At 33.5% G+C, this 57671-nt stretch carries 45 protein-coding genes (1 of these 45 running past the window's edge); 22 read left to right on the top strand and 23 right to left on the bottom strand.

Annotated elements, in window-relative coordinates; all coding sequences use genetic code 11:
* The 3 genes from LBP67_09615 to LBP67_09605 all read left to right on the top strand — a co-directional run.
* Positions 1–57, top strand: the end of a protein-coding gene (locus tag LBP67_09615; GenBank protein ID MDR2085237.1) for a hypothetical protein. 1368 nt of this gene lie to the left of the window's left edge; only the last 57 of its 1425 coding nucleotides appear in the window; its start codon lies beyond the left edge, outside the window; it ends in the stop codon at positions 55–57.
* 74 nt (positions 58–131) lie between these two features.
* The gene (locus LBP67_09610; GenBank protein ID MDR2085236.1) at positions 132–1616 is read left to right on the top strand and encodes a hypothetical protein; all 1485 of its coding nucleotides are present in this window, start codon (positions 132–134) and stop codon (positions 1614–1616) included.
* Positions 1617–1625: 9 nt separating this feature from the next.
* Positions 1626–2072: a DUF2147 domain-containing protein gene (locus LBP67_09605; protein ID MDR2085235.1), complete on the top strand. Its 447-nt coding sequence runs from the start codon at positions 1626–1628 to the stop codon at positions 2070–2072.
* 41 nt (positions 2073–2113) lie between these two features.
* On the opposite strand, the gene LBP67_09600 is transcribed toward LBP67_09605, so the two are convergent.
* The 9 genes from LBP67_09600 to LBP67_09560 all read right to left on the bottom strand — a co-directional run bounded on the left by LBP67_09600 (position 2114) and on the right by LBP67_09560 (position 10584).
* The gene (locus tag LBP67_09600) at positions 2114–3142 is read right to left on the bottom strand and encodes an asparaginase (protein MDR2085234.1); all 1029 of its coding nucleotides are present in this window, start codon (positions 3140–3142) and stop codon (positions 2114–2116) included.
* 57 nt (positions 3143–3199) lie between these two features.
* Positions 3200–5161, bottom strand: coding sequence for a hypothetical protein (locus tag LBP67_09595; GenBank protein ID MDR2085233.1), 1962 nt, complete (start codon positions 5159–5161; stop codon positions 3200–3202).
* 61 nt (positions 5162–5222) lie between these two features.
* Positions 5223–6215, bottom strand: coding sequence for a class II fructose-1,6-bisphosphate aldolase (locus LBP67_09590; GenBank protein MDR2085232.1), 993 nt, complete (start codon positions 6213–6215; stop codon positions 5223–5225).
* A gap of 2 nt (positions 6216–6217) precedes the next feature.
* Positions 6218–7468, bottom strand: a complete 1251-nt coding sequence (locus tag LBP67_09585; GenBank protein ID MDR2085231.1) for a DUF1015 family protein — start codon at positions 7466–7468, stop codon at positions 6218–6220.
* Positions 7469–7484: 16 nt separating this feature from the next.
* On the bottom strand, positions 7485–8408 hold the full coding sequence (locus tag LBP67_09580) for a 3-phosphoglycerate dehydrogenase (protein MDR2085230.1): 924 nt from the start codon (positions 8406–8408) through the stop codon (positions 7485–7487).
* A 179-nt stretch (positions 8409–8587) separates the two neighbouring features.
* A complete protein-coding gene (serC, locus tag LBP67_09575; protein ID MDR2085229.1) occupies positions 8588–9667 on the bottom strand; it encodes a 3-phosphoserine/phosphohydroxythreonine transaminase in 1080 nt (359 codons plus the stop codon).
* 12 nt (positions 9668–9679) lie between these two features.
* Positions 9680–9967 (bottom strand): hypothetical protein, encoded by a 288-nt coding sequence (locus LBP67_09570; GenBank protein MDR2085228.1) that lies wholly within the window; start codon positions 9965–9967, stop codon positions 9680–9682.
* Positions 9968–9979: 12 nt separating this feature from the next.
* Positions 9980–10327 (bottom strand): phage holin family protein, encoded by a 348-nt coding sequence (locus LBP67_09565; protein MDR2085227.1) that lies wholly within the window; start codon positions 10325–10327, stop codon positions 9980–9982.
* Between the two features lie 17 nt (positions 10328–10344).
* Positions 10345–10584 carry a hypothetical protein gene (locus tag LBP67_09560; GenBank protein ID MDR2085226.1) on the bottom strand — a complete coding sequence of 80 codons (240 nt, stop codon included), beginning with the start codon at positions 10582–10584 and terminating at the stop codon, positions 10345–10347.
* Positions 10585–10764: 180 nt separating this feature from the next.
* Here LBP67_09560 and LBP67_09555 point away from each other — a divergent pair, with 180 nt between their 5' ends.
* The 8 genes from LBP67_09555 to deoC all read left to right on the top strand — a co-directional run bounded on the left by LBP67_09555 (position 10765) and on the right by deoC (position 20422).
* Entirely contained in the window at positions 10765–11799 is a 1035-nt protein-coding gene (locus LBP67_09555) for an L-erythro-3,5-diaminohexanoate dehydrogenase (GenBank protein ID MDR2085225.1), read from the top strand.
* 173 nt (positions 11800–11972) lie between these two features.
* Positions 11973–12242 carry a type B 50S ribosomal protein L31 gene (locus tag LBP67_09550; GenBank protein MDR2085224.1) on the top strand — a complete coding sequence of 90 codons (270 nt, stop codon included), beginning with the start codon at positions 11973–11975 and terminating at the stop codon, positions 12240–12242.
* A gap of 394 nt (positions 12243–12636) precedes the next feature.
* Positions 12637–13107 carry a ribosome assembly cofactor RimP gene (rimP, locus tag LBP67_09545; GenBank protein MDR2085223.1) on the top strand — a complete coding sequence of 157 codons (471 nt, stop codon included), beginning with the start codon at positions 12637–12639 and terminating at the stop codon, positions 13105–13107.
* 12 nt (positions 13108–13119) lie between these two features.
* On the top strand, positions 13120–14352 hold the full coding sequence (nusA, locus tag LBP67_09540) for a transcription termination factor NusA (GenBank protein ID MDR2085222.1): 1233 nt from the start codon (positions 13120–13122) through the stop codon (positions 14350–14352).
* 12 nt (positions 14353–14364) lie between these two features.
* Complete coding sequence (infB, locus tag LBP67_09535; protein MDR2085221.1) at positions 14365–17505, top strand: translation initiation factor IF-2; 3141 nt, start codon at positions 14365–14367, stop codon at positions 17503–17505.
* Between the two features lie 20 nt (positions 17506–17525).
* Positions 17526–18719, top strand: coding sequence for a class I SAM-dependent rRNA methyltransferase (locus LBP67_09530; protein MDR2085220.1), 1194 nt, complete (start codon positions 17526–17528; stop codon positions 18717–18719).
* A gap of 21 nt (positions 18720–18740) precedes the next feature.
* The gene (locus LBP67_09525) at positions 18741–19709 is read left to right on the top strand and encodes a KpsF/GutQ family sugar-phosphate isomerase (GenBank protein ID MDR2085219.1); all 969 of its coding nucleotides are present in this window, start codon (positions 18741–18743) and stop codon (positions 19707–19709) included.
* 5 nt (positions 19710–19714) lie between these two features.
* On the top strand, positions 19715–20422 hold the full coding sequence (gene deoC, locus LBP67_09520) for a deoxyribose-phosphate aldolase (GenBank protein MDR2085218.1): 708 nt from the start codon (positions 19715–19717) through the stop codon (positions 20420–20422).
* A 60-nt stretch (positions 20423–20482) separates the two neighbouring features.
* On the opposite strand, the gene LBP67_09515 is transcribed toward deoC, so the two are convergent.
* The 4 genes from LBP67_09515 to LBP67_09500 all read right to left on the bottom strand — a co-directional run bounded on the left by LBP67_09515 (position 20483) and on the right by LBP67_09500 (position 25162).
* Positions 20483–20875, bottom strand: a complete 393-nt coding sequence (locus LBP67_09515; GenBank protein ID MDR2085217.1) for a DUF4296 domain-containing protein — start codon at positions 20873–20875, stop codon at positions 20483–20485.
* An 8-nt stretch (positions 20876–20883) separates the two neighbouring features.
* The gene (recQ, locus tag LBP67_09510) at positions 20884–23079 is read right to left on the bottom strand and encodes a DNA helicase RecQ (GenBank protein MDR2085216.1); all 2196 of its coding nucleotides are present in this window, start codon (positions 23077–23079) and stop codon (positions 20884–20886) included.
* A gap of 165 nt (positions 23080–23244) precedes the next feature.
* A complete protein-coding gene (locus LBP67_09505) occupies positions 23245–24201 on the bottom strand; it encodes a phosphoribosylaminoimidazolesuccinocarboxamide synthase (protein ID MDR2085215.1) in 957 nt (318 codons plus the stop codon).
* A 16-nt stretch (positions 24202–24217) separates the two neighbouring features.
* Positions 24218–25162 carry a PhoH family protein gene (locus LBP67_09500; protein ID MDR2085214.1) on the bottom strand — a complete coding sequence of 315 codons (945 nt, stop codon included), beginning with the start codon at positions 25160–25162 and terminating at the stop codon, positions 24218–24220.
* 81 nt (positions 25163–25243) lie between these two features.
* Between LBP67_09500 and LBP67_09495 the strand changes: the two genes are divergently transcribed.
* On the top strand, positions 25244–26026 hold the full coding sequence (locus LBP67_09495) for an SAM-dependent chlorinase/fluorinase (protein ID MDR2085213.1): 783 nt from the start codon (positions 25244–25246) through the stop codon (positions 26024–26026).
* On the opposite strand, the gene metG is transcribed toward LBP67_09495, so the two are convergent.
* Positions 26027–28066: a methionine--tRNA ligase gene (gene metG, locus LBP67_09490; protein MDR2085212.1), complete on the bottom strand. Its 2040-nt coding sequence runs from the start codon at positions 28064–28066 to the stop codon at positions 26027–26029.
* Between the two features lie 489 nt (positions 28067–28555).
* Here metG and LBP67_09485 point away from each other — a divergent pair, with 489 nt between their 5' ends.
* From LBP67_09485 to LBP67_09470, 4 genes are read left to right on the top strand one after another with little or no spacing between them, the layout of a single operon-like run.
* Positions 28556–39319: a T9SS type A sorting domain-containing protein gene (locus tag LBP67_09485; GenBank protein MDR2085211.1), complete on the top strand. Its 10764-nt coding sequence runs from the start codon at positions 28556–28558 to the stop codon at positions 39317–39319.
* A 32-nt stretch (positions 39320–39351) separates the two neighbouring features.
* Entirely contained in the window at positions 39352–39960 is a 609-nt protein-coding gene (locus tag LBP67_09480) for a hypothetical protein (GenBank protein MDR2085210.1), read from the top strand.
* Between the two features lie 10 nt (positions 39961–39970).
* Positions 39971–40753 (top strand): PorT family protein, encoded by a 783-nt coding sequence (locus LBP67_09475; protein ID MDR2085209.1) that lies wholly within the window; start codon positions 39971–39973, stop codon positions 40751–40753.
* Positions 40754–40811: 58 nt separating this feature from the next.
* Positions 40812–41267 carry a methylglyoxal synthase gene (locus tag LBP67_09470; protein ID MDR2085208.1) on the top strand — a complete coding sequence of 152 codons (456 nt, stop codon included), beginning with the start codon at positions 40812–40814 and terminating at the stop codon, positions 41265–41267.
* Positions 41268–41303: 36 nt separating this feature from the next.
* Here the strand turns inward: LBP67_09470 and LBP67_09465 are convergent, their stop codons facing one another.
* From LBP67_09465 to LBP67_09445, 5 genes are all read right to left on the bottom strand, one after another.
* The gene (locus LBP67_09465; GenBank protein MDR2085207.1) at positions 41304–42578 is read right to left on the bottom strand and encodes an IgA Peptidase M64; all 1275 of its coding nucleotides are present in this window, start codon (positions 42576–42578) and stop codon (positions 41304–41306) included.
* Positions 42579–42785: 207 nt separating this feature from the next.
* Positions 42786–44291, bottom strand: coding sequence for a glutamine synthetase family protein (locus LBP67_09460; protein MDR2085206.1), 1506 nt, complete (start codon positions 44289–44291; stop codon positions 42786–42788).
* A 275-nt stretch (positions 44292–44566) separates the two neighbouring features.
* On the bottom strand, positions 44567–45622 hold the full coding sequence (gene meaB / locus LBP67_09455) for a methylmalonyl Co-A mutase-associated GTPase MeaB (protein ID MDR2085205.1): 1056 nt from the start codon (positions 45620–45622) through the stop codon (positions 44567–44569).
* Positions 45623–45757: 135 nt separating this feature from the next.
* Positions 45758–46648 (bottom strand): aminoacyltransferase, encoded by an 891-nt coding sequence (locus tag LBP67_09450; GenBank protein MDR2085204.1) that lies wholly within the window; start codon positions 46646–46648, stop codon positions 45758–45760.
* A gap of 3 nt (positions 46649–46651) precedes the next feature.
* Positions 46652–47974 (bottom strand): polysaccharide deacetylase family protein, encoded by a 1323-nt coding sequence (locus LBP67_09445; protein MDR2085203.1) that lies wholly within the window; start codon positions 47972–47974, stop codon positions 46652–46654.
* A gap of 80 nt (positions 47975–48054) precedes the next feature.
* Here LBP67_09445 and LBP67_09440 point away from each other — a divergent pair, with 80 nt between their 5' ends.
* The gene (locus tag LBP67_09440; GenBank protein MDR2085202.1) at positions 48055–49812 is read left to right on the top strand and encodes a DNA polymerase III subunit gamma/tau; all 1758 of its coding nucleotides are present in this window, start codon (positions 48055–48057) and stop codon (positions 49810–49812) included.
* 12 nt (positions 49813–49824) lie between these two features.
* Here the strand turns inward: LBP67_09440 and LBP67_09435 are convergent, their stop codons facing one another.
* Positions 49825–50742 (bottom strand): tRNA-dihydrouridine synthase family protein, encoded by a 918-nt coding sequence (locus LBP67_09435; GenBank protein ID MDR2085201.1) that lies wholly within the window; start codon positions 50740–50742, stop codon positions 49825–49827.
* A gap of 10 nt (positions 50743–50752) precedes the next feature.
* Entirely contained in the window at positions 50753–51322 is a 570-nt protein-coding gene (locus tag LBP67_09430) for a hypothetical protein (GenBank protein MDR2085200.1), read from the bottom strand.
* Between the two features lie 368 nt (positions 51323–51690).
* Here LBP67_09430 and recR point away from each other — a divergent pair, with 368 nt between their 5' ends.
* On the top strand, positions 51691–52326 hold the full coding sequence (gene recR, locus LBP67_09425; protein MDR2085199.1) for a recombination mediator RecR: 636 nt from the start codon (positions 51691–51693) through the stop codon (positions 52324–52326).
* Here the strand turns inward: recR and LBP67_09420 are convergent.
* Positions 52299–52523, bottom strand: coding sequence for a hypothetical protein (locus tag LBP67_09420; GenBank protein MDR2085198.1), 225 nt, complete (start codon positions 52521–52523; stop codon positions 52299–52301). The genes recR and LBP67_09420 overlap by 28 nt on opposite strands.
* Before the next feature lie 129 nt (positions 52524–52652).
* On the opposite strand from LBP67_09420, the gene LBP67_09415 reads away from it, so the two are divergent.
* The 4 genes from LBP67_09415 to LBP67_09400 all read left to right on the top strand — a co-directional run bounded on the left by LBP67_09415 (position 52653) and on the right by LBP67_09400 (position 57186).
* A complete protein-coding gene (locus tag LBP67_09415; GenBank protein MDR2085197.1) occupies positions 52653–54485 on the top strand; it encodes a U32 family peptidase in 1833 nt (610 codons plus the stop codon).
* Positions 54486–54989: 504 nt separating this feature from the next.
* On the top strand, positions 54990–55469 hold the full coding sequence (locus tag LBP67_09410) for a hypothetical protein (GenBank protein MDR2085196.1): 480 nt from the start codon (positions 54990–54992) through the stop codon (positions 55467–55469).
* A 132-nt stretch (positions 55470–55601) separates the two neighbouring features.
* Entirely contained in the window at positions 55602–56261 is a 660-nt protein-coding gene (locus LBP67_09405) for a hypothetical protein (GenBank protein ID MDR2085195.1), read from the top strand.
* A 190-nt stretch (positions 56262–56451) separates the two neighbouring features.
* Positions 56452–57186, top strand: a complete 735-nt coding sequence (locus LBP67_09400; GenBank protein MDR2085194.1) for a class I SAM-dependent methyltransferase — start codon at positions 56452–56454, stop codon at positions 57184–57186.
* 160 nt (positions 57187–57346) lie between these two features.
* Here the strand turns inward: LBP67_09400 and LBP67_09395 are convergent.
* The coding region (locus LBP67_09395) for a transposase (GenBank protein ID MDR2085193.1) at positions 57347–57671 on the bottom strand (325 nt) is incomplete at its 5' end.

The following is a 57671-nucleotide window of genomic DNA, read 5'->3' as shown; positions in this document are numbered from 1 at the left end:
TGTGTGGCAAGTTTAAATGCAACCGGATTTAGTCCGTTTATATATTTTAGATTTTAAAAGATAATTTAATGAAGAAATTAAATTCAATACTGTATACACTGATGTTCACATTAACCATGTGTTTTTTGTTTATGTCATCATTACAACGTGAATTTAAAATTTTCAATGTAAGACCATTAAGCGGTGTTATCAATATACCCAAAATCGAAAAATTTAATTTTAAAAACTATTACGATTTTAGTTTCCAAGAAAGTGTAGAAAAAACACTTGAAACTAGTTTTGGTTTTAGAGAATCATTAATTAGATTGTATAATCAATACACATGGGATTTTTATAAAAAAACACCTTCAACCAAAGTCTTAGTCGGTAAAGATAATTGGCTTTTTCCAAACTGGCATCTTCACGCAACACCCTATTCAAAAGAACTTACAGCGAATTTCGACAGACAAGCTCATTATTTATATCAACTCAGTAATATTTTAAAAGAGTACAATACACATTTACTTGTTTGCTTTATACCTAGTAAAACAGAAATTTACAAAGAATACATTAACAAAAATATAAACATTGATTCTGATTTTAATCCTATAGATTATTACTGCAACAAATTTGACGAAAATGGTGTAAATTACATCAATCTAACAAAAATGTTTTATGATGTGAAAGATACTGCTATCTTTAATTCATTCCCTCAAACAGGAACTCATTGGAGTAATATTATGTCTGTTTATGCCGCTGATTCTATATTTAATATTTTCAGGTCTTTATCAGGTATTAATATGCCGAAATTAAAAATAGAAAAACCCTATACAGCAAATGTAAGAAATCCGGATAATGATCTGGAATTAATATTAAATCTTTACAGGCCAATAAAACAAAAAGATAATTATTATGTTGATGTTGAGATTATAGAAGACTCTGCAAGCATACACCCAAAAATGATTACTATGGGTGATTCGCACTTTTGGAATTTATCCTATAGTTTACCTTTAGATAAGATTTTTTCGGAATATCCTTATTGGTATTATGCAAACACAATATATTATGATGATCAATACAGCAACATCAACCAAGTTAATATGGTTGATGAACTTATAAATTCTGATTTTATCCTGATAATGTATTCAGCATATCAAACATATTTTCTAAGTTCATACTTTTCAGAATGGTCGTTAATTTCCCTTTGTATTGACAGTATAGAAATAGAGAAAACAATCAATAACATTATTAATAACATTAAATCAAATCCTCAATGGTTTGAAGGTATTCAAATCAAGGCGGTAAAAGACAACAAGACACTTGAAAAAACATTATATACGGACGCTCTTTATATGGTAAAACAAAATCCTTACAAATATTTTCCTCAATTAGATATTCCTGATATTCCTGATTACAGAAGCAAAGAAATAGAAAAAGTTTTAAACTCACCGAAAAGCGTTAAAGTAATAAAAGAAAAAAATCAGGAAGACAGAATAAACGAAATTATGAATAATATGTTTATGTCTAATGATTGGATAAAAAGTTTGAAGAAAAAGGCAAAATCAGCTAATAAATCTTTAGAGGAAGTAATGAGGGAAGACGCTATATGGATGATTGAACACGAGAATAACAAATAATTTTATTATATGAAATTTAGAATTAATTTATTAATAATTGTATTTTTTTCAATTATTAGTATGTCACATGCTCAAGATGTTGTTGGATATTGGGAAACCTATGACGGAAAAGGGAAAAAAACAGGAGAGATTGAATTATCTCTACGGAATGATTCGCTTTACGGAGTGATTACAAGAGCTTTTTTGCCTGATGGCACTGAAGTACCGGATATTACATGTGACGGATGTTTAGGAGAACGAAACGGAAAAAAGGTTGTAGGAATGACTGTTTTAAACGGGTTAAAATATAATCCTAAGAAAAATGAATACTACGGAGATAAAGCATGTTTTGCTCCACAAAAAAATATTTTAGCAAATGGAAAGGTATGGCTTGACAAAAACAATAAAGATATTTTATATCTTAGAGGGTATTTAGGACCTTTCTATGAAACACAAGCTTGGAAAAGAATAAAATAAATTGCTAAACTTATAAAAAGTATAAAATGGATAAGATAGTATTATCCAATTTCACCTTGTAAAGGTTTTGCAAGCAATGTTTTTATCTCTGTTAAATTTGTTTCTTTTCCGAAGAGATACATCATTTTTGTAATAGCAGATTCAGTAGTAATATCATAACCGCTAATTACTCCAATCTGGTCTAATTGTAATCCTGCCTTATATTTAGCTAAATCAACACTTCCGGCTTTGCATTGAGATACATTATAAATAATTACTCCTCTATCAATTGCCGCCTTCAACTCACTAATAAACCAAGATACCGAAGGTGCATTTCCAGAACCGAAAGTTTCAAGAACAACACCTTTCAATCCTTCAATATTAAGAATACTATGAACGGCTTGCCTTGAAATACCAGGAAAAAGTTTTAATAAAGCTATATTATTATCCAAATTATAAGAAACTTTTAATTTCTTAAAATTAGGTTTTCTGATGTAATTAAAATTATATTTAACATCAATTCCTACTTCTGCTAATTTAGGATAATTGCCGGAAAAGAAAGCATTAAAATTTTCCGAACTGAACTTCGTTGTTCTATTTCCTCTGAAAAGTTTATTTTCAAAATAAATACATACCTCCGGAACAATCGGAGTATTATCATTTTGAGCAGCGGCAATTTCTATCGCAGTAATAAAATTTTCTCTTCCGTCGGTTCTCAACATACCTAAAGGTAATTGCGAACCCGTAAGTATAACCGGTTTATTTAAATTATCCAACATAAAACTTAATACAGAAGCCGTATAAGACATTGTATCCGTTCCATGCAACACAACAAACCCGTCATATAATTCATATTTTTCTTCAATAATTGCAGCAAGTTCTTTCCAGAAATCCGGATTCATGTCTGAGCTATCAATCAGAGGATCAAAAGAATGAAAATCTATATTAAACGGATATCGTTCCAAAACCGGAATATGTTTATATAAATGTTCGAAATTAAACGGCTCCAAAGCCCCTGTTTGCTCGTTCTTCATCATACCGATTGTACCGCCGGTATAAATTACAAATACTGAAATATCTGTTTTAATCATTTATCTTTAAATAAAAAATTTTACTTACTATTTTTGCAAATCAAATTTATCAATACCTTACTCTATTACTATTTCATAAACTTTACCTTCAATATCAGTTTTATGATAAGGAATTAAACCTTGTTCAAAAACTACAGGAGGCCACCATTCAGAATAGTGATATTCTTGCGTAATAATTGCCAGCATTTGATTATTTGGTATTGAAGTGTATCTATCATTCATGTATCCGACAACTTGCATGTTATCCGGAGATGGGCCTAAGCGCCAAATTATTTCCGTAGGTTTCCATTCAATTTCATAATAATAGTAATCTTCCTTAAAAATATTGTTTGATATAGGATTTCTTATAGTCAGCGCTTTATATGTATCATACCATCTTAAAGCATCAAAAGAACTTGATTTATAAGGAATTGATGTTATTCCTGATGAAAACTTTTTCGGCTGTGGACAAGCTAAATCCCAATTTGTACAACAAAAAGCAACTTCATTAGTTAGTGTTGCATCTTCAACATAATTATCTTTATTTTTATAATACCCTTTAGGCCAATATTTTGATGCTTTAACAATTTCGATATCTATTTCAGAATAATTATTATAAAGACTTCTTTCGGGATTATTAGTTTCATCACCTTTATCTACATATCCCATATTATAACACCCTCTTCTTTGATTCCAAGAATGATTATCTTGGTAAATAAGCCAAAAAGCATATGTTAAACCGTTCCATACATTATCATAATTAAGCATTTCGGGAAATTTTATTTTCCCTCTATATTTCCCATATGTAAATCCTACTCGGGTTTTAATTCCGGTAGATTCCTTACGCAAATTATCTAAATCGTCATTTCCAGGATTAATTATTGAAACATAATCACCTTCTTCGCCTAATTTTACAGTAGCACAAGGATTATCACTTGTAACAGGATAATTGTACAGCAATTTAGTAGAATCAATATTTTGTTTCTGAATTAAATAATCTTCCTTAGTATATAAATTTTCTTCACCTATTACATCTTGAATTAAAGGAATATTTCTTAATGAGTATTGTTTACTGACAGCACTAAAGAATTGCTGAAATAGAGCTTTGTTATACAAGTCATCACTATCACCGCAACGACAATCACTTGTATCGACTTTATAATCTAAACTTGCTACATTGACCTTATCAATAAATACACCTTGTTTAGGTGTAATAACAGCTCTTGTTTTCAACACCTTTTGACTACTTATTATATTAATATTCGAATTATTACTATTCTTTTGAAACCAATATATAGGATTTTCAAAATATCCTGCATTATTTTGCAAGTCAATATTTTTTATATGATCAGGTATTTTATTTAAATTTTCTTCATCGCAAATAACAAGATAAAAAGAATAAACTCCTGTTCTTGGATTTCTCTTCCATCTATTATTAAAATCTCCCCTACTACGTGCGTCATTAATTAACCATTGAGCATCATTATAAAGTTGTACTTCAATTGTTTTATTGTTTTTCTTTGCCTTTTCAACAATTGAGTTATACCAGTCTTTATTATTTTTCATAGCATTAATATAGCCGTTTAAACTTTCTTCGGAAAAATTATTCACTGAAATATCGGCACCATAATACTTTTTTTCATTACGAGGATTACCGATTATTCTTATTTTTCCGTCAACAACATCATCATCTATCGGTAAAAAACCAACGGAAGTATCTTCCCAACTACCATAAAAATTTTCGTAATTTAACGAATCATCCGCACCGAATTTATAGCTTTCGTTTTGATAATAAATTTTATAAAAATAGTTTTTGTTCTTATTGTGCGGAAATTTGAAATGATATTCAAAAAATCCCGACTCAGCTTGATTAATTGACGGAATAACTATCCCGTTAATAACTGCGTCAGACAAATCCATATCAAGTACAACAGTATCATAATTAGGAAAATTTGTCATCGGATCAAAGTCATAATCATTTTTTTGATCACAACTTACAAATATAAATGCTAATAAAAAAAGATAAAAATAGTTTCTCATGTTAATTAAATATTAAAAAAATAAGGCTGTTTCTTAAAAACAAACAGCCTTATAAAATAATTTATACTTTGTTATTACTACCAAGTACATTTGTAACTTTATGTTTATAAAGTTCTTTTAACGCATCTCTTGCGGGGCCTAGATATTTTCTGGGATCAAATTCCGCAGGTTTTAGCGCAAAAACTTCGCGCACAGCAGCAGTCATAGCCAATCTACCGTCGGAATCAATATTTACTTTACAAACCGCAGATTTTGCAGCCTTACGCAATTGATCTTCAGGAATACCGATTGCATCTTTAAGATTACCTCCGTATTTGTTGATTAAAGCAACTTTTTCTTGCGGCACTGATGAAGCGCCATGTAAAACTATCGGGAAGCCAGGGATACGTCTTTCTATTTCCTCCAAAATATCAAATCTCAAAGGTGGCGGAACTAAAATACCTTCAGCATTACGAGTACATTGCTCAGGTCTGAATTTGTTGGCACCGTGAGAAGTACCAATACTTATCGCCAAAGAATCCACACCGGTTTTTCCGACAAAATCCTCAACATCATTAGGATCTGTATATGCACTATGTTCTGCAACAACATCATCCTCAATTCCGGCTAAAACTCCGAGTTCACCTTCAACAGTAACATCATACTTATGAGCATATTCTACAACACGCTTAGTAAGTTCAACATTTTCATCATAAGGCAAATGCGAGCCATCTATCATCACGGAAGAAAATCCGTAATCAATACAAGATTTGCAAAGTTCAAAAGTATCTCCATGATCAAGATGAAGAACAATAGGAATTTCACAACCAAGTTCCTTGGCATATTCTACGGCGCCCTGAGCCATGTAACGCAAAATCGTTTGATTTGCGTACTTACGTGCACCGCTGGAAACCTGCAATATAACCGGCGACTTGGTTTCAACACAGGCAGAAATAATTGCCTGCATTTGTTCCATATTATTAAAATTAAAAGCCGGTACAGCATATTTACCTGTCATTGCTTTTTTAAAAATTTCACGGGAATTTACTAATCCCAAATCTCGATAATTTATCATAATTAAGAAAGTTTATGGATGACCAAACCACTACGCAATTTCGGTTCGAACCATGTTGTTTTCGGAGGCATGATATTTCCCGTATCGGCAATATCAAACAATTGCTTCATTGATACCGGATATAATGCGAAAGCAGCGGCCATTTCACCACTGTCAACGCGTTTTTTCAACTCTCCTAATCCTCTGATTCCGCCTACAAAGTCGATACGTTTACTTGTACGTAAATCTTTAATATCCAATATTTCATCAAGAACAAGATTAGATAAAATAGTTACATCCAACACGCCTATAGGATCATTATCATCAAAAGTACCTGGTTTTGCTATCAATGCATACCAGTGACCAGCCAAATACATACTGAATTCATGTAATTTAGCAGGTTTATAAATTTCGGTTCCTTTATCTTCTACAACAAAATTCTTTTGCAGTTTTTCAATAAACTTTTCCTTAGTATTTCCGTTTAAGTCGGTAACAACTCTGTTGTAATCAATAATTTTAAGTTGATTATCAGGAAAATGAACTGCTAGGAAATAATTATATTCTTCATTTCCGGTATGATTCGGATTTTGTTTTTCTTTTTCTCTCCCGACACGTGCAGCGGCAGCCGTTCTATGATGGCCATCCGCAACATAGGTATAAGGAATTTCTTTGGAAAATATTTCCGTAATTGCTTCAATATCTTTTGGATTATCTACAATCCAAAAATGATGTCCGAAACCGTCATCGGCAACAAAATCATATACGGGATCAGTAGATTTTACAACTCTTGCAACAATTGCATCAATATTATCATTAGCCGGATAAGTAAAGAAAACAGGTTCAATATTAGCGTCATTACGAAGCACATTTATCATTCTATCATCTTCTTTTTCCTTACGTGTAAGTTCATGTTTTTTGATAATATCATTCCAATAATCTCCCGTATAAGCTGCAGCAACTAAACCGTATTGAGTTCTACCGTCCATAGTCTGAGCATATATATAATACTTTTCGGTATCATCCTGAACTAACCAGCCTTTATCTTGGAACATTTTAAAATTATCGACCGATTTTTGGTAAACCGGTTCAGAATGTTCGTCAATACTCGGGTCCAAATCAATCTCAGCTTTTGTAATTCTGAGTAGTGAATACGGATTATCGGCGGCTTCCAAGCGAGCTTCTTCGGAATTAAGAACATCATAAGGTTTGGCTGCCAACTTCGCAGCAATATTTTTAGGTGGACGCAATCCACGGAAAGGTTTGATCTTTGCCATACTTTATTTCGAATTTTTATTTATTAACTTGAAACTTTTTATTTCCGGTTTTAAAGAAATCAACTATCTGATGTGCTGCTGCTAAACCTGCATTAATATTAGCTTCTTTAGTTTGTGCACCCATTTTTTTCGGAGTAAAGAAATATCTACCATCGTATTTAGCCGCAATTTCCTCTTTGCATGCCGGTTCAATATCCGAAACATATTTAAAATCAGGTCTATTTGCATAAACTTCCAAAAGTTCATCTTCATTAATAACTTCTTTACGAGCTGTGTTTACTAATGTTGCATTAGCAGGCATAGACATTAACAACTCTTTACCTATAGATTTTTTTGTTTGATCGTTAGCGGGAATATGTAATGAAACGTAGTTGCATTCCGAATATAATTCTTTTACCGTTTTAACCGGAATAACGCCGTCATTAACCATATCGGCATCATTTACATAAGGGTCGAAAGCAAAAACTTCCATTCCAAAACCCTTGGCAATACGTGCAACATTTTTTCCAACGTTACCATAAGCATGTATTCCAAGTTTTTTACCTAATAACTCAGAGCCTGTTTTTCCATCGAAGCATCCGCGAGCCATATAAACCATCATACCGAGAACCAATTCCGCAACTGCGTTTGAATTTTGTCCCGGAGTATTCATAGCAACAACATTATGCTCGGTTGCAGCTGCAAGATCAATATTATCATAACCAGCACCGGCTCTGACAACTATTTCAAGATTTTTAGCAGCCTCAATTACTTCACGATCAATAATATCGGATCTGATAATTATTGCATTAGCATCTTTTACTGCATCTAACAATTGAGCTTTTTCAGTATATTTTTCTAAAAGCGCAAATTTATAACCTGCTGATTCGGTAATTGATTTAATCTCTTCAACAGCCTTTTTATCAAAAGGTTTATCTGTTGCAACCAAAATTTTTTTCATTGTTATTTTTATTTAATTAATATTATAAAAAGATGGATTAAAATTCAAATAAAAAAATATAAATCGACATAAATTTTATATCGATTAACTTCATTTAAAAAAATTTATTAGTAAAAGAAAAAGTCTCACTATTGGTTTTATACGAATAAAATAACGTGAGACTTTTATAAAAACAAAAACTATTTATTCTTTACTTCAAATTCTTTCATTAAATTAACTAAGAATTGAACACTTTCGATGTCAAGAGCATTATAGCAAGAAGCGCGGAATCCGCCAACAGATCTGTGGCCTTTTAGTCCGCAGATATTATTAGCAGAAGCAACTTTTAAGAATTCCGGTTCAAGTTCTTTATATTTATCTTGCATAACAAAACAAATATTCATTAAACTTCTATCTTCTTTAGCAACAGTTCCGACAAACATTTCACTATTATCAATATAATTATAAATCAAGTCGGCTTTTTCTATAGCTCTTTTTTCCATAACCTTAACACCACCTAGTTCTTTAACCCATTTAAGAGTTTCACCTACAACAAAAATAGGAAGAACCGGAGGAGTATTATACATTGTACCTTCATCAATGTGGGTTTGATATTTAAGCATAGTCGGAATCGGACGGTCAGCCACTTTCTCAAGTAGGGCATTTTTAATTATAACAAAAGTAACGCCTGCAGGACCGAGGTTTTTCTGCGCTCCGCCGTAAATCATGTGATATTTTGAAACATCAACAGGACGGCTTAAAATATCTGAAGACATGTCGGCAATCAAAGGAACCGGAGAGTCATAATCTTCTCTAATTTCAGTACCTTTAATAGTGTTATTAGTAGTAATATGGAAATAATCGGCGTCTTTGGGAATAACATATCCTTTAGGAATATAAGAGAAGTTTTTGTCTTTAGAAGAACCTACTACATCAACTTTATCTTCGCCCCATAATTGAGCTTCTTTTACCGCTCTAGTAGCCCAAGTACCTGTATTAAGGTAAGCAGCTTTATTAATCAAGAAGTTGTAAGGAATCATACAAAATTGTAAACTTGCACCTCCACCTAAAAAAAGTATTGAATAATCATCTGGAATGCTTAATACTTCTTTGAAATTAGCAATAGTTTCTTCCAAAATCGGTTCAAAATCTTTCGAACGGTGTGAAACCTCCATAATAGACTGTCCGGTATTACCTAATTCTAAAACTGCTTTAGCAGTGTTTTCTCTTGCAGATTCCGAAAGAATGCAGGGACCCGCATTAAAAATATGTTTTCTCATTTCTTAAAAAAATTATTTATGATTAAATAGATTATAAATTTTCTTGCCTTCATGAATAATATCTATAACTTTAGATACTACTATAGCACCTGTAGAGATGAAACCTGCCGCCTTGTTTATGCCGTTAACGACTTTATCATTAACTTCTCTGTGGCCGAAGATTTCCCATCTAACTTTAATTTCGTCAATATCATCAGACAAACCCTTTTCTTGCAATAAAATTTCTTGCTTCAGAGTTTGTTTATATTCTTTGATATCTTTAATATTTTTTATTTCAAAAAGCTCTTTTCTACCTTCCATAATAGCTGTGTTTTAGTCGTTACCAAATAAAATTTTACTTAACTGTTTAATTAAAGGATTAAGAAAAATTTGTTTTCTAAAAACTACAAAAATAACAGTAGTTAAAACAAAAACACCGCCGACAATTAAAAAGGCGGGTACAGGAGAGTTAAACAATGGCGTCAGTGCAGATACCAAAGCAAACGAAAAGTACACAAAGGCTCCTAAAAGCAATACCAAACATATTATTACAGTGAATAATAATGCAAATATTTTAGCCATTTTCTCAAGTAATTCCAACTTAAGCAAATCGTAACGTGTTCTTATATACTCTTTTGAGTCGTTAAAGAACTGTTTAAAAACACCATCTTGATTATCCATGACTCTTTATTTACCTGTTACAACTTTTTCAACTCTTTCTTTACTTCCGCTATCTCATCATTAACTTCCTTTTCGAGATTCTCCAAATTTTTTTTTTCTTTATTAAGGACGTTTAGGAGTTTATCCAACTCTTCTTTAGTAAGTTTTTCGGAAACTTGTTTACGGATATCACGACCCGTATCTGTTGTAAATAAAAGAGTTACGGCTGTTGCCAAAATAGTACCGCCTAAAAATGCAAAAACGTGTGATGCTTTCATAATTTTTAATTTTTTATTGATTAATAATTTGCAAAAGTATGTATTTATTTTTGATATAAACAATTAATTCGAATTAAATTTTCTAAAGATTTTTTATCTTTGCAGGCGTTTTTTAACCCCAATATAATTTGGGTTTTTAAAACATCAGCAATTTCAATATATTTTAAATTTATAGTCATAATGAATAAAGGATGTATATTTGGAACTCACAGAGTTATAAAACCTAAGGGCACTTTACCACAACCCGCTTTGAAAATAGACAACACTATGGAAATCTACGACAATGAGTTACTTATTGATGTAGAAACTTTAAATATTGATTCGGCAAGTTATACTCAAATTAAGAATGCTTGTAGTAAAGATGCCGAAAAGATGAAAGAGATGATTTTAGGCATTGTAGAAAAGCGCGGAAAAATGCAAAACCCTGTTACAGGTTCAGGCGGAATGCTTATCGGAACTGTTAAGGAAATCGGAAAAGATTTCCCCAACCGCCGAATAAAAATCGGCGACAAAATTGCAACTCTGGTATCTTTGTCTTTGACTCCGTTAAAGATTCACAAAATAAAAAATTTAGATCCCAACAGCGACCAAGTGGATGTTGAGGCGCAGGCTATCTTATTCGAATCGGGATTATTTGCAAAACTGCCTGATGATATGCCGGAGAAGTTAGCTCTGGCGGCTCTTGATGTTGCAGGAGCACCGGCACAAGTCGACAGGCTTGTAAAAGAAAGCGACACCGTTTGTATAATCGGCGGCGGCGGTAAATCAGGAATTTTATGCTGCTACCAGGCAATGAAAAATGTTGGTCCTTACGGAAAAGTTATTGTGGTGGAATATTCCGAAGAAAATGCAAAAAGAATTATCGATATGAATTTGGCTCATCACGTAATTATTGCCGATGCCACCGAAGTAATAAAAGTTTACAACAAAGTTATTGAAATTACAGGACCAAGAGGTTGTGATGTTGTAATTAACAACGTGAATGTTCCCAATACCGAAATGACTTCCATCCTTATAACTAAAGGACAAGGTCATTTATATTTTTTCTCTATGGCAACAAGTTTTACGAAAGCTGCTTTAGGCGCCGAAGGCGTAGGAAAAGATATCAATCTTATCGTAGGAAACGGTTACGCAAAAGGCCATGACAATCTTACTCTAAATATTCTACGGGAATCCAAAGAGATTCGGGAATTATTTGAAAAAATTTATGTTTAAACGAAATTTAACAGCAAAAGATATGAATTCCGGCATTTCTGATTAAGACAAAAATCCGGAACTTTAAATTTAAAAACATTCAAATCAAAAATATTTTTCTAAAATTCTTGATAATTAAAATTTTTATATTACTTTTGCAGTCCAATTTATAGCAATAAAAAACCCTTAAGATAATGAAAGAAAATATTCATCCAACAGATTATAGATTAGTCGTTTTTAAAGACATGTCTAACGACTATATGTTTATTAGCAAATCTACTGCTAAAACAAAAGATACCATAGTTTGGGAAGACGGAAAAGAATATCCCTTGGTAAAACTTGAGATTTCTCACACTTCACATCCTTTCTTCACAGGCAAAGTTAAGCTTGTTGATACAGCAGGACGTGTTGATAAGTTTATGAATAAATATTCAAAACATTACAAACGCGAAGATAAAGAATAAAGATAAAAGTAGTATTAGTGTTTTTCATATGTGTAAAAAAGGTTGTCTTAGAAATGAGACAACCTTTTTTTAGTTTAAGGCTTTTCTCGAACTCAATATATCATTCCAAAACAAAGTGTGAATTTTCATAAATTAAGAAAATAAAAAACCAATCTGTAAGATTTATAGTTTTAGGTCGGAAAACAGTATCATTTTTCTTTACAAACCCTTCTTTTTCCCAATTGATTTTACCTGCTTTATACTTTTCTACTTTTCTCAACCTTTCATCTTCATCTTTAAAGAAAAAGACTTGCGTAATTAAAAAAATTATATTATTTTTGCAACGCAAATTTATAATGATTAAGATGTTGATTTTGAGGGGATGCACAAATCCCCTTCTTTTTTATATCTACTTATGATAGAAAAAATTTATATAAACAAGCTTGTTGATAATTTTTTTATTGATTCGGATATTTTTGTTGTTGAGATAAAGATTTCAGAATCAAATAATATCGAAATATTTCTTGACAGCGATACGGTTGTTACTATTGATGATTGTGTTGCTCTAAGCAGACATATCGAAGGTAATATTGATCGTGAAAAAGAAGATTATAATTTAATGGTTAGCTCTTCCGGAATTACATCGGCGTTTTTAACCATCAGGCAGTATAAGAAAAACATAGGTAAAGAAATTATTGTAACATTTGCAGATAACAAACCTTTAAAAGGTATTCTCAAAAATGTTTCCGAAGATGGTATTATTCTTACAAAACAAACATTATCAAATGTGAAAAAAGGAATGAAACCTAAAATTAAGGCTGAGGAAGACATTTCTATCAATTTTAATGATATAAAAAACGCAAAGTTATTTTTTGATTTTAAATAATTCTAATAAAAAATGGAAAGTATTAATTTAGTTGAATCGTTTTCCGAATTTCAGGAGTTTAAAAACATTGACAGAACTACTATGATGAGAATTCTGGAAGATGTTTTCAGAAGCATGTTAGTAAAAAAATACGGCACCGACGAGAATATTGACGTTATTGTTAATGTTAATCGCGGTGATTTTGAAATTTGGAGAACCAGACTTATTGTTGATGACAAAGATGTTGAAGATCCTAACCTCCAGATTGCATATTCCGAAGCAATTAAAACAGAACCGGACTATGAAGTCGGTGAAGATTTTGTTGAAAGCATTGGGATTGAGGATTTCGGAAGACGCGACATTTTGGCTATTCGCCAGAGTTTAAGTGCAAAGGTACAAGAATATGAGAAAAACAGCATTTATAAAAAATATGTTGATAAAGTAGGAGAAATTGTTACCGGCGAAGTTTATCAAGTATGGAAAAAAGAAATGCTCATTTTAGACGATGAAGGCATAGAATTATTACTTCCTAAGTCTGAACAAATTCCCGAAGATTATTATCACAAAGGAGATATAATACGCGCAGTAGTTTCAAGAGTTGAATTAAGAAATAACATTCCTCACATCATATTATCAAGAACATCACCCGTATTTCTCGAACGTTTGTTCGAAGCCGAAGTTCCGGAAGTTTTCGACGGTTTGATTACTATTAAGAAAATTGTTAGAATTCCCGGAAAACGTGCGAAAATTGCAGTTGAATCGTACGACGACCGCATTGACCCTGTCGGAGCTTGCGTCGGGATGAAAGGTTCGCGAATTCACGTTATCGTTCGCGAATTAAAAAGCGAAAATATTGATGTGATAAATTTCACCACAAATCCGACTCTCTTCATCACCAGAGCTTTAAGCCCTGCGAAAATTTCTTCGGTTATAATTCATAATGACACCAAAAAAGCTGATGTCTATATGGATCCCGACCAAGTTTTTTATGCAATCGGTAAAAACGGTTACAATATTAAACTTGCAAGTAAACTTACAGGTTATGATATTGATGTCTATAGAGAAACCGATATAGACGATGTTAATCTTGATTTATTTACCGATGAGATTGAACCGTGGGTTATTGATGTTCTTAAAGGTATAGGTTGCGATACGGCTCGTAGTGTAATGGAATTGAGTTTTGACGATTTATTGAAACGTACTGATTTAGAAGAAGAAACAATTAAGGATGTTTTAAAAATCCTCGAAGCAGAATTTGAAGAATAAAATAATAAAAACATGGCAGAAGAAACACAAGCAGTTAGAAGAATAAGTAAAGTAGCAAAAGAATTCAATGTTGGGATAAACACCATCATTGAATTTCTTAAGAAAAAGGGGTATAAAGATGATTTTGGACCAACTTCAAAATTGGATGAGGCTATGTTTAAATTGGTAGCCAGTGAATTTCAAGGTGATAAAAATATGAAGGCGGAATCCGATAAAATAACTTTATCGTTTAAAAAAGCGCAAAATGCTGAACCTCTTGAAAAAACTGAGAAGATTGAGGATAAAAAAGATGATGATGTTGAAAAACCCGAATACATCATTAAGGATACTACTATAGGTACCGTTAAACCTACTGCCTCAAAAACAAGTACGAGCGCAGAAAAAACTCCAGCAACAAAAACTGAAGAAAAGAAAACCCCAGAAACAGAAACAACTAAACCTGCTACAGAAGAACAAAAACCTACTGCCAAAACAACTGCCGATACTGAAAAAACTGTAAAGAAAGAAGATTCTTCTAATAAAAAACAAGTTGATAATGACATTCTTCATTTAGGTCCTGAAAAAACTGTTTCTCCTACAATCGTTGGCAAAATAGACTTAGACAGCATTAATGCCGGAGGAAAAAAGAAAAAACCCGAAGAAAAAACTGAAACTAAAAATAAGAAACCAGACTCCATAAAAAAGGAAGAAAAACCTGAGGTTACCACTGTTAAAAAAGATATAAAACCAACTGATTCTGAAAAAATTCCTATCAAAGAAGAAACAAAAGTTCAAGAAAAAGTTGAACCAAAAAAGATTGAGGAAAATACAAAACCTTCATCCGAGAAAGAAATAAAACAGGAAACTTCAAAAGTTGAAACAGAAAAACCTATTGAAACTCCAAAACCTGAAGAAAAGGCTGCTGATAAGAAAGAAACTTCGGAAGCTAAAGAACAAAAAACTACCGATGGAGAAACCAAACCTGAAATATTCGGTATTAGAGTTCCTAAACTTGCCGGTCCTAAAATTATCGGAAAAGTAGAACTTCCTGTTGAGAAGCCTAAAGAAAGTAAATCCGATGGAGATAGCAATGCTAATAAAAAGAAAAAACGTAAGAGAATAAAAAAGGAAAGCACCGATTTTGTTAATCCTAATAAAGCAAATACTCTCGAAAAACCTCAAAAAGAAAATAAAAATAACGATCAGACCAATAAAGATAAAGACAAGAACAAAAAGTCGAAAAAGAAAAAAGACTTTAAAAAAGTAGCTATTTCCGATGAAGAAATTCAAAAACAAGTTAGCGAAACTTTAAAAGAGTTAGAGCATAAAACCAAGAATAAAGCTGCTAAACGCAGAAGAGACAAACGCGATGTTAAAGAAGAAGAGCGTCGCCGTCAAATGGAAGTGAAAGAAGCTGAAAAGTCCACTCTTAAAGTTACGGAATTTGTTACCGTAAATGAATTGGCAAACTTAATGAGCGTTAATGTAATGCAAGTTATTCAAACCTGTCTTAATTTGGGTGTAATTGTTTCTATCAATCAAAGACTTGACGCTGAAACAATGACTGTAGTTGCAGACGAATTCGGTTATGATATTGAGTTCGTTGATGCCGAAATTAATGAAACCATTACTGACGATGAGGATGAGAATGAAGAAGATCGCTTAACACGTAATCCCGTTGTTACTGTTATGGGACACGTGGATCACGGTAAAACTTCATTACTTGATAATATTAGAAAAACCAATGTTATTGCAGGTGAAGCCGGTGGTATAACACAGCATATCGGAGCTTATGAAGTTCACTTGGCTAATGGAAGAAGTATTACATTCTTGGATACTCCCGGCCATGAAGCTTTTACTGCTATGCGTGCCCGCGGTGCCAGACTAACAGATATAGCAATTATTGTTGTTGCCGCCGACGACCGTGTAATGCCTCAAACCATTGAAGCTATCAATCACGCCCAAGCCGCTAATGTACCTATTGTTATTGCTATCAACAAAATGGATAAACCAAGTGCAAATCCTGAAAAAATAAAGGAAGAACTTGCTGCTATTCGTATATTGGTTGAAGATTGGGGCGGAAAATATCAAAGTCAGGAAATATCGGCCAAACAAGGTACTAACCTTGATCTTCTTTTGGAAAAAGTTTTACTCGAAGCCGATTTACTTGATCTGAGAGGTAATCCTACAAAACGAGCAGAAGGTACTGTAATCGAATCTTCTTTGGATAAAGGTAGAGGCTACATTGCAAAAATGCTCGTTCAAGACGGAACTTTACATCAGGGAGATATTGTCGTAGCAGGAAGTCATTACGGAAAAGTAAAAGCTTTGTTTAACGACAGAAATCAAAAAATTGAAAATGCCGGCCCTTCAAAACCTATACTGATGCTAGGATTAAACGGTGCACCTCAAGCCGGTGACAATTTCGTCGTATTCAAAAATGAACATGATGCGAAAGCATTGGTTAACAAAAGAATACAATTACAACGTGAAATCGGTCTGAGAACTCAGAAACATATTACCCTAGACGAAATCGGACGCAGAATCGCTATAGGCGACTTTAAAGAGCTTAATATCATTGTTAAAGGTGATGTTGACGGATCAATCGAAGCTCTCTCAGATTCATTATTGAAACTCAGTAACCCGGAAGTTCAGGTTAATGTTATTCATAAATCTGTCGGACAGATAAATGAAGCGGATATAATGTTGGCTTCCGCATCCAACGCAATTATTGTTGGTTTCCAAGTGCGCCCGTCTGTTAATGCACGTAAATTAGCGGAGCAGGAACAAATTGATATTCGCACTTACTCTGTTATTTACAAAGCAATCGAAGAAATTAAAGATGCTATACAAGGTATGCTTTCTCCTGAAATTGAAGAAAGAATCACATGTAATGTTGAAGTTCGCGAAGTTTATAAGATTTCTAAAGTTGGTACGGTTGCCGGATGTATGGTTCAAACAGGTATAATTACCAGAAATACAAGAGTTCGCTTAATTCGTGACGGTATAGTAATTTATACCGGGTATCTCGGTTCTTTGAAACGTTTCAAAGATGATGTAAAAGAAGTGAAATCCGGCTATGAATGCGGATTGAATATTGAGAATTTTAACGATATAAAAGTTGGTGATATTATTGAAGGATTTGAAGAAGTGAAAATTCAAAGAACTTTATAATTACCTTAAACTAAGTAGATATGGCAGATTTCTCAAAAGTAATCTTAAAACCGGGTAGAGAGAAATCAATCTTAAAGAAACATCTCTGGATATTTTCGGGAGCAGTATATGCCGTTTCTAATGAACTTGAAGACGGCGAAATAGTTGAAGTATATTCATCCGACCGTAAATATCTTGCTACAGGACATTTTCAGGACGGTTCAATTTGCGTTAGAATATTTTCTTTCAATAAAATTGATAAAGAAAACATTAGGTCTTTCTGGAAAAATCAGATTATCAATGCAATCAACCGTCGTAAAGCGCTAAATATTTTCGACAATAAAAAAACTAATTCTTTCAGAATAATACATGGAGAAAGTGATATTCTTCCCGGACTTATTGCGGATTTTTATAACGGTGTTGTAGTTCTGCAAGCTCATTCGGTTGGAATGTTGAACCTCCTACCTTGTTTCTCTGAAATCTTTAGAGAAGTTTTAGAAAATGAAATCGTTGCCGTTTATTCTAAAAGTGGTGCCACTATCAAGCAAGCGGAAGAAAATAATCTAAAAGAAGGTTTTCTGTACGGCTCTGTTAATGAAACTATATTTTCCGAGAATAATATGAAGTTTTATCTTGATTTGATTAACGGACAAAAAACAGGTTTTTTCCTTGATCAAAGAAATAATCGAGAAATACTTTCTAAGTCTTGTAATGGAAAAAGTGTACTTAATGTTTTCGGATATACCGGAGCTTTCTCGGTTGCAGCTTTAATAGGTAACGCCAACAAAGTTGTAACTGTTGATATTTCCGAAAATGCCATTAATATGGCAAACAAAAATATCGAATTAAATTTCGGAAAAGAGGCTAATCATCAATCTGTTGTTGCCGATGCTTTTGAATTTTTGAAAAACAATGAAGAAAAATTCGATATAATAATTCTTGACCCACCTGCATTTGCCAAACATTCCGACGCTAAAAACAATGCAATGAAGGCATATCGGAGGTTAAATGCAGCGGCACTAAAACATTTAAATAAAAACGGATTACTTTTCACTTTTTCATGTTCGCAAGTTATAACAAAACCTGATTTTCTGACCGCAATTTACAATGCGGCAACGGATTCCGGCAAACAAATTTCAATAGTTCACCAACTACATCAGGCTCCGGATCATCCGGTTAATATATTTCATCCCGAAACCGAATATTTAAAAGGTCTGGTGCTGTTAGCCGATTAATTTTTTATTTAATTTAGTAAAATGAAATCAACAGAAGAAATAAAACAAATTGCAATCGACACAATCAAGCATGAAGCTGATTCTATTAATAATTTGATAAATTACATTGGTGATAACTTTGTTGAAGCAATCCACACAATTTTAGAAACCAAAGGAAAAGTTGTTCTTACCGGAATAGGTAAAAGCGGAATTGTTGCTAATAAAATAGTTTCAAGTTTAAACTCAACCGGAACATCCGCACAATTTCTTCATGCCGGCGATGCTATTCACGGTGATTTGGGAATGATTAGCAAGCAAGATTGCATTATTTGTATTTCATCCAGTGGAGAAACACCTGAAATAAAGATACTTTTACCTCTTTTAAAAACTGCTGCCAATAAAATAATCTGCATAACGGGAAACAAAAATTCATATTTGGCACAAGAATCCGATATCGTACTCTGTTCAAACGTACAGAAAGAAGCCTGCCCCAACAATCTGGCCCCTACTGCCAGCAGTACCGCACAATTGGTAATCGGTGATGCTATTGTTGTTGCACTTATGGAATGTAGAGGTTTTACGGCTAATGATTTTGCAAAAGTTCATCCCGGCGGTGCATTGGGGAAAAAGTTATTTTTAAAAGTTTCCGATCTTTATAAAAGAAATAACAAACCTGTTGTAAATCTTAATGACGATATTAAAACCATCATTTACGAAATTTCCTCAAAGTGCCTTGGTGTTACTGCGGTTTTAGATGATAAAAAGTTGATAGGCGTAATTACAGACGGTGATTTAAGGCGAATGATGTCTAAATATTCGAACATCAATAAAATAAAGGCAAATGATATTATGACCGATGCGCCGAAAACAGTAAAAGAAGAAGTTCTTGTTGTTAATGCATTGGAAATAATGAGAAAAAATTCGATTACTCAATTATTGGTAGTTAATGATGATAACAGTTATATTGGTGTTATTCATATTCATGATATTTTACGCGAAGGTATAATTTAATAATTATGGATCGAAAAGAGATTTTGCATTTTGTTGATCTTACAACATTAAGTATTGATGATAATGACGAAGTGATTCGCAGATTATGCAATAAGGCGCTCGATAAGAAAGTTGCCGCAGTTTGCACATATCCGAACTTTGTTAAATTAACAAAGCAATTATTATCCGGCAGCGGCATCAAATCGGCTTCGGTTGCAGGATGCTTCCCTTCGGCTCAATCATTTATCGAAATAAAAACTGCTGAAGTTGAATATGCTGTAAACTCCGGTGCCGACGAAATTGATATGGTAATCTCTGTCGGTAAGTTACTTGAAGGAAAAATAGCCGAAGTATTATCTGAAATAAAAGCAATAAAAAAAGCCTGCGGTTCTGCAAAATTAAAATGTATTATTGAGACAGGTGCATTGAAAACAAAAGAGAATATTATTATTGCTTCTGAACTGGCTATTGAAGGCGGTTCGGATTTTGTAAAAACTTCCACAGGCAAAATCAGTCCGGCTGCAACAATTGGGACGTCAACTTATATCCTTGAAACAATTAAAAAGTATTACGATAAAACCGGAATAAAAATCGGATTTAAAGCAGCGGGCGGCATTTCAACTTACGAAGAAGCCATCGGCTATATAAACCTTATTAAAGAAATTCTCGGAGAAGAATGGTTAACTCCAGATTTGTTTAGGATCGGTGCAAGCAGATTAGTGGATAATATATAAGGAATTCCGTGTTTCGGATTTTCAAATCTTATTAAAAATAAATATTCTCTTAATATTATTTCAATTCCCATCCTGCACCTTTTTCTCAGTCATAATCATTTTATCTATTTCAGCTTCAATAATTGATAATCTATTTACAATATCATCATTGACTTTATTACCAATATCAATAGGGTCTCGGTAATAATACCATAAGCTCGTATCATAACGGGCTTTATCAATATTATTTAGTTCGAAATAGCAATTGAAATACTTTGTAGCATATTTTGCAGTATTAGGCTGGTTTGTATTTTCATAGGCGATAATTCCTTCAATGATATGAAAATCAATAAGTATATTAATTAAGGAATCTTTTGCCATTACATAATTCGGAACTTTTGTTCTTTTACAAGAACCCACAAATAAAATTATTGCAATACAAAGTATTGGTATATAATTAAAATATTTTTTCATTTAAGAAATTAATTTCCGACTTCAGAAATATATTTCAATCTCATCAGACGTATTTCTTCTTCCGAATATTCATCCTCGCCGAGAGCAACATGGGCAGCTTCTATCGAATCCGTACTTGCATCGCTGAAATAATCAATAATCTCTTCCTGATGTTCGGGTTCAATATTTTCGTCAATATAATAATTAATATTAAGTTTTGTTCCCGAAGCAACAATACTTTCCATTTCCGTGATAAGTTCGTCCAGTTCTATACCTTTAGTATATGCAATATCTTCAAGATCGATTTTTCTATCAATACTTTGAATAATATATACTTTCAATCCCGATTTATTGACCACAGACTTGACAACCATGTCGTTAGGGCGAATAATATCATTTTCTTCGACATATACCTTAATTAAATCCAAGAACGGTTTTCCGTATTTAGCGGCTTTGCCCTGACCAACGCCGGTAATATTTGTCAACTCCGACATTGAAATAGGATACTGGATAGCCATATCTTCCAATGATGGATCTTGGAAAATCACAAAGGGCGGAAGATTTTCTTTCTTGGAAATATCTTTTCTTAAATTTTTCAGCAAGGAGAAAAGTACTTTATCGCAAGAACTTGTCTTATGCTCGCCCGAAGAAATCATATCTTCATTTTCTTCATCATCTTCAGGTTCTCTGGTAAACATAACAGAATATGGTTCTTCCAAAAACTCGGCACCTTTTTCGCTCAATTTTAGCAAACCGTAATTTTCAATATCTTTAGAGATAAAATTTCCCACTAAAGCATGCCTGATCACATTAAGCCAGTATTTTTCACTATTTGATGAACCTTTACCGAACATCGGCAACTTATTATGTTTACATTGTTTTATTGTAGTATTGTTTTCTCCCAGAATAATGTTAAGAATATGATTCTCTTTAAATTGACCTTTAACTTCCTGTACGGTTTCAAGTACAAGTACCAGATCATCCTGAGCATCGTATGTTTCTTTAGGTTTAATACAATTATCACAATTATGACAATTATCTTGTTTATAATTTTCTCCGAAATAATGGAGTAATTGTTTTCTCCTACATATTGCAGAATCAGCGTAAGCAATAGTTTCTTGTAACAATTGTGCTGATATTTCCTTTTCAGCAACAGATTTTTTAGCCATAAATTTTTCTAATTTCAAAATATCGTCATAAGAATAAAAAGCTATACAGTTTCCTTCACCGTCGTCTCTTCCGGCTCTTCCGGTTTCCTGATAATAACCTTCTAAACTTTTTGGTATATCATAATGAATAACGAATCTAACATCGGGTTTATCTATACCCATACCGAAAGCAATAGTAGCAACAATAACATCAACCTCTTCCATGAGGAACATATCTTGATTTCTTTTTCTGGTTGTAGAATCAAGACCTGCATGATAAGGTAAAGCTCTGATATTATTCACAGTAAGTACTTCGGCAATTTCTTCTACTTTTTTTCTACTAAGGCAATATATTATTCCGGATTTGCCTTGATTACTTTTAATATATTTAATAACTTCTTTTACGACATCCTTGGTTTTAGGACGTACTTCATAATATAAATTTGGTCTATTGAAGGACGTTTTAAAAAGGTTAGCATCCATCATACCTAAATTCTTTTGTATATCTTGCTGAACCTTAGGCGTTGCGGTAGCTGTTAAAGCTATTATCGGAACTTTTTGTCCTATGGCATCAACTATTGGGCGTATTCTTCTATATTCAGGGCGAAAATCGTGTCCCCATTCAGATATACAATGAGCTTCATCAATTGCATAGAAAGATATGTTCACTTTTTTGAAGAAAGATATTTTTTCTTCTTTAGTAAGTGACTCAGGGGCAACATACAATAACTTTGTCTTGCCCATAAGAACATCTTCTCTTACTTGAAGCGATTCGGCACGAGTTAATGATGAATTAAGAACATGCGCAATACTTTTTTCCTGTCCGAAATTCCGAATCGCATCAACTTGATTTTTCATTAACGCAATCAGAGGGGAAATAATTATTGCAGTGCCTTCACTTATAATACCCGGTAATTGATAGCACATAGACTTACCACTACCTGTCGGCATAATTACAAAGGTATCCTGGCCGTCCAAAACACTTTGGATTATGGCTTCCTGATCTCCTTTGAAACTATCGAACCCGAATACTTTCTTCAATAATTCATGAAGAGAATATTGCTTCATATCTGTCATTATAATATTTATGCTTTAAAAAACTTATATTTTACAAATATAATATTTTTTTATTGAACTGATATTTATCGAAAAAATTATTTATAAAAGTGTATTTTTCTGAAAGATAATGTTTTAAACTCTGTTTTTTTAATAAAAGAAATTAATTATAAGTTAGTAATAAAACTATCTACTTAAATAAACATCTAAAAATTGTTTTACATTATCCTCAACTCTTGTTAAAACATTAGAAATATTCGTTTTAACAAACTCTTCTCCTGTTATATTTTCATATAACTCAATATATCTTTCACTGATATTATTAATAATCTCGGGAGTCATTTCCGGGATTTGCTGGCCGGTTTGTCCGCTGAAACCATTATCCAACAACCATTGCCTAACAAATTCTTTCGACAATTGTTTTGGTTGTTCTCCGGTTTTCATAGCATATTCATAACCTTCTTTATAAAAATATCTTGAGGAATCCGGAGTATGTATCTCATCAATTAGAAATATTTCACCGTCTTTCTTTCCGAATTCATACTTAGTATCAACCAGAATCAACCCGCGTTTTTCCGCTATTTCACAGCCTCTTTGATATAGTCTAAGGGTATAATCTTCTAACTTGATATAATCTTTTTCACTAACAAGACCTTGTTTAATAATATCTTCGCGAGAAATATCTTCATCATGTCCTTCATCCGCTTTAGTAGTCGGAGTAATAATGGGTTTCGGGAATTTTTCATTTTCCTTCATTCCTTCGGGAAGTGGTATTCCGCACAACATTCTTTTTCCCGCCTTATATTCTCTCCACGCATGACCGGTAAGATACCCGCGAATCACCATTTCAACCTTAAACGGTTCACACAAAATTCCGAAAGTTGCCATAGTATCCGGTAAAGCAATTTTCCAATTTTGGACAATATCTTCGGTTAAATCAAGAAACATAGCAGCTATTTGACTAAGCACCTGCCCTTTATAAGGAATTCCTTTCGGCAGTACAACATCAAAAGCAGATATTCTATCAGTTGCGATCATCAACAAAAATTTATCATCAATATTATAAACATCCCTCACCTTTCCGTGATAGATACTTTTCATACCTTCAAAATCAAAATCGGTTCTTAAAATTACATCATTCATAATTAACAACATTAAATTAATTTATATCATATTTTTCATAAGCCTTAACAATAGAAGTTACCAACTTATGTCTTATAATATCACTTTCGTCCAGATGTATAAAATCTATACCTTTTATATCTTTTAGGATTCTATTTGCATTAATCAATCCGCTGTTAGATTTTTTAGGTAGATCAATCTGAGTTACATCGCCAGTTATTACAAACTTGGAATCTTCGCCCATACGCGTAAGAAACATTTTTAACTGCTTATCAGTAGCATTTTGTGCTTCATCTAAAATTGCATAGGCATGATTCAAAGTTCTGCCTCTCATAAACGCCAAAGGCGCAATTTCTATTGTACCGTCTTCCATATAAGATTTAAGTTTCTGCGACGGCAGCATTTCATTCAAAGCATCATAAAGCGGGCGCAAATACGGATCCAGTTTTTCTTTGAGATCACCCGGTAAGAAACCAAGGTTTTCGCCGGCCTCAACTGCGGGACGAGTAAGAATAATTCTTCTGATTTCCTTGTTTTTTAAGGCTCTGACAGCAAGAGCTACAGCAGTAAACGTTTTTCCTGTTCCCGCCGGACCAATGGCAAAAAGCAAATCATTATCATCAATCGATTTAACCATTGCTTTTTGATTTTTTGTTCGGGCTTTAATCTGATTGCCGTTTTTTCCGAAAAGTATCAAATCGCTATCCTTCGGCGGCAGTGTTTCCTTTTCTTCCATCGCCAAACAATCAACCAGATCCTTTTCGGTAATTTTTCCATAACTATCAATCTGAAGAAGAAGCATATCAATATACTTTTCAAAAGCTATTCTATCTTCTTCGGCTCCAATAACTTTTATCAATTCTCCACGTGCAATTATTTTCAATTTCGGAAATAAAGACTTTATCTTGGTAAGATACACATCTTGCGTTCCGTATATTTCTAGCGGATTATAACTTGAAAGATTAATTATACTTTCTGACATTCTTTAATTTCTAGATTAACTTTTTTAATTACTTTTGTAAACAATTACAAAGGTATATTATTTTTTTATAGTATAAGTTTGATGGATAAAAAAATTATAACATTACTTACTGACTTCGGCTACAGTGATTATTATGTTGCTGCTATTAAAGGTACGATATTATCCAAACTAACTGATGTAAATATTGTTGATATTAGTCATGACGTTACTCCTTTCAGTATTAGAGAAGCCGGATTCATACTTGGTAATTGCTATAAATTCTTTCCTGAAGGTACTATACACATCATCGGGATCAATTCTGAAGCATCCATTAACACACCTCATATTTTAGTAAAAGCCGCAAATCAATATTTTATTGCCGCAGATAATGGTATTTTGCCGATGGCTCTCAATAACATTGAAATGGAGATTTTTGAGATAGACTATATACAAGATTCTCCGGTATTTACATTTTCCAGCAAAGATGTTTTTGCTGAAATTGCGGTTTTAATTGCTTCGGGGCAAGATTATTCTCAATATACTAATAAACTTAATGGTTTTAATAAAAATTACTTAATGTCTCAACCTGTTGTTGACGGCGATTTATTAAAGGGACATGTACTTTTTATTGATAATTACCGAAATATCATCACAAATATTACAAGAGATATTTTCTATGATTTTGTAAGAAAATCTTCTTTTGAAATTTTATTTAAATCGGATGACATAACTAAGATTTCAAAAGCATATTCTGATGTAAGAATTGCAGAAATCGCAGTCTTTTTCGGCTCACACGGTTATATGGAAATAGCTATGTATAAAGCTAATGCTGCAGATTTGCTGGGTATTGACTATAATTCAAATATTCTTGTACAACGAAAGTAGTTATTTTATTTCAGAACCTTGATGAAATTCTTCAGTAGGAGCAACAAAACACAACTTACCTTCATTATTCTCCGCCATTAAAATCATTCCCTGAGATTCAATTCCTTTAAGCATTCGCGGAGCCAAATTAACAAGAACGCTAACATTCTGGCCTATAATATCTTCCGGATTGTAATATTCTGCAATTCCGGAAACAACCGTACGGATATCAATTCCAGTATCAACTTTAAGTTTGAGGAGTTTATTTGCCTTCGGAACTTTTTCGGCTTCAATAATTTTACCTGTTCTGATATCTAACTTAACAAAGTCGTCGAAAGTAATAATATCTTTCTGAGCAGAAATATTAATTTCCTGATTTTCTATTGCATTTTGAAGTTTGATTTCTTCTAACCTTTTAATTTGTTGTTCAATAGCGGAATCTTCTATTTTCTCAAAGAGAAGCTCAGGTTCGCCGAGTTTGTGTTCCGGCTTCAACAGGTCTGTATTACCGCTATATAACCATTTCAAACTCGGAAGGTTTAACATTCTGAATATTTTCTCAGAAGTAAAAGGTAAAAAAGGAGCAGATACAACTGCCAAATTTGCACAAATTTGAAGAGCAATATTAAGAATAGTTTTAACACGTTCCGGATTATTATTAAAAATTTTCCAAGGTTCATTATCAGTAAGATATTTATTTCCGAGACGTGCAAGGCTCATCATTTCGCTTAAGGAGTCTCTGAATTTAAAATTATTCAAACTATTTTCTATCCTTGAAGGAATAACCTTAAGTTCTTCCAAAGCGGCAATATCAATATCTTCGAGTTCATTTCTTTGGGGCACAATACCATCAAAATATTTTTTAGTAAGAACAAGAGTTCTGTTTATAAAATTACCGAAGATAGCAACTAGTTCGCTATTATTTTTTGTTTGAAAATCTTTCCAAGTGAAATCATTATCCTTAGTTTCTGGGGCATTTGCAGTAAGCACATATCTCAGAACATCCTGTTTATCCGGAAAATCTATTAAATATTCATGCAACCAAACAGCCCAATTTCTTGATGTGGATATTTTATCACCTTCTAAGTTTAAAAACTCAAAAGCAGGAACATTATCTGGTAAAATATAAGATCCTTCGGCTTTTAGCATCGTCGGAAAAATAATACAATGAAATACAATATTATCCTTTCCGATAAAATGGATTAGACGCGTATCTTTATCTTTCCAATATTTTTCCCAGTCGGGAGTCAATTCTTTTGTTGCCGAAATATATCCTATCGGGGCATCGAACCAAACATACAAAACCTTACCTTTTGCATTTTCCAAAGGCACCTTAACACCCCAATCAAGATCGCGGGTAACGGCACGTGGATGTAAACCGGCATCGAGCCAGGATTTACACTGCCCATAAACATTAGTTTTCCATTCTTTGTGAGACACAAGAATCCAATCTTTCAACCAATCCTCATATTTATCCAAAGGAAGATACCAATGTTTTGTTTCTTTCAATACGGGAATACTACCGCTTATAGCAGATTTCGGATCAATTAGATCTCTGGCGTTTAAAGATGTTCCGCAACTTTCACATTGATCACCATAAGCTCTCGGATTACCGCATATCGGACATGTTCCGGTAATATATCTATCGGCAAGGAATTGTTTAGCTTCATTGTCATAATATTGTTCCTCAATACCTTCTGTTAATTTCCCCTCATTATATAACTTAAGAAAGAAATCGGAAGCCAACTCATGGTGGACTTGATTTGAAGTACGTGAATAGATATCAAACGAAATACCGAAATCGGCGAAAGATTTTTTTATAATGTTATGGTATCTATCGACAATCTCCTGCGGGCTAACACCTTCTTTTTTAGCTCTAATTGTTATAGGAACACCATGTTCATCGGAACCGCCTATAAAAACAACATCAACACCTATAGATTTTAAATATCTAACATAAATATCAGCCGGAACATAAACACCGGCTAAATGGCCAATATGAATCGGTCCGTTTGCATAGGGCAAAGCAGTAGTTACAGTATATCTTTTGAAGTTTTTCATCTAATAAAATTTTGTGCAAAATTAATTTATTTAAACAAATATCATCTTTATTTTTAAGCTAATAAGAATATTTTCTAGAAAAATTATTGTTTTAACAAAAAAAAACCTCAAAAAAACTTGGATTATTTAATATTTATTAACATCTTTGAACTCGTTCTTAAAAAATATTGTAACGATTTATTTTTTTATCTTAAAAAATTCAAATAACAAAAATTATTGATTTAATAATTTTCTATTATTCAACACAATAAAAAAATAAGTGTTTTCCGTTTTTTAATCAAGCAGCGAAAGAATCCAATCACTCCAAAACATTGGTTTTTGCTGTATAATAGAAATTTTAAGTCGTTTTTGAAATGATTTTGTATCAAAAATTAATTAAAAGTTTAGTTTATGACATAAATTTTAGGTAAAATTAGGTTTATTTTTACCTAAATTAAGTTTAAATATGATAAAATTAATCAAGTATAAACGAAAATATATTATATTAACATGAAAAGATTTATATTATGTTCCGTAATACTATTATTATTAAGTAATTGTAGTATTTCTTTTGCCAACAATAATTGGCCGGATTATTTTTCTTTAGAAGCAACTCCGAGCAAATCGGAATCAAAAGCTCAACCAACAGTAGTAATAACGCCTATTACTTATGATGTTTGTCCTAATGTTGGTACTGTAACAGTAAATGCTGTTATTACAAACGGCACAGCACCGTTCAGTATTTCTTGGTTGGGCGCCACAGTAGATCCTACTGATAACGAATATGCAACAATAACTATTAATCCTAATTTATGTAATACAACCATTACTGTTTATGTTAGTGTAACTGATAATGATGGTCTTACTGCTAACGCTAATATGTCCTTTACGGTTAAGGATGATCAACCGCCGGTTATCACAAATACTTTGCCGGCATACACAGGTACAGGTTGCGATATAAGTGTTTATCCCGCCAATAACAGTTTAACGTTTTTGACTGCAAGCGGATTAACCATCAGCGATAATTGTAGTAATAATAGTGACCTTATCGTTACATCCAACGATGTTATCACGGGAAATTGTCCTCTAAGAATAACAAGAACATATACTATTAAAGATGCTTGCGGTAATTCCGCTACAACTACACAAAATATTACAATAAACAAACCGGTTTTTACAATAAGTATCCCCAACGGAACAACAACAGTCAACTGCATCAATAACACCTTTACTCCCGATGCCCTTGCTCCTACTGTTTACGATGCTTGCGGAACTTTGCTAACTCCGGTACTTACAAATATTGTAACAAATCCGTCAATGTTTACCTGCGACGGTACAAGAGTTTATGAATATACTTATACAGATTGTGAGGGTAATACTGCTATCTGGACTTATACATTTAATATTGAACCTACTTTTACAATAACTGCCACACCCGGTGAAATTGTTGTAAATTGCCCTGCGGATGTTTATCAACCGGATGCATTTTTACCAACCGTAGCAAACTCTTGCGGTAATATTGTAACCAATATAGTCCTTACCTCAATTGTTCCCTCTAATCCCAGCACTATTACTTGTAACGGAGAAGTTATATATACATATACTTTCACAGATTGTGCCGGTAATACGGATACTTGGGATTTTACTTTTATTATTGATATGCCGCCTTTTACTATATCCGACGCACCGGGTACCGCGAATGTAGCATGTGTTTCAGACATAATTGAACCTTCCACCATTTCTCCTTCGGTTTTACCTGTTGCTACAGATTACTGTGGAAACATTATCACCAATATTATTTTACACAGTACGGTAAGCTACCCATCTATCGATTGTGAACAAACAAGGGTATATACATATAGATATACCGACTGCCTCGGTCGTTATGCAGACTGGACATATACATACACTATCAACAGGGCTCCTTTTTCTATTACGCAACCGGCAGGTGCACTTACTGTAAATTGTGTCGCAGAAATTTTTGAACCTACAACATTCTTACCTGTTGTATTTGATGCATGTAATAAAAGAATTACCAATATTGTTCTCACAAGTACGGTTGATGCTCCTACAAGCCCATTAACTTGTGAAGGAACACGCACATATACATATACATATACAGATTGTTCCGGAAATACCGATACCTGGGATTTTGTTTTTACAGTTCAATTGCCAGCATTGGTAATAAATACTCCAAACGGCTCTACTACTGTTAATTGTGTAAGTAAAATAGACGAAACATCAATTATTCTTCCTCAGGTTTACGGTGCTTGTAACACATTAATACCGGGGGTTAAAACCAATGACGTTCTTACTGAACCTATTCCTAATTGTAACGGAACACGCGTTTTGGAATACACTTTCACAGATTGTGCAAGTAATAGTGTTGTTTGGACATATACATTTAATATTGTTCCTGAAATTATTTTCAGTGCAGCAAATGAAGAACACACGGTTAATTGTATTGCTGATATAGTAGCTCCTACCGTTATCCCGTCAGCTGTTGATGGTTGCGGAAATGTAATTAATCCAACAGGTCCAACCATCACGGAAACTCCTAACCCATTAACATGCGAAGGAACACGCGTTTACTCTTATGAATATATTGACTGCGCAGGTAATTCGGTTTACTGGACTTCTACTTTTCATGTGGAAATTCCTGCATTCACTATTGCAGATCCTCCAGGAACACAAACTGTAACTTGTATTTCAGATATTATAGCTCCGACTGCCTACATACCTACTGTTGTTGATGTTTGCGGAAATACTTTAACTGCTCAACTTATTAGTGCCGACGAAACTCCTAATCCATTAACTTGTAACGGAACGAAAGTTTATAGATATAGATATACCGATTGTGCCGGTAATACAGCAGATTGGACATATACTTACACTGTAGATATGCCGGGGTTCACAATTGGAGTCCCTGGTGGTACTGCAACTGTTGATTGTGTTGATGATATAGTGGTTCCTACAGCATATTTACCCGTTGTTACCGATTATTGCGGTAATAACATTACCAATATTGTTTTATCTAATATATCAAACAACCCTGACCCTATAACTTGCAACGGAACAAGGGAATATACTTATACATTTACCGATTGTGCGGGTAATACTGATACTTGGACATATGAATATACAGTAACAAGACCCGCTTTCAGCATAACTGTCCCCGACGGAAATGTTACAGTAGCTTGCCCGAGTGCAGCTGTTGAGCCCACTGCTTTCTTACCAAGTATTTATGATGAGTGCAATAATTTAATTACTGATATACAATTAATTAACACTCCTACTTCTGTTACTTGCGAAGGAAATATGGATTATATTTACGAATATACTGATTGTGCAGGTAATACGGATACTTGGACTTTTACTTATAATGTTGTAGCTCCTGCTTTTAATCCTACACTTACCCCAGGTACTGAAACAATCGGTTGTATTTCCGGATTTTATCAACCAGACAGCCATGCTCCGGTTGTTACAGATAATTGTGGTCGTAACGTACCTGCTGTTTATGTAAATTACACTGATACTCCTAATCCGATAACATGCGAAGGTACAAGGACATACAATTACACATATACTGATTGTGCAGGTAACATTGCTTACTGGACTTACACTTTTACTGTAGTTATACCTACTCTTAACATTACTACAGCTCCGGGAGCAGCAACAGTTAGTTGTCCTAACTTAGCAGTTGATCCATCGGCTTTAGTTCCTACTATCTCTGATGCTTGCGGCAATGTACTTACTAATTACACAATTACAAATATTATTGACTTACCAAATCCGCTAACATGCGAAGGTACGCGTGAATATGTATTTACATTCACAGACTGCGCAGGTAACACAGACGATTGGTCATTTATATATACTATAGAAGCACAGCCGCTTACAATATATCCGACTTCTTCAACAGAAGTAGTAAATTGTATTTCCGATATACCTGATGCAAATTATGTTAGCAACAATCTACCAACTTTTACTGATTACTGCGGTAATGTACTAACAAATTACACATTTTTGGGTTCAACGGATAATCCTAATCCGTTAACTTGTAGCGGTACTCGTATATTCAGGTTTGAATTTACCGATTGCGCCGGTAATACTGCCGAATGGTCGAAAGTATATTTTGTTAGTGTTCTACCAAATAATGATCCTATACCGGCAGGACAAACAACTGTTAACTGTATTGCAGATATTGATGAGAATTCAATTACATTTCCGGATGCTTATGATAATTGCGGTAATTTAATAACAAACATCCAATTTGTTAATACTGTCGAAAATCCTAATCCACTTGTTTGCAGCGGCGGCACAAAAACTTATAACTATAGATATTATGATTGTGGTGGCAATAGCAGAAATTGGTCATTTACATTTAATATCGTAAGTTCGCCGTTTACAATAACCGTTCCTCCGGGATTCACCAATGTTAACTGCCCGAATGATATGTTCGATCCTATAGGTTATATACCTGTTATTAATGATGAATGCGGCGATGTAATTACAGATATACAAGAAATAAGTGTTGTTTATACTCCAAATCCTATCATTTGTGAAGGAACAAGAGTACATACATATAGATATACAGATTGTAGCGGTAATTATGCGGATTGGACATATACAATCAATGTTAATCGTCCTGAATTTACAATTACAACACCGGCAAAAGATACTACAGTAAATTGTGTTGCCGATATTGAACATATTGTAAACAATAACTTAATTTCATTACCAATCATTACCGATGCTTGTGGTGATGTTATTTCAAATATTCATATTACAAATGTAGTTAACACTCCATCTGTAATACCGTGTACCGGTGGTAAAAGAGTTTATACCTTTACGTATTATGATTGCAGCGGAAATTCTGCAGATTGGTTATATACTTTCTATGTAAATTTACCTCAGCTTGAAATTCCCGATGATGATAAAATAATTCATGTTGATTGTCCTTCATTAATTATTGAACCAACTCAATTCTTACCTGTAGTTTATGATCTATGTGGAAACCTAATTACTGACATTGTTCTTCTTGATTATACCGAATCGCCTAATCCATTAGAATGTATAGGTACAGCAACATATAGATATATGTATACTGATTGTGCGGGCAACTCGGATATCTGGACATGTACTTATATTGTACAAATGCCGGCTTTCACAATTACCGAACTTCCGGGTGAAACAACTGTTGATTGTCCTTCTGATATATATGAACCGTGGAATCTTATTCCTGAAGTCACAGACTATTGCGGTAATATTATTACAAACATTCAAATTGTTAATATTACTAATACCCCGACAACAATTACTTGCGACGGCACTTCTGTTTATACATTCAGATATACCGATTGTGTAGGTCAAACTGCTGATTGGCAATTTACATTTAATGTAGAAAGACCTGTTTTTGTTATCGAAGCAGCTCCGGGAAGTACAACTGTTAATTGTCTATCCGAAATATTCAATCCTATCACTCAATTACCTCAAGTTTATGATCCATGCGGTAACTTAATCACAAATCCAATCTTAACAGATATCCGTGAAACACCGAATCCTGTTATGTGTGCCGGAACACGTACATATGTTTACACATACACAGAACCTTGTTTCGGTCAAACTGCGGAATGGACATACACTTTCAATGTAACTCCGTCTCAATTTACAATGCCTGAGACTCACAAAGATGTTGTAGTTGTTTGTCCTTCGAATGCCGTAGAACCTACAGCACTTCTTCCTGTTGTTTATGATGTTTGCGGAAGAAGAATTTATGATATACAATTATTAGGTTATGTTGATTCACCTAATCCGCTTGTTTGTAACGGTACAAGAACATATACTTATCAATATAAGGATTGCGGAGGCAATACTGCTTTATGGACATGTACCTATCATATAGGTGATATTCCGATGTTTTCTATTGACATTCCTCCTTTTGATACAACAGTAAACTGTGTTGCAGATTTATTCGTACCAACCTATGATATGTTACCTGAAATATATGATTTTTGCGGCAACTTACTTACAATGCCATTTATATCGGATATCATATATGATCCGCCAAATTTAATTTGTGCCGGCTCACGTACTTTAGTATATACTTACACGGATTGTTCCGGTCATACTGCCAATTGGTCTTATATAATTCATGTAAGTCCGCCGCAGTTTGCTATTACTTCACCTCCTGGAAGTACAACCGTAACCTGTGTTTCGGAAATTGTACCGCCACCGGCATCCGTTCTCCCTATAGTTTACGATGCTTGCGGTAATTTGATTACAGATATTCAACTTACAGATCATATCGATCAACCCGATCCGTTAGTTTGCAACGGGTATCGTACTTATATTTATACTTATACCGATTGTGCAGGAAATACAGCCGATTGGATGTATACTTATTTCGTAAATGATTTACCTCCGCTAAATCTTACACTGGTAGATCAGGATACAACGGTTAATTGCTTCAATGATATTTTCCAACCTGATGAATTCCTGCCCGAAGCTTTTGATGCTTGCGGAAATCTGATAACAAATATTCAACTTAACGGATACACAGATAATCCCAACCCGATAACTTGTGAAGGATCTCGTACTTACCATTATACTTATTACGATTGTTCCAACAATTCTGCTACTTGGAATTTTACTTTCAACATAAACATTCCTCAATTTACAATTGAAGAAGCTCCAATAGATTCAACAATTTATTGTATTGCAGATTTATTCGATCCGATAGCTTTCATTCCGGAAGTTTATGATTACTGTGGCAGTTTAATTACTAATATTGTTTCAAATACAATTGATACACCTCCTACATTCAGTTGCGAAGGTACGAGAGTTATCACTTATACTTATACTGATTGTGCCGGTAATACTGCAAATTGGACATATACTATCAATATTGATATGCCTCAATTCGTTATAAATGAATTACCCGGTGACACAACAGTAAATTGTTATAATGACATTTTCGAACCTCTTCAGTTTACTCCTATCGTTACAGATTATTGCGGTAATACCATTACTAATGTTGTACTTACAGATATTTCCGAAAACCCTGAACAATTCGAATGTAACGGTTCCCGTACTTACACATATACTTATACAGATTGTGCAGGTAATACAGCTGATTGGAAATTTACTTTCTTTGTTGTAACTCCTATTTTCTACATCAATGATGCTCCGGGTGATGTTACCGTATCTTGTTTGTCAGATGCTGTTGAACCTACCGCTTTCTTGCCGGTAGTTCAGGATTTCTGCGGAAACACTATCACAAATATTGTACTTGTTAATAAGGAAGAAAATCCTGATCCGGTAACCTGTGAAGGAACAATAATATATCATTATTTATATACCGATTGCTATGGAAACACTGCTACTTGGCATTATAAATATACTATTGTTACAACTCCTTTCACAATTAACGAACCAGACGGACAATTAACTGTAAATTGTCCATCACAAGTTATTACTCCTATAAACTATTTACCTGAAGTCTATGATAACTGCGGTAACTTAATCACAAATATTACGTTAACAGATTCGGGTACTACACCGCCGGCAGGAATAACCTGTGAAGGAAGTAAATATTACACATATACTTATACGGACTGTGCAGGATATACTGATACATGGACTTTCACCTACAACGTTATAAGACCTACATTTGTAGTTAATGCGGAACCCGGTGTAGCTTATGTAAATTGTCCTACCGAAATATATGAACCTACAAATTTAGTTCCTGTAGTTTATGATATTTGCGGTAATTTGCTTGATCCGCCTATTCTAACTGATATCACAAATAATCCGTCTACGATTACTTGTGCGGGAACAAGAGTATATACTTATACATATATTGATTGTAAAGGCGATTTTGCAGATTGGACTTATACTTATCATGTAATGCCGGAGCTTGTTATATCAACACCTCCTATGGTTGAAAATGTTAACTGCATAAGCGGTACTTATGAACCTACGGCTCATCTTCCTGTAGTTGTTAACTCTTGCGGCTATACTCTTCCCGCTCCTAGTTTAATAAGTATTGTGGATAATCCTCTTAACATTACTTGTACTGGTACACGTACTTATACTTATTTATATACCGATTGCGCTAATAACACAGCTACCTGGACATATACATTTAATATTCAAGTTCCCGAACTCGTTATTTCACAACCTCCTATTGTTAATACGGTTTCCTGCGTAAGCGAAATGTTCGATCCGAGTAGTATAATACCTCAAATTAGTGACGCTTGCGGTAATCCTATATCAAATGTCATGTTGTTAAGAATAGATAACGTCCCGAATGAAATAACATGTACCGGAACTCGTACTTATACTTATAGATATACTGATTGTGTAGGTCATATTGCAGATTGGACCTATACTTTTATAGTTGATATGCCCACATTTACTATTACTCAACCTGCAGGCTCAACAACTGTAAATTGTTTATCTGATATTACAGCTCCTGTATTCCCTGTTGTACGTGATGCATGTAATAATATTATTACAAACATTCAACTTACAGACGTCCAAGATAATCCTTCACCTTTAGATTGTGCGGGATCGCGTACTCATGTATATACTTACACCGATTGTGCGGGTAATACGGCTAATTGGGAATATACTTATAATATTCAAGGTTTACCATTGGTTATGACAACTCAACCAATGACGGTAGTTATTAATTGTATTGATGACCTGGTTGAACCTACGGCGCACATACCTACAATTCTTGATGGCTGCGGCAATGCTACAACTCATGCACTTACAAATGAACAAAGTAATCCTACTACTATTACTTGTGAAGGCACGAAAGTTTATACTTATACTTTTACAGATTGTTTGGGAAATACTGCAGATTGGACTTTTACATACGTATTAATAGTTGAACCGTTTACGATTAATGCCGAAAATGTTCTTCAAACTGTTGCATGTGTCTCGGAAGCTCTTGTTGAACCTCACACTGTTCCGGGTAATTTACCCACAATTCTTGATAATTGCGGTAATGATATAAGCGGATCATTCCACTTAAATGTATCTAATGAGATTACTGGTTGTCAAGGTTATGTAACATACAATTACGTATTTTACGATTGTGCCGACAATCAGGCTATATGGCAATATAAATATCATGTTGTACCTGAACCGCTATCAATTACAGTACAAAACGTTGAACAAGTAGTAGAGTGTCCTGGTATGGCTTTAGTACTGCCTCATACTGTTCAGGGCTTAATGCCGACGGTTCTTGATAATTGCGGTAACGATATCAGCAATACTTATTTCTTATCGAACACTATTAATCAACTTGGTTGTGAAGGTAGTGTCGAATATATCTACACATATAGCGACTGTGCAGGATATACCGATAACTGGTCATACAAATACATTGTCGATATGCCACAATTTACAATAACTGAACCTAATGGATCAGAAACTGTTAATTGTATATCCGAAACTTATCAACCCGATGATCTAAAACCGGTTGTTTATGATTATTGCGGTAATTTAATAACCAGCATTAATTTTAACGGTTATACAGATCAACCTACACCAATAGCTTGCGAAGGTACAAGAACGTATAAATATACTTATACCGATTGTGCGGGTAATTCGGCAGTTTGGGAATATGCATTCAATATTGTAAAACCGACAGAACTCATTCTTGATATTGAACCGGGTATAGCTTATGTTAACTGCTTAGCCGATGTAACACAACCTACAGCTTCAATGTTACCTGTTGCTCATGATATTTGCGGTACACCTTTAGCTACGCCGGCGTATGTTAATTTTTATGATGATCCTTATCCTTTAGTATGTTCGGGAACACGTACATATTATTATACTTATACCGATTGTGCGGGTAATACGGCGGAATGGCAATATATTTACTATGTAGGACCGATGTATCCGCCTCAAGTACCGGGAGATGTACATACAACTGTAACAAATATTGCTGATGCAATTGCTCCGGGTTTACCAACAATACATGATATGTGTGGTAATATTGTTCATCCGACCCTAGTAGTTCAAAATGATCCTGACCCGTTAGAATGTCAAGGCACAAGAACATATATTTACACTTATACTGATTGTGCTGGTAACTCTTCCGATTGGACATATTCATATACTATTATTCCTAATAATTTATATATGCAGACATTATCTTGGACACATGGTTGTACAACCGGTGACGGCGGTTCAATAACTCTTCGTGCTTGGGGAGGATCTGCTCCTTATACTTTTTATTGGAAGAAAACAACAGGTCAGGTAAGTTCAAGTCAACCTACATACAATAATGTTTACACATTCACGGATCTTTCTGCCGGTACTTATGAAGTATATATAACAGATGTCAATAACTGTAAACAAACTGTATTTAATACAATTACCATAGAAATACGTCCTGGATATGTAACTTACGACTTTATGCAATTATGTGAATCCGAATTACCTATTAAATACGGCGACAGTACTATTTATACACCGGGATTACATGATATAATTTTCAATACTCAGCAAGAGTGCGATAGTTTAGTTCATCTTACCGTATCCACCTATCCCGAATATCTCATATCAACACAAGATACATTATGTTCTTATGATCTTCCATACACTTGGCGAGGTCAAACAATTAACGGTCCCGGAATTTATTATGATTATCTGGAAACTGTTATTAACAGATGTGATAGTATTTATGAGTTTGAAGTAACTATTGTTAATGAACTGGATGAAATTGGAAGTATTAGCGGTACCACCGAATTTATTTTCGGATCGGATATTTTCTACGGTATGTACATCTATAATATAGATCCTGTTGAGGGTGCAACTCATTACGAATGGCAAATTCTTGATGCGCCGTGGCATATCGAACATAATTACGGTACGGTTTGTACTTTATATGTAAGATCAAGAGATGTAGCAAGGTTAACCGTACAGGCATTTAATAAATGCGGCGGCTCCCAAATATCAACTCTGACTATGATAGCGCATGCGGGAATTGATGATATCGACGGATCTAGTATCAGCATCTATCCTAATCCTGCCAACGATTATATGGAAATTAAGTTTGAAAAATATGAAGGTAAAACTGAAATTTCTGTCTATGACTCATCAGGAAAGCTTGTTGATGTTATGGCATTAAATATTACTTCCGAAACCGAACGTATAAGACGTAGCACTACCTTATATAAAAATGGTATATACTTCATACATATTAAAAATAATAAAACTTCTATTACCGAACGTATTATTATTCAACATTAAACTTTAAATATTCGAATTAAAAAATAATAGATATGAAACGAATAAAATATTTGCTGATAAATCTTATAACTATCCTAACGGTAATAGTTTGTTTTAGTTGCGAGCGTGAAGGTGTTGATACTATTATCTTACCAACAGAAAGATATGTAGTTCCTATCACAGACATTATCCCGCAACAACTCATTAATAGAGTTGATGATTTACATTTAGGTTATGATCCGCCTGACATTACAGGCGGATATATAGCTAATCCTTACGTATTAACCTATTCAACTCTGTCTCACGACAGTATTCCTTTTAATTTTGGAAATCTGATCTTTAAATTCTCAAATCAAACTTATGAGAATACTATTTCTTATGAATCGGTTCAAGGAGATGCTGAAGTAAATAGTCCGATAGCATATATCCAAGGTTCCGGAAATAATTTTACAGTTTACTTCTCAGAAAACAAAACAAGTCCGTCAACAGGAATAACAGTAAAAACTCATTCGGTTATTACAGGCAAAGTTAGTCCCAGTGGCGGAATAGCTAATTTCAAATATGCATATATTGTGGCTGATCCCGGTAATAGTACAATAGCACCGAATACTATTCGAAAATTTAAAGATAATGATGATTTAGCAGAAGTATATAAATGGTAAAATTATGAAAATGAAAAAAATATATTTAATATTAACATTGTTAGTTCTATCTTTATGTGCTAATGATGCTTTCGGACAACGTTATTATATCAAATCCGGATACAATAGATCAAATTATTACTCTCGCGGTAATAGTAAATTATTTAATGTCAACGCTAAAAGAATATATTTCGGTGTTAAGGCAGGTATGAACTTAGCTTATTTGGAGTATAGTGATCATAATATTAATAGTGACTATAATTCTGTAATGCATCCTATGGCAATAGCCGGATTATTTGTAGAATTTAATCTTGGAAATGTTGTTTCTCTTTCTCCCGGAATTACTTATAAAGGCGATGGCGGAAAAATGACAAGCGATATTAATCAAACTCCATACGTTTTATCCGCTCACAACCTTAATATTAACTTACCGATATATATAAATATGCCGATGAGCAGATATGCAAATCCTTATTTACTTATTGCGCCCGAAATGCAGTTCAATTGCTTTGGCGGAAAAGAAACTTTAAATGATGAAAAGGCAGCATTAACAAATGGTAATTATGCTTATTTCAATTATGGGATAAAATTCGGTGCCGGTTGTATTATATGGTACGAAATTGATAAAAGTGTTTGCTTTATCAGAATTGATTGCGGTTATAATTTCGGTTTTTCCAATACATATTCCGAAAAACAATTGAATGGCGAATCTAATCCTATAAATGTAAATAGTTATAATATACAAGGTACGACAAGACACAACAGAGGTGTAGAAATTTGCGTCTCTGCTGGATTTCCGTTTGTGTTCAAATAATATCAAAATAATCAATCTAAAGGCTGTTCAATCGGACAGCCTTTTTTGTAAAAATCTTATGAAAGGTAAATTAACTATTGCACTTGTTGCACACGATAAAAGAAAATTCGATTTAATTGAATGGGCAATTACTAATGCCGACTTTCTTTCTCATCACAATATTGTATGCACCGGAACTACGGGTTCGCTGCTTGAACAAACATTTGAAGGTAAAGGAATAAAAGCTCATATCAAAAAAATGCATTCCGGGCCGCTCGGCGGCGATGCAGAAATTGCAGCAATGGTTGTAAGAAAAGAAATTAATCTTGCTGTTTTTCTTATTGATGATTTAAATCCGCAACCTCACGAAGCCGACATCCAAATGCTGCTTCGCCAGTGCAGAATACACAATATTCCCATTGCATGCAACAGATACAGCGCAGATCTTATGATTACAAGTTCCCTTTGGGATAATACAGATTACGTGCCGTCCGAACCTAAGTATATTACATTTAACCGGGAAGATTTGCTTTAAGCCATAAATAGCGGAAACAAGATAATCTGTTAATTTCTATTTATAACTCTCTATCATCTTAATAATGGCTTGCTCACAGGCTCCGCAAAATACATTGCCTCTGAAAGTGTGCATCAAACAATCGTATGAAGGTCTGTAAATACCTTTTGCAGAATAACCAGCGCCTTCGAATACCCCAAGTTTATCCGTATATTTTTTATCAACAGGAGTTGGTATCGGAATATTTTTATCTAATTGATGTTTCCATTTCGAATCGAAATCAACAAGGGTTGTAATATTATATTCCCATGGTTCAACATCGAAAGGATAGTAATCACTGTACGAAACTTGACTGTCAAAATATTCATCGGCAAGGCCTGCAAAAGCATGACCGAATTCATGGATAATTACTTTTGCCGATGCCATATTTCCGGAAGTACTTACGGAATAATAATTATAAATTCCGCCACCGCCGTAAATAGTACTGTTTACCAAAATATAAATCTGATCGTATGGAGCATTTGCAGCAACATCTTTCACTGCAAAATAACTTGGAGTCGTGCAATATCTATCACTCCTGAAAGTATCAAAATGACAATCAAGAATTGTATTTTTCCAATCATTATTTCTCGGTACATCTACCCCGCTATCCTTCGACGGAGCGAGAACACCGCGAACATTAAAATCATTAATGTGAGATTTAAAGGGTTCAAAAGTTTTTAAAACCTCAACAAAAGCATCACAATCCGATTTAAATTTTTGCATCTCTCCCGCTGTATAACCTTCAGGAAGAATAACAATATCTACCTTATCGGAAGGATTTCCGTTTATCATTGCATCATAAACCTGGAAAGTATATTTCTGTTCCGTCGTAACGAAAATATCATCAGGAATAAAATGTGCTGAGAAAACTTTTTCAAATTCTCCCTTTATATTTCGTTCATAAATTTCTATAATTGCTTCGGATTTTGGAAGCGGCATTGAAACAGATTCTTCATAACAGCGATTTATTTCTTTCGCTTCATCTGTTGTTTGCCATTCCTGAAACAAGGTACAGAAGCCGCGAGAATAAATTAATTCATTGCTTTGCGCATCGAAAACCTTAATCATATTAGTCCCGTAATTAAACTGATCAATAAGATTTACTTTAGGGCCGCCCCAATATTTTTCAACAATAAATTTATGGAATACATATTCGGCTTTTTCATAATTTCCACAATGAAAAACATCCATCCTCAATGATTTGTCAACAAAAAAATCATCAAACTTTTGAGCATTTACAGAAAATGCCGTCAAAAATAATAATAAAATTAGATAAAATTTTTTCCTCATATATTATTTATTTTTCTGATAAAATCAATAAATATTCTAAAAAGCCGACAGTGACTTTCAAAATTAACAAAGTAATAATTTAGAAAAGCAGAAAATCCGAAAATTAACAGAAGTGATATTAACTAATCTCACAAACAACCTTCGAGGTAATAAAAACCTCGAAGGTTTATTTAATCATTAGTTCATTTCTAATTTTCTAAATCATTTTTATCCGCAATAAAAATACTTCTTAACCAACTCTAATAACTTAGCTTCGTTGTTCTTAACTTCATTGAACAAATTACTATCATTAAAAGATTTTAGTTGCTTAACAATACCGTCAATAGTACCTTGAGGAAAAACGCCGTATTTTGTATATTCGGCAGCTTGAGCTTCCAATCTGGCGGCAGAATCAACGCAACAAACAGGAAGACTATTAAGCGAATCTATTCTGTCTTTAAACTCATCACTGAAAATATTAACATCAACATAAGTTTTCTCGGCAATTTCAAGAGCGTTCGGCATTTCAAGACCTAAACGAGCCCCAACAGTTAATCCCGCAATTAAGCTATATATATCGGCGGAACCGTCTGGGCATCTGAATTCAACTGTTTGTTTATCAGAAAAATTCAGATTCATATCTTCTTCCAAAGGATTTGCATCATTGATCATTGATTTATTTGAAACCCAACCGAGCGGAACACGAACAAGAACAGAACGGTTTCTATCGCCCCAGCAGATTTTGGTAGGAGCTTCCTGATGGGGAACCAAGCGGAAATAAGAAGTCGGATTTGTATTACCGAAAGCCGTAAGCGATGGTGCCAAAGTAAGATAACCGGCAATGGCTCTTTTGGCAACATCACTCAATTTATTTTCCTTATTGAGCATAACATTTTTACCGTCTTTCAATAATCTGGTATGAATATGTAATCCGCTACCGGCTTTGCCTGTAGTAATCTTAGGCGCAAATGTTAGATCGTAATTATATTGCCATGCGAGGTTTCTGAGAACCCATTTAGCAACAACAAGCTGATCCGCTGCCTCTTCCACATTAGTCGGAAGGAATTCAATTTCATTTTGCTCGTAAAGCATTCCGTTTAAACTGAAATTACCTACTTCGGAGTGACCGTACTTAATATCTCCTCCACATTGAGCTATGTAATGCATTGCCTGCATTCTGAATTCACCGAACTTACTGAAAGGATCAGCTTCGTGGTAACCTCTTTGATCCACAGCTTTGAAAGTTTCTTCTTCATTACTGATGACGTAATATTCGAGTTCTCCCATAACTTCGAAAGTATAACCGGTACGTTCCTTAAGAACGTTATGGGCTGAGAGAACTAAATTTTCCGGAGAACCTGTAAGCGGATCGCCGTCTTTATTATAATATGAACATAAAATTTCAAGAGTCGGAATAGAAGCGAACGGATTAACAAAAGCTGTTCTAAAACGAGGTACAACATACAAATCGCTGGAACCTGCTTCGATATGTCTGAAAAGACTTGAACCGTCAACTCTTTCACCTGATGACAAATAGCTGTCAAGGTATTTTTTATTATTTACAACAAAATTCAACACTTTTAATCTGCCGTCGGCTGCAACATATCTAAAATTCACCATTTGAATATCATGTGCTGCAATAAAATCCATTAAATCGGCTTTTGTAAAATCCGACTTAGGTTTATTCAAATAACTAACCAAAGGATTAGGGTTTAATAAAATGTTTTCTCTCATGTCTTAATATTTAAAATTTAAAATGTCAACAAAGGTACGGAATAATTAATAATTAATAATGAAATTTCAAAAATTAAAACAGAACTTAAGATTGACAACAAGTCATCATAGTTTTTAAAATATAAGTTGAGTTCCGATTTTCAAAATGTCATCCCAAAACTGAGGAAAAGATATTGTAAGTAGAGAAATTCATTGAATTATGTAATTTTTTGCTTCGTTCGAAACAATACAAGTTCTCTCTTCATTTTATTCGCAAAATTATTTTTCCTTCCCTCCTAACCATTTTCTTCAATCAGCTTCTTCGCGGCAATATACGAACTCATTTTTCCGCTCACCACTAACTCTTCAATTTCAGGTAAAAGTTCTTTAATTCCGGGTTCATTATAAAAATTCAATTTTAATTGTTCTTCTACGGAATAAAACATCACATCTAATGACTGTTTGTTACGCTTCTTAAAGAAATATCCGGATTTAATCTGTTCCGATTTATATTCCTCAATCATATTCCAGATATCTTCAACGCCTGATTTATCAATTGACGAGCAAGTATGCACCTGAGGTTTCCAACCGGATTCCGAAATAGGAAAAAGACGCAGCGCATTAGCGTATGATTGAGCAGCAAGTTTTGATTTTTCAATATTATCACCATCAGCTTTATTGATGACAATTGCATCTGCCATTTCCATAATGCCTCGTTTTATACCTTGCAGTTCATCACCGGCACCGGCAATGAGAATCAGAAGAAAAAAATCGACCATAGAATGTACGGCTATTTCCGATTGCCCCACTCCTACTGTTTCTATTAAAACAATATCGAAACCGGCTGCTTCACAAAGAAATATTATCTCGTGTGTTTTGCGCGCTACTCCGCCGAGAGTTCCAGCCGAGGGAGACGGACGAATAAATGCGTTTTCATCCGTAGCAAGTTGCTCCATCCGTGTCTTATCGCCTAAAATACTACCTTTTGTTCGTACACTACTGGGATCGATAGCTAAAACCGCAACTCTATGTCCGGCAGCAGTAAGATTAGTACCCAATGCTTCAATAAAAGTACTTTTTCCGGCACCGGGAACACCGGTAATACCAATTCGAATACTCTTTCCTGCATAAGGCAAACATTTTTCAATAATCTGTTGAGCAAGTTCATTATGTTCCGGCAACAAACTTTCAACCAAAGTGATAGCCTGTCCGAGCATTACTCTATCACCGGAAAGAATTCCTTCAACATACTCATCACAGGTATATTGTTTCTTTTTTTTCAGTTTCAAATTCTTAACCGCGTCAGGATTAACCGAATCGGGTTGCGGAATACCATCTTGAACTATCAGCATTACAAATTAAATTAACGATGTACAAAGATAGTAAATAATTGAGAATTGAATATTTTTCAGGAGTCATGAGATATGAGTGATGAAATATGGAATGTATGATATATTTGAGAATTAGATAAGTAAATCGCTGTTATTTTATATTCTTCGAAATATCTGCATATACTCCCGTTTTTCACCGCCAAAACCCATATAAAACTGCGCAAGTCCTTCGTTTATTGAGCCTTCAAAATCTAAAGTTTGTCCTTCAGATAAATATTTTTGAATAAAATAATCTATTAATGCGTGCATCGCACCGTAATTTTTTCCATAATCACTATTTCCGGAAAAAATAAAAGTCGACATTTTAGGAGTATTTATAAAAACCGTACCGGCAATAATTTCATCATCATTAAAAGCGGTGCAAACAACTAATTTATTATACTTTTTTACCTCATCGAGAAGCTCTATCAATAAAGAATAAAAGCTATCGTTCAAAGACAGAATGCTTCCCTTATCTTTCTTAAACAGATTAATAACAGGATTATAATCTTCTATCTCGGCAATTCCCAATCCGGCAGAATAAAACTTTGCAATATTTCTTTTAGTGTTATTATTATAACTCTCGGAATCGGTTTCGTTACCAGAAATCTTCTTCGAAACATTAATAAATATTCGAGATTTTTTTTGAATCGACAAAAGTTCCGTATCTATCTCGTTTAAATTAATTTTATAATAAAGAAAATGTCTTTTCAAATATTTAATACAATACTTAAGAAATTCTTCATTAACATTTCCGGAAATACAACCTAATTGCTGAACAAAATTCGGTTGAATCAGATATTTGATTCCAAACTTCTTTTTTAGAGGAAGAACAAACACAGCTTCGTAATCATTAAGGATCAGAGCCTGCCAATTAGGAGAAACAACATCAAGATACCAAGAATATAAGTAAGACTTAGAAAGTAAAGCTTCGTCAATGAGTTTATTCCATCTTTCATCATCTATCTCATTGCGTTTAAATCGCTTTACAACAAAATCTTTCCTCATAAATTATTTTTCAATTGATTTTACGTATTCCAACATTTCTTTAAAAAGATTATTTTTATTTTTCCAGATACCTTTACCGGCCAATGAGCTATTGTGCCAAAGAGAAATAAAAATACCGTTATGTTCTTTCACTATATCCGCAATTCGCTTAATCTCATCTAAGGCGTTCGAATAATCGAGTTCCATATACTTAATAAGTGTAGCATCCATAACGGATAACGGGAAGATTTTTAATTCTGTCGATTCATCATCTTCAAGGTCAAAGAAATTAAACGGGACACAAACACCGGCTCTAAAACCCGTTATAGAAGCATAACCCATTGAATAATCTTCTTTTATTTCATAATCGGAAAGACTTTGATAAGTTACGGGGATTTCGAAACGTAGAAAATGCTGCCTGCTTCTTGTTATGTTGGTTTTAAGAATCGTTTCCAGAATAGTCTTCTCCTTTTCTATAAGTTCAGTATGCTCATAAGCCGAGTAATATGAAGGGTGAATTCCAACATCCGCATAATCATGAACATGACGAATTAAATTTCTGAAACTCCTATTGTATTCGTAATTACTTTTATCATATTTTCCTTTCGATGACAATAAGAAAAAGAATATCATATTCAAATCCATTTCATTTTTCAGACTTAAAATGTAATCAAGATTATCATAAGGATCCTTTTTCAATCGCCATATTACCGGAAGCTTTTCTCTTGCCAAAAGAAAATCGCCGGTGAAAACGGCTTTCAAAACTCCGCCTAATGTTCTCACAAGACCTTTATTAATATGTTCATAAGCCTGATCCACATCAATAGTAGGCAGAAACTTAAATTTAGGATGTTTAAATTCAAGCTCGGGGAATAATTCCGATAATTTCTTTTCGAGTAATTCCGCCCACATATGAACTATCGGCAGATGCAAAAAATTATTTTCGTAAGCAATCGAATTAGTATAATTATACCTTTGATGTTCATCACGAGTATGCAAAAGATATTCTTCGTATCTGGTAAGCATATAAAATGAAGCTGCAAACGGATCAAATGGTAAAAAAGATTTTGTATTTACATGATAAAAAATAACCGGCACTTCCTCATAAACATCAGAAATTATTTGTATTTCAATAATATCCCTATGAAGTAATATTTCTTTTATATACAGAAACGGGTGATTATCCCGCGGATGTTTATCAAAAACAACTTTATTCTTACATGTGCATTCGGTAAATACTTCATAATTATCAAACAACTCATAATCAACAATAATTACTTTAGAAAAAATGAAGTTGAAGATATATAATATTCTATTAGTTATTTTCGGTACGTAAAATACTATCACGACAAAATAGTTTAGTTTGCAAACATACAAATTTTTTCGTTAGTAAAAAATATATTATCTTTGAAGCCAAATTTTACTCTATGGATAATTACGTTGTTTCTGCAAGAAAATACAGACCAATAACTTTTGATAGTGTTGTAGGCCAGGAGTCTATAACATTAACTTTAAAGAATGCACTAAAGACTCAACAACTCGCACAAGCATTTTTATTTTGCGGTCCGAGAGGAGTGGGTAAAACTACGTGTGCGAGAATTCTTGCTAAAACAATCAATTGCATGAATCCTACGGAAAATCATGAGGCCTGTAACGAATGCGAGTCCTGCGTTTCTTTCAATAATAATGCGTCGTTCAACATTCACGAATTAGATGCAGCCTCGAACAATTCCGTTGACCACATACGTAATTTGGTTGATCTCGTACGAATTGCCCCGCAGGTAGGAAAATACAAAATATATATAATCGATGAGGTTCATATGTTGTCGCAAGCGGCTTTCAATGCTTTTTTAAAGACTTTAGAAGAACCGCCTGCTTATGCAAAATTCATTTTGGCAACAACGGAGAAAAACAAAATAATTCCCACTATTCTTTCTCGTTGTCAGGTTTTTGATTTCAAGAGAATAACCGTTGACGATATAGTAAAGCATTTAAAGTATGTTGCGGAATCTGAAGGTATTCAAGCCGAAGATCAGGCCCTGCATGTTATAGCCCAAAAATCAGACGGAGGAATGAGGGATGCGCTAAGTCTTTTTGACCAACAGGTTTCATTTTCCGGGCCTCTATTGACTTACAAAAATGTTATTGAGAATCTTAATATTCTTGATTATGATTATTTCTTTAACATGGTGGATTATATTTTAAATGATGATGTGAAAAATATTTTGCTGACTATAAATAGAATATTTGATAACGGATTTGAGGTTCAACATTTTATAATAGGTTTCAGCGAACATTTAAGAAGTTTGCTGGTAAGTAAAGATAATGCGACGGCACAATTGCTCAAGGAAAGCGAACCGGTGAAACAGCGTTATGCCGAACAAGCCAAACAATGTTCCGAAGCGTTCTTATTAACCGCTCTTAATATCATCAATAAATGCGATATAGAATATCGAACGAGTAACAACAAAAGATTATTAATTGAAATCGGATTACTTAATATTTGTTCTGCACTTCATGCGGATGAAAAAAAAAAATCTGATATAAACAAATCTAATCCTGTTGCGGAACAAAAAAACAACCAGATATCTCATCCGAATGTAAGCTCCGAGCATGTTTCAAACAAAACCGGCAGCACAACCGTTGAGGTCAAAACTCAAAAACCGGATTCCGAAACTCAGAACTCCGAAATCAAAATTAAAAATACTGAACCGGGAACACCAAACCCTGAGCAGCGTTCTTCTATTTTGCGTATCAACAAGCAAAAAGACGAAACAAAAGAAGAAAGTACAAATAAATCATTTGGAAACAATCGCAACAAAGATTTCGGTATTGAAGAAGTAAAAATTACTTTGGACAAATATTTAGAAAACATTAAAGACAGGAAAATACATCTATTCAATTCATTACACAGCAAAGAGTTCGAATTAAAAGACAATAATATTATTGTTCTGCATATTGCAAATAAGGTTAATGAGCAAGAAGTAATAAACAATAATGTTGAGATTGCCGAATTTTTCAGAGACGAATTAGAAAACGACAATTTAAATGTGATAACTGCCGTCACGGAACTCGAAGTGGAAATACCGATATATACCGACAAAGAGAAATTTGCAAAAATGGCGGAAGAGAATAAGAATCTGATTTTGATGCAGAAAAAGTTAAATCTGGAGATTGAGTTTTAATAATTGGAATTATCAATTAATCTTCATTTCTTCAATAGAATTACTTCTTGTCATTTGTTGATAAATTTCTTCGGGGTTGTCAAAATTCTGACAAAAATACTGCCAATAAGATTTCAATCGGGGAATAGGATCGTTTGTTCTTTTCAATAATAAAGCAACCAACTCTTTATAAAATTCCTTGAACCTTTCGGTTTTTATCTCTTTATCAATTATTCGTCCTGATTTTATTTCTTCTACCAAAGCCGGATTTGCAACCAATCCGCGACCGATCATAAAGGAATTTATCGTTTTATATCTCTCACTGACTAAGTTAAAAGATTCAATATCCGTAATATCTCCATTATAGATAATTTTGTGATTAATAATCTTTACCAACTCATCAAAAATTTCCAACCTAACTGTTCCTTCATATCTATCGATTCCTAATCTCGGATGAATGTAAATTTCATCAACAGGATAAGTATTAAAAACATCAACCAATTTAAAAATATCTTCGGATGAATTTAATCCCAGTCGTACTTTCAATGAAAATTTCAATCCGTTAATCTTAATAACTTCATTCAAAATTTCTTCAATAATATCTGGGTAAAGCAATAACCCGCTGCCTCTTTTCTTTTTTGTAATCTGCGGCATCGGACAGCCCAAGTTAAGATTAACATTCGGATAACCGTAATCAACGAACATTTGCGAAATACGCTTTATTGCTTGCGGGTTATTGCCTATTAACTGTGGAATAACCAAATAATTACATTTATGCGAAAGTTCATCATCAGTAAATCCATGTTCAAAACCCTTAAACTTAGAAAGTGAATTTTCCGTAATTGAAAAGAAAGGTAAAACACAAGTATCAATACCGGAATAATGATGTGTAAGCGCTGTTCTGAATTCTTTTCCCGTAATACCTCGAAGCGGAGCTAAGCTAAATTCCATTTAAATAAATTTATTCGACAAGAAATCCGTTTTCGTATTTTTCCTCTTTAATGAAACTTCCCTCCTCATTATAATATTTCCAAATGCCGTTGCGCAATCCATTTTTATAATATCCAAGAATATTTAATTTGGAATTGGGATGAAAGAATTTTACTTCACCGTCTAATTCGTTATTTAAATATTTTGCATCTATTTTAAGAATCCCGCCAAAGAAAAATTGTTTCCAAACACCGTTTTTTATACCATCTTTCCATTCCAGAGTTTCCCCTATTGTTCCGTCCGAATAATAAATATGACTAATTCCGTTTTTCTTACCAGCCGAATATGTTTCAGTTGAATTTTTCATTCCGGCATCGTCATAAAAAACCCAAACCCCATTGCGTTCCTTATTAACGTACATTCCTTCGGCAATTAATGTCTTGCCGTTTTCCGCAAAAAACTTTCCGTAAACTTCACTATCAGAAATAATTGTTCTGATAATTTTTATCTTACCTGTTTCATAAAAAACAGTATCGGTAGTTTGTGAATGAACAAACCCCGCAACAATTGCAAATGATAATATTAAAAATATTTTTTTCATTATGAATATAAATTAATCTTATAATTTAATCGTCATATGCAGCCAACAATGATATTCATTTTCATATCCGGATTCATACGTGTTGGATTCATTAAGATTAGATAATTTGATGCAAAAATAATCAATTTGTTTGAAGTTTAAAATTTCGTGAAAGTTATCTCTAAGAAAGTTAGAAATTTCATTAATTTATTGATGTAAATCAACATCAATAAATTTTCTCTAAATCAAATTATTTCTATAGACAGAATTATATAATCTACATATTCAATCTTTTATATCGGATTAATATTCAAATTACCAAACTCTCAAATTTTTAAACCGATTCTTAATTTCTTATTTATTTTTCCGTACCTTTGCGAGTTGAAATTATGGAAAACAATTTGCCGTCGAAACTTCTGCAACAAGCAGTTGATGAGTTGTCCCGATTACCTTCGGTTGGAAAACGAACCGCATTGAGGCTTGCTATTCACATTTTAAAGCAAGATCCGATTTATGCTCAAAACCTCGCCGAATCAATCAGTAATTTAAGGGAAAAAATTCATCACTGTTCTGTTTGTCACAATATTTCAGACAATGAGATTTGCGATATTTGCAGCAATTTTAAAAGAGATAAGGAAGTAATTTGTGTTGTTGAAGATATTCGTGATTTTATTGCCATTGAAGGAACCGGACAATTTACAGGGTTGTATCATATTCTGGGTGGAGTAATCTCGCCGATTAACGGGATAGGAATCACCGATTTAACCATCGAATCTTTAGTGAGCAGAATTGCAACGAACGAATACAAGGAAATTATTCTGGCTTTACCGACTACTATTGAAGGAGAAACTACATCTTTATATATTTACAAAAGATTGATTCAATTTAATATTGAAATTAATACGATTGCGCGTGGAGTTGCTTTCGGCGACGATCTGGAATATGCCGATCAAATTACTTTGGGAAGATCGATTATTAACAGAACTCCTTTTCAATCTCAGATATCATCAAAAAGATTTATCTGATTATCCGTCACATAAGAAACTTCAGTCGGAACATCCGAATAGCATTCGATATATTTTGCGATAGATTTCTTTATAACTTTCGTTGGAGTTGTTTGCCTGTATCTGCAGTAATTCATCAAAGATTTATATTGCCTTGTAGATAATTTAAAGGCAACAAGCTTATAAGGTTTTCTTTTTTTCCTCTTTTTTCTCTTCATCGAAAATTACGGTTAATAATTAAAACACTGCAACTTAATATATTATCAAAATATCATTCCGCTACACTATCTTAATAAATTAATTTGTAAAGTTAATAAAATTTTTTAATTCTTAACTATCTTTGTGTCATGAAAATCGAATTACTTTCTCCGGCAAAAAATATTGAATGCGGCATTGAAGCTATTAATCACGGCGCAGATGCTGTTTACATAGGAGCTCCGCAATTTGGTGCACGAATTGCTGCCGGCAATTCTTTGGAAGACATTCAAACTCTTATCAAATATGCACATCAATATGATGCAAAGGTTTATATCACACTTAATACAATTTTAAATGATTTTGAATTGTCTCTTGCCGAAAAGTTAATCAGGCAACTATATAATATTGGCGCCGATGCTATTATAATTCAGGACATGGGAATTCTTGAACTTCATTTGCCGCCGATTGCTATTCACGCCAGCACACAAACAGATAATAGAACCGTTGAAAAAGTAAAATTCTTAGAATCTGTCGGGATTAGTCGTGTTATTCTTGCACGCGAATTGCCATTGCCGGAAATTCAGAACATTCGGGAAAATACTTCAATTGAGTTGGAAGCTTTTGTACACGGTGCTTTGTGCGTAAGTTACAGCGGACAATGTTATATCAGTCAGGCATCTTGCGGAAGAAGCGCAAACAAAGGCAATTGTGCCCAATACTGCCGTCTTAGCTACGATTTATTAGATTCCGAAGGAAAAACACTTGTTGCAAACAAACATCTTCTTTCTTTGAAAGATATGGACAGGTCGGATTATCTAAAAGAAATGATTGATGCGGGAATTTCTTCGTTTAAAATTGAAGGTCGGTTAAAAGATATTGATTATGTGAAGAATATCACGGCTTTTTATCGACAGAAACTTGACGGGATTTTAGAAAATCGTTTAGACTTAGAAAGTAGTTCTTCGGGAAAATCGATTTTCTATTTCACTCCCGATCCGCAAAAAACTTTTAGCAGAGGAAAAACAGATTATCTGCTTCATGGCAAAAAAGATGATATCAGTTCATTTCAAACTTCTAAGTCTATTGGAGAATTTATAGGCACTATTTCGCAGGTCGGAAGAAATTATTTTTATCTGAACAGCGATATAGAATTAAGTAACGGCGACGGTATTTGTTATTTTGATGATGAAGGAACAAAGGGTTTTTATATAAATAAAATTGATGACGGAAGGATTTATCCTTCGGAGATGCCGGATTTGAAAACCGGAATTAAAATGTACAGAAATTTCAATCATCAGTTTAATTTATTGTTACAGAAGAAATCTGCCGAAAGAAAGATAGATATAAATATTGTTTTTAAAGATACCGACGACGGATTCTGTCTTGAAATAAGCGATAATTCAAATCACTTTCTAAGTCTAAAGGAAAATTACCAAAAGGAATTGGCTTCTAAACCCGAACAAGTTATCGACAATATAAAAAAACAACTCTCAAAACTCGGAAACACAATATATTCCGCCGAAGAAATAACTGTTGAAATATCCCAACCATGGTTTATTCCTTCATCAGTTTTATCATCATGGAGAAAAGAAGCAATAGAATTATTTGATGCGATTCGTCTCGAAGCTTTTAACAAGGAAAAGGAAGATGAAGAAATAATTCGTGAAGCAAGAGAATTAATTCCAACTGATTACTATAAAGATAAAGACATTAGTTATCTCGGTAATGTAATGAATGAAAAAGCGGTAAACTTTTACAAAAAACACGGAGCCAAAACTATTAAACCTGCCTTTGAAATCTTACCCAATAAAAATGCCGTTCTTATGCAGTGCGAACATTGCATTAAATACGCACTCGGATGGTGTCCGAAAAAAGAGACCAACGAAATTCCCGAATTTACCGAGCCGCTTTATTTGAAGCACTACGACAATATTTATCGATTGGAGTTCGATTGTGAGGAGTGTAAGATGTATGTTTTTTAAGATTTGGATTTTGAATATCATTTATAAGAAGTGAAATTATTATAAACCTCTGTAAGATCTTTGGGAGTAAATCAATAAAAAATTCATTTAGACAGAATTACAAAATTTTCAGAATTAACATATTTGGAAACATTAAATCTTAGTAATTTTAACATAAAAAACTCTTTAAATAATAAATTATATTTATTTACTTTTGCGAGGTTTATCATAGTTAACAAACGAAATACGTAAAAAAAACAGATTTAATAATTAAATGCGTAATTATGAAAAAAAATAAATTTCTATGGAATGATAGAGGAAGTTTTTTTATCAATCAATTCAGAAAATTGAGTAATTTTGTAGAAAATTAATCAAGACCTTAAACTAAACTTGATAAACTTTTGTTTGAAGTCGTATAGCCCGAATCTGAATCCCTACCCAACTCAAAACAACCAACATATTATGTACCTGTTTTTGCAATCAATTTAATAAATACATTTTTGTAACAATTCCTAAACTAAATAAATGAATAATCATATACTTAAGAAAAAGGCACTATGGGAAAGAAAACATTTATCGGTTACTTTTCTTTTTGATCCCGTAAATTGGACTGAATTATCTGAATTCGGAATTTCTAAGGAATATCTTGATCTAATTTCTGAAAGATTAAATATGTTAGAGTTAAAACCTTCATCTAAAAAAATGAAAAATAAACTAATGACAAAACAATATATACAATTTGAAATTTTACCTGTTCCGTTCTATACTAAAAACTTTTCTACGCATAGAATGTTAAATATATCAGAACCAAGATTTAAGAAAAATAATGACGCCGTTGTAATTTGTTTAATGTTATCTGTTACACAAGATGAAAATAATTATATACAAAAATTTTATGATAATTTAGAAATAGGAATTAAGGAAGGACTATATAAGTTAAGTATCTATATTGATTACTTAGATAGCATTTTCTATGAAATAAGAAAGGAAAATAGTGAGATTTGAAACATAATAAAAATACAACTGTCTAACAAAACGTTTAACATGAGTTGGAGAAATTAAATACAAAAACAAAAAACACATTTGAGATGAGTTGTTATGTTAACCAAAAGTAAGGATTAAAAAAACATTTGTAATATGAAACCTTTTAAAAATAAACAACAAAGATTTGCCGAGATTGCAAAGAATGTTGGTAATTATACAGAGCGTATAGATGCTGTAGAAAAACTGACCGATCAAACTCTACTTGCGGATGTAGCAATGAATGCAGAAATTGGCGCTATTCGTTTGAAAGCGGTAAGAAAAATTACTGACCAAACATTGCTTGCGAATATTGCAGAAACAGCAGGCTATAACGATGTTCGTTTTGAGGCAGCTGAAAAACTGACTGAGAATAAATTGGCAGAAAAGTTTTACACAGATATTGCAATAAATGATAATTCCAAGGAAATGTTGATTCGCTGGAAGGCAATTTCAAAAATAACCGACCAAGAACTGCTCCTCACTATTGCGAAAACGGGCAATGACAGATTTATACGTAAAGAAGCGGTTAATAAATTGACTGATACGGATATTATAACCAAAATTATAAACGGTAATGAACGAGAATATTTGTGTACATGGGAAGAAATAAAAACAGGCGAGGTTTATCCTAATTGCTATATGGAAGGTTGTTACACTCCTGCGTGTGGTCAAGACAGTTGTGATATTAAAACCATATCATACTCCGTAACTCGTAATTTAGACTTGCGTGATATTGCACGCAAAAGGCTTAATGATTTGGAAGTAAAAAAATAATGAAAACTTGCAATAAAAAACCTTTTGAACAATGCAGGATGTAACTCATTGTAAATTTTATGTATATTTGCAAGTTGGTAATTTAACTAAAATTGTTATAATCAGCCTGCGTTAAGCCGTCGGTCGCTATATGTAATAGATAAACAGAGTATTCCACAAAAATAATCGACGGCAATAAAATCATAATAATATGAAATCATTTTTATTAAAAGCAAATAGTCTATTCAAAAATTTTGTACTTTTTTTACGCCCTCATATTCTTTTTGGTTGGACTAAATCCTTTTTATTATTAATTGCATATACCTTATATGTATCCAAATGGATAACTACACAAAACAAAACATTGAAATTCAATGATTTTTTCACATTCAAGAGAGTATATAGTAAAAGAGAATTATTGTATGAACATGTAATCAAACAACAAAATTTAGAGAATGAAATAATTGATTATCTGGAATTTGGTGTAAGTAAAGGTACTTCTTTTAGGTGGTGGCTTAGAAGATTAACAAATGATGGAAATAAATTTTATGGTTTTGATACTTTCGAGGGCCTGCCCGAAAATTGGGGTACTGTTTATGTAAAAGGAGATATGTCTGCTGATATTCCAATCGTTGATGATAATAGATCAACGTTTATCAAAGGGCTTTTCCAAGATACTTTATTCGATTTTTTGAAAAGTGATTACCTTTCGAAAGACAGAAGAAAAATTATTCATTTAGATGCAGATATATTTTCAGCAACTTTATTTGTATTAACAAGTTTATATCCATATCTTAATGCAGGTGATATTCTTTTCTTTGATGAATTTAATGTTCCCAAGCATGAGTTTTTAGCTTTTAAAATATTTACAGAATCATACTATGTAAAATATGAGACATTAGGCTCTGTAAACAATTATCTTCAAGTTGCATTTATACTAAAATAGTATTGTAATGACCAAAGGAAAAAAGTAATTGTACATAACTTACGTAACTGTTGCACAACTTCCAAAATTCATCAATAATTATTAGAACAGGTAAAATTTCGGTTTAAAATAAGGTATTTTAAGCGATCCTATTTTTGTAACCGGATTGTTTTTCCCAAAACTATATAGGCTTAAATCGAAGGAAAATACGCCTGATAAGACCTAAATTAAACAAATCGGAGGTTTCCTGCATCTTATCTATAATTGGAACGTAGTTTACCTGAACTTGCACCTTTTTTACACGGAATTTCATCATTTTCTTCAGGTTATAGCATAGCGATGCCATAAGTACGTGCTTTTCGGCTTGCCCGATGCCCCGGGCATAGGTTTTTCTCATGCCGGTAAAATTGAGTAGTGTTCCCAGAACAGGTTCTACCGTTGAGCTGCGTTTTCGTATCATTTGTTTGGCATATTTCTCATTTTCAATAAATTTATTGTGTTGTCGT

The sequence above is a fragment of the Bacteroidales bacterium genome, from assembly GCA_031276035.1.
In the GTDB taxonomy this organism is placed as follows: domain Bacteria; phylum Bacteroidota; class Bacteroidia; order Bacteroidales; family BM520; genus RGIG7150.
The sequence above is the reverse complement of the archived record's forward strand: the minus strand, read 5'-3'. Positions and strand labels throughout refer to the sequence as shown.

Excerpts from the sequence above, each read along its gene's own strand:
- LBP67_09610 (MDR2085236.1), top strand. The coding sequence starts at position 132 with ATGTCATCATTACAACGTGAATTTAAAATTTTCAATGTAAGACCATTA.
- LBP67_09605 (MDR2085235.1), top strand. The coding sequence starts at position 1,626 with ATGAAATTTAGAATTAATTTATTAATAATTGTATTTTTTTCAATTATT.
- LBP67_09600 (MDR2085234.1), bottom strand. The coding sequence starts at position 3,142 with ATGATTAAAACAGATATTTCAGTATTTGTAATTTATACCGGCGGTACA.
- LBP67_09595 (MDR2085233.1), bottom strand. The coding sequence starts at position 5,161 with ATGAGAAACTATTTTTATCTTTTTTTATTAGCATTTATATTTGTAAGT.
- LBP67_09590 (MDR2085232.1), bottom strand. The coding sequence starts at position 6,215 with ATGATAAATTATCGAGATTTGGGATTAGTAAATTCCCGTGAAATTTTT.
- LBP67_09585 (MDR2085231.1), bottom strand. The coding sequence starts at position 7,468 with ATGGCAAAGATCAAACCTTTCCGTGGATTGCGTCCACCTAAAAATATT.
- LBP67_09580 (MDR2085230.1), bottom strand. The coding sequence starts at position 8,408 with ATGAAAAAAATTTTGGTTGCAACAGATAAACCTTTTGATAAAAAGGCT.
- serC (MDR2085229.1), bottom strand. The coding sequence starts at position 9,667 with ATGAGAAAACATATTTTTAATGCGGGTCCCTGCATTCTTTCGGAATCT.
- LBP67_09570 (MDR2085228.1), bottom strand. The coding sequence starts at position 9,967 with ATGGAAGGTAGAAAAGAGCTTTTTGAAATAAAAAATATTAAAGATATC.
- LBP67_09565 (MDR2085227.1), bottom strand. The coding sequence starts at position 10,327 with ATGGATAATCAAGATGGTGTTTTTAAACAGTTCTTTAACGACTCAAAA.
- LBP67_09560 (MDR2085226.1), bottom strand. The coding sequence starts at position 10,584 with ATGAAAGCATCACACGTTTTTGCATTTTTAGGCGGTACTATTTTGGCA.
- LBP67_09555 (MDR2085225.1), top strand. The coding sequence starts at position 10,765 with ATGAATAAAGGATGTATATTTGGAACTCACAGAGTTATAAAACCTAAG.
- LBP67_09550 (MDR2085224.1), top strand. The coding sequence starts at position 11,973 with ATGAAAGAAAATATTCATCCAACAGATTATAGATTAGTCGTTTTTAAA.
- rimP (MDR2085223.1), top strand. The coding sequence starts at position 12,637 with ATGATAGAAAAAATTTATATAAACAAGCTTGTTGATAATTTTTTTATT.
- nusA (MDR2085222.1), top strand. The coding sequence starts at position 13,120 with ATGGAAAGTATTAATTTAGTTGAATCGTTTTCCGAATTTCAGGAGTTT.
- infB (MDR2085221.1), top strand. The coding sequence starts at position 14,365 with ATGGCAGAAGAAACACAAGCAGTTAGAAGAATAAGTAAAGTAGCAAAA.
- LBP67_09530 (MDR2085220.1), top strand. The coding sequence starts at position 17,526 with ATGGCAGATTTCTCAAAAGTAATCTTAAAACCGGGTAGAGAGAAATCA.
- LBP67_09525 (MDR2085219.1), top strand. The coding sequence starts at position 18,741 with ATGAAATCAACAGAAGAAATAAAACAAATTGCAATCGACACAATCAAG.
- deoC (MDR2085218.1), top strand. The coding sequence starts at position 19,715 with ATGGATCGAAAAGAGATTTTGCATTTTGTTGATCTTACAACATTAAGT.
- LBP67_09515 (MDR2085217.1), bottom strand. The coding sequence starts at position 20,875 with ATGAAAAAATATTTTAATTATATACCAATACTTTGTATTGCAATAATT.
- recQ (MDR2085216.1), bottom strand. The coding sequence starts at position 23,079 with ATGACAGATATGAAGCAATATTCTCTTCATGAATTATTGAAGAAAGTA.
- LBP67_09505 (MDR2085215.1), bottom strand. The coding sequence starts at position 24,201 with ATGAATGATGTAATTTTAAGAACCGATTTTGATTTTGAAGGTATGAAA.
- LBP67_09500 (MDR2085214.1), bottom strand. The coding sequence starts at position 25,162 with ATGTCAGAAAGTATAATTAATCTTTCAAGTTATAATCCGCTAGAAATA.
- LBP67_09495 (MDR2085213.1), top strand. The coding sequence starts at position 25,244 with ATGGATAAAAAAATTATAACATTACTTACTGACTTCGGCTACAGTGAT.
- metG (MDR2085212.1), bottom strand. The coding sequence starts at position 28,066 with ATGAAAAACTTCAAAAGATATACTGTAACTACTGCTTTGCCCTATGCA.
- LBP67_09485 (MDR2085211.1), top strand. The coding sequence starts at position 28,556 with ATGAAAAGATTTATATTATGTTCCGTAATACTATTATTATTAAGTAAT.
- LBP67_09480 (MDR2085210.1), top strand. The coding sequence starts at position 39,352 with ATGAAACGAATAAAATATTTGCTGATAAATCTTATAACTATCCTAACG.
- LBP67_09475 (MDR2085209.1), top strand. The coding sequence starts at position 39,971 with ATGAAAAAAATATATTTAATATTAACATTGTTAGTTCTATCTTTATGT.
- LBP67_09470 (MDR2085208.1), top strand. The coding sequence starts at position 40,812 with ATGAAAGGTAAATTAACTATTGCACTTGTTGCACACGATAAAAGAAAA.
- LBP67_09465 (MDR2085207.1), bottom strand. The coding sequence starts at position 42,578 with ATGAGGAAAAAATTTTATCTAATTTTATTATTATTTTTGACGGCATTT.
- LBP67_09460 (MDR2085206.1), bottom strand. The coding sequence starts at position 44,291 with ATGAGAGAAAACATTTTATTAAACCCTAATCCTTTGGTTAGTTATTTG.
- meaB (MDR2085205.1), bottom strand. The coding sequence starts at position 45,622 with ATGCTGATAGTTCAAGATGGTATTCCGCAACCCGATTCGGTTAATCCT.
- LBP67_09450 (MDR2085204.1), bottom strand. The coding sequence starts at position 46,648 with ATGAGGAAAGATTTTGTTGTAAAGCGATTTAAACGCAATGAGATAGAT.
- LBP67_09440 (MDR2085202.1), top strand. The coding sequence starts at position 48,055 with ATGGATAATTACGTTGTTTCTGCAAGAAAATACAGACCAATAACTTTT.
- LBP67_09435 (MDR2085201.1), bottom strand. The coding sequence starts at position 50,742 with ATGGAATTTAGCTTAGCTCCGCTTCGAGGTATTACGGGAAAAGAATTC.
- LBP67_09430 (MDR2085200.1), bottom strand. The coding sequence starts at position 51,322 with ATGAAAAAAATATTTTTAATATTATCATTTGCAATTGTTGCGGGGTTT.
- recR (MDR2085199.1), top strand. The coding sequence starts at position 51,691 with ATGGAAAACAATTTGCCGTCGAAACTTCTGCAACAAGCAGTTGATGAG.
- LBP67_09420 (MDR2085198.1), bottom strand. The coding sequence starts at position 52,523 with ATGAAGAGAAAAAAGAGGAAAAAAAGAAAACCTTATAAGCTTGTTGCC.
- LBP67_09415 (MDR2085197.1), top strand. The coding sequence starts at position 52,653 with ATGAAAATCGAATTACTTTCTCCGGCAAAAAATATTGAATGCGGCATT.
- LBP67_09410 (MDR2085196.1), top strand. The coding sequence starts at position 54,990 with ATGAATAATCATATACTTAAGAAAAAGGCACTATGGGAAAGAAAACAT.
- LBP67_09405 (MDR2085195.1), top strand. The coding sequence starts at position 55,602 with ATGAAACCTTTTAAAAATAAACAACAAAGATTTGCCGAGATTGCAAAG.
- LBP67_09400 (MDR2085194.1), top strand. The coding sequence starts at position 56,452 with ATGAAATCATTTTTATTAAAAGCAAATAGTCTATTCAAAAATTTTGTA.